The organism is Pararhodobacter sp., assembly GCF_036802785.1.
Lineage (GTDB): Bacteria > Pseudomonadota > Alphaproteobacteria > Rhodobacterales > Rhodobacteraceae > Pararhodobacter.
This window is the reverse complement of the sequence record NZ_DAIRVN010000028.1, coordinates 1-50,849: the sequence shown is the minus strand read 5'-3', so window position 1 is coordinate 50,849 and position 50,849 is coordinate 1. Positions and strand designations below refer to the sequence as shown.

Annotated in this window: 44 protein-coding genes and 1 tRNA gene; 26 read left to right on the top strand and 19 right to left on the bottom strand. The window is 65.5% G+C overall.

Annotation, left to right across the window (positions count from 1 at the left end; translation table 11 throughout):
- The 8 genes from V7Q53_RS11450 to mraY all read left to right on the top strand — a co-directional run.
- A partial coding sequence (locus V7Q53_RS11450) for an Mrp/NBP35 family ATP-binding protein (protein WP_333828680.1) occupies positions 1 to 816 on the top strand: 816 nt, incomplete at its 5' end.
- Between the two features lie 656 nt (positions 817 to 1,472).
- A complete protein-coding gene (gene mraZ, locus V7Q53_RS11445; protein ID WP_333828679.1) occupies positions 1,473 to 1,976 on the top strand; it encodes a division/cell wall cluster transcriptional repressor MraZ in 504 nt (167 codons plus the stop codon).
- A gap of 9 nt (positions 1,977 to 1,985) precedes the next feature.
- Entirely contained in the window at positions 1,986 to 2,978 is a 993-nt protein-coding gene (gene rsmH / locus V7Q53_RS11440) for a 16S rRNA (cytosine(1402)-N(4))-methyltransferase RsmH (RefSeq protein ID WP_333828678.1), read from the top strand.
- Positions 2,978 to 3,343 carry a cell division protein FtsL gene (ftsL, locus tag V7Q53_RS11435; protein WP_333828677.1) on the top strand — a complete coding sequence of 122 codons (366 nt, stop codon included), beginning with the start codon at positions 2,978 to 2,980 and terminating at the stop codon, positions 3,341 to 3,343. Before rsmH ends, ftsL begins: the two co-directional genes overlap by 1 nt.
- Entirely contained in the window at positions 3,340 to 5,127 is a 1,788-nt protein-coding gene (locus tag V7Q53_RS11430; RefSeq protein ID WP_333828676.1) for a peptidoglycan D,D-transpeptidase FtsI family protein, read from the top strand. The genes ftsL and V7Q53_RS11430 overlap by 4 nt, the downstream gene beginning before the upstream one ends.
- Before the next feature lie 151 nt (positions 5,128 to 5,278).
- Positions 5,279 to 6,763: a UDP-N-acetylmuramoyl-L-alanyl-D-glutamate--2,6-diaminopimelate ligase gene (locus V7Q53_RS11425; protein WP_333828675.1), complete on the top strand. Its 1,485-nt coding sequence runs from the start codon at positions 5,279 to 5,281 to the stop codon at positions 6,761 to 6,763.
- Positions 6,760 to 8,196, top strand: coding sequence for a UDP-N-acetylmuramoyl-tripeptide--D-alanyl-D-alanine ligase (locus tag V7Q53_RS11420; RefSeq protein WP_333828674.1), 1,437 nt, complete (start codon positions 6,760 to 6,762; stop codon positions 8,194 to 8,196). Before V7Q53_RS11425 ends, V7Q53_RS11420 begins: the two co-directional genes overlap by 4 nt.
- Positions 8,197 to 9,282 carry a phospho-N-acetylmuramoyl-pentapeptide-transferase gene (mraY, locus tag V7Q53_RS11415; protein WP_333828673.1) on the top strand — a complete coding sequence of 362 codons (1,086 nt, stop codon included), beginning with the start codon at positions 8,197 to 8,199 and terminating at the stop codon, positions 9,280 to 9,282. It begins immediately after the preceding gene.
- 206 nt (positions 9,283 to 9,488) lie between these two features.
- On the opposite strand, the gene V7Q53_RS11410 is transcribed toward mraY, so the two are convergent.
- The 4 genes from V7Q53_RS11410 to V7Q53_RS11395 all read right to left on the bottom strand — a co-directional run bounded on the left by V7Q53_RS11410 (position 9,489) and on the right by V7Q53_RS11395 (position 13,605).
- Positions 9,489 to 9,749: a DUF6455 family protein gene (locus V7Q53_RS11410; RefSeq protein ID WP_333828672.1), complete on the bottom strand. Its 261-nt coding sequence runs from the start codon at positions 9,747 to 9,749 to the stop codon at positions 9,489 to 9,491.
- A 241-nt stretch (positions 9,750 to 9,990) separates the two neighbouring features.
- Positions 9,991 to 11,469, bottom strand: a complete 1,479-nt coding sequence (gene der, locus V7Q53_RS11405) for a ribosome biogenesis GTPase Der (protein ID WP_333828671.1) — start codon at positions 11,467 to 11,469, stop codon at positions 9,991 to 9,993.
- Between the two features lie 86 nt (positions 11,470 to 11,555).
- Positions 11,556 to 12,860 (bottom strand): outer membrane protein assembly factor BamB family protein, encoded by a 1,305-nt coding sequence (locus tag V7Q53_RS11400; protein ID WP_333828670.1) that lies wholly within the window; start codon positions 12,858 to 12,860, stop codon positions 11,556 to 11,558.
- Between the two features lie 61 nt (positions 12,861 to 12,921).
- Positions 12,922 to 13,605, bottom strand: a complete 684-nt coding sequence (locus V7Q53_RS11395; RefSeq protein ID WP_333828669.1) for a tetratricopeptide repeat protein — start codon at positions 13,603 to 13,605, stop codon at positions 12,922 to 12,924.
- 425 nt (positions 13,606 to 14,030) lie between these two features.
- On the opposite strand from V7Q53_RS11395, the gene V7Q53_RS11390 reads away from it, so the two are divergent.
- From V7Q53_RS11390 to V7Q53_RS11380, 3 genes are all read left to right on the top strand, one after another.
- The gene (locus tag V7Q53_RS11390; protein ID WP_333828668.1) at positions 14,031 to 15,113 is read left to right on the top strand and encodes an efflux RND transporter periplasmic adaptor subunit; all 1,083 of its coding nucleotides are present in this window, start codon (positions 14,031 to 14,033) and stop codon (positions 15,111 to 15,113) included.
- A gap of 3 nt (positions 15,114 to 15,116) precedes the next feature.
- Positions 15,117 to 18,818 (top strand): efflux RND transporter permease subunit, encoded by a 3,702-nt coding sequence (locus V7Q53_RS11385; protein WP_333828667.1) that lies wholly within the window; start codon positions 15,117 to 15,119, stop codon positions 18,816 to 18,818.
- A 186-nt stretch (positions 18,819 to 19,004) separates the two neighbouring features.
- Positions 19,005 to 19,817 (top strand): heme-dependent oxidative N-demethylase family protein, encoded by an 813-nt coding sequence (locus tag V7Q53_RS11380; RefSeq protein WP_333828666.1) that lies wholly within the window; start codon positions 19,005 to 19,007, stop codon positions 19,815 to 19,817.
- A gap of 15 nt (positions 19,818 to 19,832) precedes the next feature.
- Here the strand turns inward: V7Q53_RS11380 and V7Q53_RS11375 are convergent, their stop codons facing one another.
- The 3 genes from V7Q53_RS11375 to V7Q53_RS11365 all read right to left on the bottom strand — a co-directional run bounded on the left by V7Q53_RS11375 (position 19,833) and on the right by V7Q53_RS11365 (position 22,746).
- Positions 19,833 to 20,801, bottom strand: coding sequence for a hypothetical protein (locus V7Q53_RS11375; protein ID WP_333828665.1), 969 nt, complete (start codon positions 20,799 to 20,801; stop codon positions 19,833 to 19,835).
- A 165-nt stretch (positions 20,802 to 20,966) separates the two neighbouring features.
- A complete protein-coding gene (gene glnA, locus V7Q53_RS11370) occupies positions 20,967 to 22,373 on the bottom strand; it encodes a type I glutamate--ammonia ligase (RefSeq protein WP_333828664.1) in 1,407 nt (468 codons plus the stop codon).
- Between the two features lie 34 nt (positions 22,374 to 22,407).
- Positions 22,408 to 22,746 (bottom strand): P-II family nitrogen regulator, encoded by a 339-nt coding sequence (locus V7Q53_RS11365; RefSeq protein WP_333828663.1) that lies wholly within the window; start codon positions 22,744 to 22,746, stop codon positions 22,408 to 22,410.
- Positions 22,747 to 22,932: 186 nt separating this feature from the next.
- On the opposite strand from V7Q53_RS11365, the gene V7Q53_RS11360 reads away from it, so the two are divergent.
- On the top strand, positions 22,933 to 24,483 hold the full coding sequence (locus V7Q53_RS11360; RefSeq protein WP_333828662.1) for an NAD(P)H-hydrate dehydratase: 1,551 nt from the start codon (positions 22,933 to 22,935) through the stop codon (positions 24,481 to 24,483).
- A gap of 30 nt (positions 24,484 to 24,513) precedes the next feature.
- Here V7Q53_RS11360 and V7Q53_RS11355 read toward each other — a convergent pair whose 3' ends face one another.
- Positions 24,514 to 25,092, bottom strand: coding sequence for a Hint domain-containing protein (locus tag V7Q53_RS11355; protein WP_333828661.1), 579 nt, complete (start codon positions 25,090 to 25,092; stop codon positions 24,514 to 24,516).
- A gap of 170 nt (positions 25,093 to 25,262) precedes the next feature.
- Here V7Q53_RS11355 and V7Q53_RS11350 point away from each other — a divergent pair.
- Both V7Q53_RS11350 and tig read left to right on the top strand, forming a co-directional pair.
- A tRNA-Leu gene (locus tag V7Q53_RS11350) sits at positions 25,263 to 25,347 on the top strand.
- 22 nt (positions 25,348 to 25,369) lie between these two features.
- A complete protein-coding gene (gene tig, locus V7Q53_RS11345) occupies positions 25,370 to 26,701 on the top strand; it encodes a trigger factor (protein WP_333828660.1) in 1,332 nt (443 codons plus the stop codon).
- 68 nt (positions 26,702 to 26,769) lie between these two features.
- Here the strand turns inward: tig and V7Q53_RS11340 are convergent, their stop codons facing one another.
- Positions 26,770 to 27,681 carry an MBL fold metallo-hydrolase gene (locus tag V7Q53_RS11340; protein ID WP_333828659.1) on the bottom strand — a complete coding sequence of 304 codons (912 nt, stop codon included), beginning with the start codon at positions 27,679 to 27,681 and terminating at the stop codon, positions 26,770 to 26,772.
- A gap of 55 nt (positions 27,682 to 27,736) precedes the next feature.
- Here V7Q53_RS11340 and V7Q53_RS11335 point away from each other — a divergent pair, with 55 nt between their 5' ends.
- Positions 27,737 to 29,074: an ATP-binding protein gene (locus tag V7Q53_RS11335; RefSeq protein ID WP_333828658.1), complete on the top strand. Its 1,338-nt coding sequence runs from the start codon at positions 27,737 to 27,739 to the stop codon at positions 29,072 to 29,074.
- A gap of 106 nt (positions 29,075 to 29,180) precedes the next feature.
- Here V7Q53_RS11335 and V7Q53_RS11330 read toward each other — a convergent pair whose 3' ends face one another.
- Positions 29,181 to 30,023, bottom strand: coding sequence for an AAA family ATPase (locus V7Q53_RS11330; protein ID WP_333828657.1), 843 nt, complete (start codon positions 30,021 to 30,023; stop codon positions 29,181 to 29,183).
- A 262-nt stretch (positions 30,024 to 30,285) separates the two neighbouring features.
- Here V7Q53_RS11330 and dksA point away from each other — a divergent pair, with 262 nt between their 5' ends.
- Entirely contained in the window at positions 30,286 to 30,708 is a 423-nt protein-coding gene (gene dksA, locus V7Q53_RS11325) for an RNA polymerase-binding protein DksA (RefSeq protein WP_333828683.1), read from the top strand.
- 130 nt (positions 30,709 to 30,838) lie between these two features.
- A complete protein-coding gene (locus V7Q53_RS11320) occupies positions 30,839 to 32,023 on the top strand; it encodes an FAD-dependent monooxygenase (RefSeq protein WP_333828656.1) in 1,185 nt (394 codons plus the stop codon).
- A 72-nt stretch (positions 32,024 to 32,095) separates the two neighbouring features.
- Here V7Q53_RS11320 and tgt read toward each other — a convergent pair whose 3' ends face one another.
- A complete protein-coding gene (gene tgt / locus V7Q53_RS11315) occupies positions 32,096 to 33,220 on the bottom strand; it encodes a tRNA guanosine(34) transglycosylase Tgt (protein WP_333828655.1) in 1,125 nt (374 codons plus the stop codon).
- A gap of 141 nt (positions 33,221 to 33,361) precedes the next feature.
- On the opposite strand from tgt, the gene V7Q53_RS11310 reads away from it, so the two are divergent.
- The 3 genes from V7Q53_RS11310 (at position 33,362) to tpiA (ending at position 35,006) form a co-directional block, all read left to right on the top strand.
- Positions 33,362 to 33,718: an SUF system Fe-S cluster assembly protein gene (locus V7Q53_RS11310; protein ID WP_333828654.1), complete on the top strand. Its 357-nt coding sequence runs from the start codon at positions 33,362 to 33,364 to the stop codon at positions 33,716 to 33,718.
- A 39-nt stretch (positions 33,719 to 33,757) separates the two neighbouring features.
- Entirely contained in the window at positions 33,758 to 34,156 is a 399-nt protein-coding gene (locus tag V7Q53_RS11305) for a HesB/IscA family protein (RefSeq protein ID WP_333828653.1), read from the top strand.
- Between the two features lie 109 nt (positions 34,157 to 34,265).
- Entirely contained in the window at positions 34,266 to 35,006 is a 741-nt protein-coding gene (gene tpiA, locus V7Q53_RS11300) for a triose-phosphate isomerase (protein ID WP_333828652.1), read from the top strand.
- A gap of 20 nt (positions 35,007 to 35,026) precedes the next feature.
- On the opposite strand, the gene V7Q53_RS11295 is transcribed toward tpiA, so the two are convergent.
- Positions 35,027 to 35,587 carry a helix-turn-helix domain-containing protein gene (locus V7Q53_RS11295; RefSeq protein WP_333828651.1) on the bottom strand — a complete coding sequence of 187 codons (561 nt, stop codon included), beginning with the start codon at positions 35,585 to 35,587 and terminating at the stop codon, positions 35,027 to 35,029.
- 98 nt (positions 35,588 to 35,685) lie between these two features.
- Here V7Q53_RS11295 and lepA point away from each other — a divergent pair, with 98 nt between their 5' ends.
- Positions 35,686 to 37,485, top strand: coding sequence for a translation elongation factor 4 (lepA, locus tag V7Q53_RS11290; protein WP_333828650.1), 1,800 nt, complete (start codon positions 35,686 to 35,688; stop codon positions 37,483 to 37,485).
- A 113-nt stretch (positions 37,486 to 37,598) separates the two neighbouring features.
- On the opposite strand, the gene tdh is transcribed toward lepA, so the two are convergent.
- From tdh to V7Q53_RS11270, 4 genes are all read right to left on the bottom strand, one after another.
- Positions 37,599 to 38,624, bottom strand: coding sequence for an L-threonine 3-dehydrogenase (tdh, locus tag V7Q53_RS11285; RefSeq protein WP_333828682.1), 1,026 nt, complete (start codon positions 38,622 to 38,624; stop codon positions 37,599 to 37,601).
- 8 nt (positions 38,625 to 38,632) lie between these two features.
- Positions 38,633 to 39,817 (bottom strand): glycine C-acetyltransferase, encoded by a 1,185-nt coding sequence (locus V7Q53_RS11280; RefSeq protein ID WP_333828649.1) that lies wholly within the window; start codon positions 39,815 to 39,817, stop codon positions 38,633 to 38,635.
- A gap of 102 nt (positions 39,818 to 39,919) precedes the next feature.
- Entirely contained in the window at positions 39,920 to 41,215 is a 1,296-nt protein-coding gene (locus V7Q53_RS11275; protein WP_333828648.1) for an HlyC/CorC family transporter, read from the bottom strand.
- Between the two features lie 169 nt (positions 41,216 to 41,384).
- Positions 41,385 to 41,954 (bottom strand): YcbK family protein, encoded by a 570-nt coding sequence (locus tag V7Q53_RS11270; protein WP_333828647.1) that lies wholly within the window; start codon positions 41,952 to 41,954, stop codon positions 41,385 to 41,387.
- Positions 41,955 to 42,489: 535 nt separating this feature from the next.
- On the opposite strand from V7Q53_RS11270, the gene V7Q53_RS11265 reads away from it, so the two are divergent.
- From V7Q53_RS11265 to V7Q53_RS11250, 4 genes are read left to right on the top strand one after another with little or no spacing between them, the layout of a single operon-like run.
- Positions 42,490 to 44,127, top strand: coding sequence for a L,D-transpeptidase family protein (locus tag V7Q53_RS11265; RefSeq protein WP_333828646.1), 1,638 nt, complete (start codon positions 42,490 to 42,492; stop codon positions 44,125 to 44,127).
- A 51-nt stretch (positions 44,128 to 44,178) separates the two neighbouring features.
- The gene (locus V7Q53_RS11260) at positions 44,179 to 45,294 is read left to right on the top strand and encodes a UDP-3-O-(3-hydroxymyristoyl)glucosamine N-acyltransferase (protein WP_333828645.1); all 1,116 of its coding nucleotides are present in this window, start codon (positions 44,179 to 44,181) and stop codon (positions 45,292 to 45,294) included.
- Positions 45,295 to 45,304: 10 nt separating this feature from the next.
- The gene (locus V7Q53_RS11255) at positions 45,305 to 45,592 is read left to right on the top strand and encodes an acyl carrier protein (protein WP_333828644.1); all 288 of its coding nucleotides are present in this window, start codon (positions 45,305 to 45,307) and stop codon (positions 45,590 to 45,592) included.
- Between the two features lie 6 nt (positions 45,593 to 45,598).
- Positions 45,599 to 46,807, top strand: coding sequence for a beta-ketoacyl-[acyl-carrier-protein] synthase family protein (locus V7Q53_RS11250; RefSeq protein WP_333828643.1), 1,209 nt, complete (start codon positions 45,599 to 45,601; stop codon positions 46,805 to 46,807).
- A gap of 22 nt (positions 46,808 to 46,829) precedes the next feature.
- Here V7Q53_RS11250 and V7Q53_RS11245 read toward each other — a convergent pair whose 3' ends face one another.
- Both V7Q53_RS11245 and V7Q53_RS11240 read right to left on the bottom strand, forming a co-directional pair.
- A complete protein-coding gene (locus V7Q53_RS11245) occupies positions 46,830 to 47,546 on the bottom strand; it encodes an FkbM family methyltransferase (protein WP_333828642.1) in 717 nt (238 codons plus the stop codon).
- 116 nt (positions 47,547 to 47,662) lie between these two features.
- Complete coding sequence (locus tag V7Q53_RS11240; protein ID WP_333828641.1) at positions 47,663 to 48,265, bottom strand: invasion associated locus B family protein; 603 nt, start codon at positions 48,263 to 48,265, stop codon at positions 47,663 to 47,665.
- Positions 48,266 to 48,714: 449 nt separating this feature from the next.
- Between V7Q53_RS11240 and V7Q53_RS11235 the strand changes: the two genes are divergently transcribed.
- Positions 48,715 to 50,274, top strand: coding sequence for a helicase HerA-like domain-containing protein (locus V7Q53_RS11235; protein WP_333828640.1), 1,560 nt, complete (start codon positions 48,715 to 48,717; stop codon positions 50,272 to 50,274).
- A 142-nt stretch (positions 50,275 to 50,416) separates the two neighbouring features.
- On the opposite strand, the gene V7Q53_RS11230 is transcribed toward V7Q53_RS11235, so the two are convergent.
- Positions 50,417 to 50,704 (bottom strand): ArsR/SmtB family transcription factor, encoded by a 288-nt coding sequence (locus tag V7Q53_RS11230; RefSeq protein ID WP_442954431.1) that lies wholly within the window; start codon positions 50,702 to 50,704, stop codon positions 50,417 to 50,419.
- Positions 50,705 to 50,849 lie beyond the last annotated feature (145 nt).

Below are 50,849 nucleotides of genomic sequence, written 5' to 3'. Positions count from 1 at the left end.
CCCGCACCCAAAGGCGAGCCCCCGGCGCTGAAGATCGGCCGCCATCCCACGGCAGGCCCGGCCACCGTGCCGGGTGTGAAGCGGATCATCGCGGTGGGTTCGGGCAAGGGCGGGGTGGGCAAATCCACCGTTTCCGCCAATCTGGCTGTGGCGATGGCGCGCGAGGGCTGGCGCGTGGGCCTGCTGGACGCCGATATCTATGGCCCCAGCCAGCCGCGCATGATGGGCGTGGACAAGCGCCCCGCTTCGCCGGACGGCAAGATCATCATTCCCCCGGTGGCGCATGGCGTGACCATGATCTCCATCGGCCTGATGCTGCGCGAGGATGAGGCGGTGATCTGGCGCGGGCCGATGCTGATGGGCGCGCTTCAGCAGCTTATGACGCAGGTGCAATGGGGTGAGCTGGATATCCTGATCGTCGACATGCCTCCGGGCACGGGCGATGTGCAGCTGACTCTGTGCCAGAAATTCGATGTTCTGGGCGCGATCGTGGTGTCAACGCCACAGGATGTGGCGCTGCTGGATGCCCGCAAGGCGCTGCGCGCTTTCCAGACGCTGAAAACGCCGATTCTCGGCCTGATCGAGAATATGTCGACCTTCATCTGCCCGAAATGCGGCCATGAGGAACATATCTTCGGCGATGGCGGCGTGCGGCGGGAGGCAGAGAAGCTGGGCCTGCCGTTTCTGGGCGAGCTGCCGATCTCGGTCGAGGTGCGGCTGGCGGGCGATGGCGGGGTGCCGGTGGCAGCGACCGACAGCCCGATTGCCGAGGCCTACCGCCGCATGGCGCGCGCCGTGATGGAGCGTTGCGCCTGACCCGCTGACCGCTTCATGTGATCCCTGACCGCTGAGCGACTGATTCCCCTGCGACCCGTGCCCCCTGGCGCGGGTCGAATCATTTCTGCCCGGGACAGTGCCGGGAATTCATGGGATGAATTGGTCAGAGTATGGATTCGGGGTGATTCCCGGCTGAGTCCTCGCGAGTTCACCCAAGGAATCGTGGCATTCACGCCACATTGCGGTTTTTGTGGCGGGAAATTATGGCCCGGAACAGCTTCACGGTCGCACCGGATATCTAGTGGGGCTTGTGGTGTGGGTTGTCTATATGTTGGGTTAAAGGGCCCTGAAATCGCGGATATTGGGCCTCAGAACCTCACCGCCGCGTGAGCAATTAGTGAATCAGGGCAAAGAAAACCATTGCTTCCCATGATTTCCCATGTCATTCCTTTTCACACGGAAGAGCGGTCAAAAACAAAAAGACGAAACGAGGCGTTTCATACAGGCAACCCGCTTTTTCAAAACAAGAGATCCGGCGCGCGAGCGAGCAGACATCCCCCCAGGTGGCATGCGCAGTCGGGCACCCAGCGATGGGACAGAGGGCGGCGGTTCGGGCAGTGGCAGCAGCCCGGCCGCCGCTTTCCATTGCGGCGGGGCCATCCCGTCGCGGGCAGTGAGTGGAAAGGCGCATAAGCGTGGCGCGCAGATTTCGCGGCGAATACCACCAGAAGGTGGACACGAAGGGCAGGGTGTCTATCCCGGCCCTGTTTCGCCGTGTCATCGAGGCCGCTGACCCCGATCATACCGACGGCCAGCGCCCCAATCTGGTGATCGTCTACGGCACCGCCACCCAAAAACAGCTTGATTGCTATACGATCGAGGCGATCGACGGGATCGACCGGCGCATCGACCGCATGAAACCCGGCTCCATCGAGCGGAAGATGCTGGAACGCATCTATCACGGGCATTCGCTGCCCGCGCAGGTGGATGAGGACGGGCGCATCGTTCTGCCCGCCAAGCTGCGCGACAAGATCGGTCTGGATGGCGAGGCATTTTTCATCGCCTCCGGCGATCATTTTGAAATCTGGAAGCCTGAAACCTACGAGGCCGAGGAAATCGCCAAGGCCGAGGCCTGGCTTGACCAGCAGGATGAGGGTTTTGACCCGCGCACCCTGCTGCCTGACCTGCCCGAGATGTGAAGAAGGAACATGCCCCAGCCCACCGATGCCGCGCCCCATATTCCCGTCCTCCTCGGCCCGCTTCTGGCTGCGGTGGCGCCGGTGGAAGGGGTGTGGCTGGATGGCACGCTGGGCGCAGGCAGCTATGCCCGTGGCCTGCTGGAGGCCGGCGCGGCGCGGGTGATCGGCGTGGACCGCGACCCGCTGGCGCTGGAACTGGCGCAGGAATGGGCCGCCGCTTATGGCCCCCGGATGCAACTGGTGCAGGGCACTTTCGGGCGGCTGGATGAATATGCCGACGGGCCGCTGGACGGTGTGGTGCTTGATCTGGGTGTCTCGTCCATGCAGCTTGACCGGGCGGAACGCGGATTCTCGTTCAACAAGGACGGCCCGCTGGACATGCGCATGAGCCAGTCAGGCGAATCGGCGGCGGATGTGGTCAATGAGGCGTCTGAGGGCCTGCTGGCGGATATCCTGTATCATTACGGCGAAGAGCGCGCCTCGCGCCGCATCGCGCGCACCATCGTCAAGGCGCGCAGCGAAGCCCGGATCGAGAGCACGCTGCACCTTGCCGCGATTGTCTCAAGCTGCCTGCCGCGCCCCAAACCCGGTCAGAGCCACCCGGCCACCCGCAGCTTTCAGGCGATCCGCATCGCCGTGAACGCCGAATTTCATGAGCTGGTTGACGGGCTTGAGGCCGCCGAGCGCGCGCTGAAGCCCGGCGGAATGCTGGCCGTGGTGACCTTTCACTCGCTCGAAGACCGGATCGTCAAGCGCTTCATGCAGTTGCGCACCGGGCGCGGGGGGCAGGGCAGCCGCCATGCCCCGCTGGTCACGCCTGAACCCGCCCGTTTCGATGCCATCACGCGGCGCCCCATCGGTGCCGATGAGGCCGAACTGGCGGCCAACCCGCGTTCGCGTTCCGCCCTTCTGCGCATCGCGCGGCGCACCGATGCGCCTGCGGGCCCGGTTGACCGCACGGGCCTTGGCCTGCCGCTTCTTGCCCTGAAAGGAGGGGCGTGATGCGTTCGCTGTTCTATCTGCTTTCCGCGCTTGCCGTCATGGCGCTGGCGGTCTGGGCCTATAACGAGAACCACAAGAACCAGCAGGCCCGCGCCGAAGTGCTTGAATTGCGCCGCGAAATCCGCAGCCTGCGCGAAGCGATCAGCGTGCAGCGCGCCGAATGGGCCTATCTCAACCGCCCTGAACGGCTGCGCGCGCTGGCCGAGATGAATTTCAACCGGCTGGCGCTGATGCCGATGACTGGCGCGCAATTCGGGCGGATTGACGAGATCGTCTATCCGCTGCCCGAGCTTGAACCCGCGCTCAGCGATGCGATCGAGGTTCTGGGCGATATCCGCCACACCGCCGAGGAGCAGCAGCCATGATCCGCATTCCCCTGCGTCCGCTCGCCCGCGTTCTTGAGGCCCGTGCCCAGGGCGAAAACCCGCTTCATATCGAGCGCGAGAACCTGCGCCTGCGCCATGAGCAGATGCGCGATCAGGCCCGGCGGCGCGCCGAGTGGCGGCTGGTCTTCATGGCGGCTTTCTTCTTCATGGGCTTTGCGCTGATCGGCGCGCGGATGGGCCTGCTGGCCGCCAGCCCCCCGCATGAGGCCGCGGCCTTTCAGGGCGAGGACATCGCTGCCTTCCGCGCCGAGATCCATGACCGCAACGGGCGGCTGCTGGCCACCAACCTTGTCACCAACTCGCTCTATGCCGAGATGCGCTATATGGTGAACGGCGCGCGGGCGGCGCATGAACTGGCGCGCATCTTCCCCGAGATGGACGCCGAGCGCCTTGCCGCCCGCCTGACCGACCCCAACCGCCGCTTCGTCTGGATCCGCGCGCGCCTGTCGCCTGAGCAGTTGCAGGCGGTGCATGATATCGGCGAGCCCGGCCTGCTGTTCGGCCCGCGCGAGATGCGGCTTTACCCCAACGGACGGCTGGCCGCGCATGTGCTGGGCGGGGCCAGTTTCGGCCAGCAGGGCGTAAGTGCCGCCGAAATTGTCGGCACGGCGGGGGTGGAGCACCGGCTGGATGACCGGCTGCGCGACCCGGCGCTGGCCGACACGCCGGTGCGGCTGTCGCTGGATCTGACGGTGCAGGCCGTCGCCGCCGAGGTGCTTGAAGGCGGGATCAACATGATGACCGCCCGCGCGGGCTCAGTGATCATCATGGATGCCCATTCGGGCGAGATCGTTTCCATGGTCTCGCTGCCGGATTTCGACCCCAACAACCGCCCCGCCCCTCCCACCGAGGGCGATCCGACCGACAGCCCGATCTTCAACCACGCCGTGCAGGGTGTGTATGAGCTGGGCTCGGTGATGAAGGCCTTCGCGGTCGCGCAGGCGCTGGAGCTGGGCGTGGTCACGCCCGAAACCATGGTCGACACGCGCGGCCCGCTGCGCATCGGCCGCCATTCGATCAACGATTTCCGCAATTACGGCGCGTCGCTCTCGGTGACCGATGTCTTCGTGCGCTCCTCGAATATCGGCACCGGGCGGCTGGCGCAGATGATCGGTGCCGAACGCCAGCGCGAGTTCCTGCGCCGCTTCGGCTTTCTGGAAACCACCGGTGTGGAGCTGGCCGAAACCGCCCGCGCCCGGCCCCAGTTCCCGGATCGCTGGTCCGAGATTTCCTCGGTTACCATCTCCTATGGCCATGGCCTGTCCACCAGCCCGATGCAGCTGGCCGCGGGCTATGCGGCGCTGGTGAACGGCGGCACGCGGGTGGAGCCCACGATCCTGCGCCGCACCGCGCATGTCCCGGGTGAGCGGCTGATCTCCGAGCGGACCTCGGCACTCATGCGCGGGCTGATGCGGATGGTGGTGACACGCGGCACGGCCTCGATGGCCGAAGTCGAGGGTTTCGCGCTGGGGGGTAAGACGGGCACCGCCGACAAGCCCGATGCAACCGGCGGCTATGCCCGCAACCGGGTCATCGCCACCTTCGCCGGAGCCTTCCCCATGGATGACCCGCGCTATGTGATCGTGGTGACGCTGGATGAGCCCAATGAGACCTCTTCGGGCGAGGCGCGGCGCACGGCGGGCTGGACCGTGGTGCCCGTCGCTGCTGAAATCGTCCGCCGCACCGCACCGCTGCTGGGCCTGCGGCCCCATAGCAACGCGGAAAGCATGGCTCTGATTGAAGCGGCCATGCAGCTGCGGTAAGGAAGAGGGGCATGGCCCGTGCGCTTTCATCTTGCCGCAAATACGCTGCGGGGGTGAATTGGCGCGCAGCGCCAAGAGGGGGCTGCAAAGCCCCCTTTCCGGGCAAAGGTCTGGCGCAACGGGTCGTCAAGGGACAGGACATGAGGGCCGGATGGGGCAGTCACGCAAACTGAGCGAACTGGGGCTTTCCGCGCGCAGCGGCAATGCGCAGGCGGCGATTACCGGCATCGCGCTCGACAGCCGCGCGGTGAAACCTGGCTTTCTCTTTGCCGCCCTTCCCGGCACCCGTGTCCACGGGGCGGAGTTCATCACTTTTGCGCTGCGCATGCAGGCCGGGGCCATCCTCACTGATCGTGCAGGCGCGGCACAGGCGGCGCAGGTGCTGGCGGGTTACCCCGATGTGGCGCTGGTGGTGGCCGAAGATGTGCGCGCGGCCTTTGCCATGACGGTGGCGCTGTGGTTCGGGGCGCAGCCGGGCTGCACGGTGGCGGTAACCGGAACCAACGGCAAGACATCGGTCGCCAGCTTCACGCGCCAGATCTGGACGGGGCTTGGCCACGGCGCCATCAATATCGGCACCACCGGCGTTGAAGGCGCGTGGTCCGCCCCGCTTGCCCATACCACTCCCGATGCGCTGACCCTCCAGCGCCTGCTGGCCGAGGCCGCGGAGGCGGGCATTACCCATGCCGCGATGGAGGCCTCCAGCCACGGGCTGGATCAGCGCCGCCTTGACGGTGTGCGCCTTGCGGCGGCGGGCTTTACCAATCTCAGCCAGGACCATCTGGATTATCACCCGGATATGGAGGCCTATTTTCAGGCCAAATGCGGCCTTTTTACCCGGCTTCTGCCTGAGGATGCGCCAGCCGTGATCAATGTCGATGACCCATGGGGCGCGCGGCTGGTGCAGATGCTGGACACGCGCCCGGTGCTGCGCGTCGGATCGGCGGGTGATTGTGAGATACAGATGCTGGCGCAGCGTTTCACCGCCCATGGGCAGGAGCTGCGCTTTTCGGTCAAGGGCAAGCCCTATCAGGTGAAACTGCCGCTGGTCGGCGGCTTTCAGGCCTCGAATGCGCTTCTGGCGCTGGGGCTGGTGCTGGCAACCGGGGCCCATGCGGTCGAGGCCATCGCCACCTTGCCGAACCTTCAGGGCGTGCGCGGGCGGATGCAGCTTGCTGCCACCCGCCGCAACGGCGCGGCGGTGTTTGTCGATTTCGCCCATACCCCCACCGCCGTGGAAACCGCGCTCAAGGCCCTGCGCCCGCATGTGATGGGGCGGCTGATCGCGGTTCTGGGCGCGGGCGGCGACCGTGACCGCACCAAACGGCCGCTGATGGGCCGCGCGGCGGCGGAACATGCCGATGTGGTCTATGTCACCGATGACAACCCCCGTTCTGAGGATCCGGCCAGCATCCGCCGAGCCATTCTCGCGGCCTGCCCTGAGGCCAACGAGGTGGGCGACCGGGCCGAGGCCATTCTGCGCGCGGTCGATGCGCTGCAACCGGGCGATGCGCTGCTGATCGCGGGCAAGGGGCATGAGCAGGGGCAGATCGTGGGCGACACGGTCTATCCGTTCGACGATCTGGAACAGGCCAGCGTCGCCGTGGCCGCGCTGGACGGGAGGAGGGCGCGATGACCCCGCTCTGGACCGCCGCGCAGGCCGAGGCCGCGACCGGGGGCAAGGCAAGCGCCGGTTTCACCCTCACCGGCATTTCCATCGACACGCGCAGCCTGCAACCGGGCGATCTGTTCGTGGCGCTCAGCGCCGCGCGCGACGGGCATGATTTCGTCGCGCAGGCCTTTGAGCGCGGCGCGGCGGCGGCGCTGGTCACGCATATCCCCGAGGGGGTGAGCGGCCCCTGCCTTGTGGTGCCCGATGTGCTGGAAGCGCTGAGCGCGCTGGGGGCGGCGGGGCGCGCACGCTCACGGGCGCGGGTGGTGGCGGTGACCGGCTCGGTGGGCAAGACCTCCACCAAGGAGATGCTGCGCGAGATGCTGGCGGAGTTCGGCACCGTCCATGCCGCCGAGGCCAGTTTCAACAACCATTGGGGTGTGCCGGTGACGCTGGCGCGGCTGCCGCCGGATGCCGATTTCGCGGTGATCGAGATCGGTATGAGCCAGCCGGGCGAGATTGCACCGCTTGCCCGCCTTACCCGGCCCCATATCGCGCTGATCACCACGATCGCGGCGGCCCATCTGGCGGCGTTTGAATCGATCGAGGGGATTGCGCAGGAAAAGGCCGATATCTTTCTGGGGCTGGAGCCGGGCGGCACTGCCATCTACAACGCCGATACCGACACCGCGCCCCTACTGGCCGCGCGCGCGGCGGCGGTGACAGCAGCGCCGGGCGCCGGACAGGTCCTCAGCTTTGGGGAAAAGGGCGTGGATGTCCGCCTGACGGGCATGCGCGCCACGCCCGCCGCACTGGTGGTCATGGCCGAAGTGGACGGCGTGCCGCTGTTGCTGCGCCTGATCGATGCGGGCAGCCATTTTGCCCGCAACGGGCTGGGCTGTCTGGCGGTGGCCAAGGCGCTGGGGCTGGATCTGGCCCTTGCCGCGCAGGCGCTGGGGCGCTGGCAGCCGCCCGCCGGGCGCGGCCAGCGCGAACAGGTGCTGCTGGACCCGGCCGATGACACCCGCTTCACGCTGATCGACGATGCGTTCAACGCCAACCCCACCTCGCTGGATGCGGCGCTTGAAGTGCTGGCGGCCAGCCAGCCCGGCCCCGGCGGGCGGCGCATCGCCATTCTGGGCGACATGCTGGAACTGGGCCCCGATGCGCTTGCGCTGCATCGTGCTGTCGCCCGGCATCCGACACTGGAACAGGTGGCGCTTGTGCATTGCGTGGGCCCGCTCATGGCCGCGCTCTGGGAGGAACTGCCCGAACACCGGCGCGGCAAGCGCATGGCGCAGGCCGACGAGCTGGGCGCGCGCGCCCATCATCTGGTGCGCGGCGGGGATGTCGTATTGGTGAAGGGCTCGAAAAGCTCGCTTGTTTCGCGCGTGGTTGACGCGCTGCGCAATCTGGGGCACCCGGCGCCCGAGGATACCCCGAAAGGAACCGCCTGAATGTTCTATTGGCTGGCCGAGCTTTCCGAGGCCTTTATGGGCTTCAACCTGTTTCGCTACATCACCACGCGCGCGGGCGCGGCCTTTGTCACGGCGCTGATCTTCGGCTTTGTCTTTGGCAAACCGCTGATTGCCTTTCTGCGCCGCCGTCAGGGCAAGGGCCAGCCGATCCGCGAGGACGGGCCTGAATCGCATCTGCTGACCAAAAAGGGCACGCCGACCATGGGCGGGCTGCTGATCCTGTCGGCGCTGGTGGTCTCCACCCTGCTCTGGGCACGGCTGGACAACCCCTATGTCTGGCTGGTGCTTCTGGTCACCGTGGCCTTCGGGCTGATCGGTTTCGCCGATGATTACGCCAAGGTGTCAAAGGGTAACCACAAGGGCGTCTCGGGCAAGGTCCGCATGGCGCTGGGGATGGTGATTGCGCTCATTGCCTCGGTTGCGGCCATGTATATCCATCCGCCTGAATTGTCGGGGCAACTGGCGGTTCCGGTGTTCAAATCGGTGCTGATCGACATGGGCTGGTTCTTTGTGCCCTTCGGCATGTTCGTCATCGTGGGCGCGGCCAATTCGGTGAACCTGACCGACGGGCTGGACGGGCTGGCGATCATGCCGGTGATGATTGCCGCGGGCACACTGGGGGTCATTGCCTATGCCGTGGGGCGGGTCGATTTCACCAGCTATCTGGATGTGCATTATGTTCCGGGCACGGGGGAGTTGCTGGTGTTTTGCGCCGCGCTGGTGGGCGGAGGGCTTGGCTTCCTCTGGTATAACGCCCCGCCTGCCGCGGTGTTCATGGGCGATACCGGATCGCTGGCGCTGGGGGGGGCATTGGGGGCGATCGCGGTGGCCACCAAGCACGAGATCGTGCTGGGCATCGTGGGCGGGCTTTTTGTCATCGAGGCACTGAGCGTGATCATTCAGGTGCTTTACTTCAAGCGCACCGGCAAGCGCGTGTTCCTGATGGCACCGATCCACCACCATTTCGAAAAGAAGGGCTGGGCCGAGCCGCAGATCGTGATCCGGTTCTGGATCATCAGTCTGGTGCTGGCGCTGATCGGACTGGCGACGCTGAAGATCCGCTGAGTTTTCGCTGAAAACCGACCGGGAACTGGCCCCGGGGTATGACAGTGAAAGGGCGCAGGCACCCTTGAGGGGGCTTCGCCCCCCTCTGTCTTTTCCAAAAGGGGCAGGGGGCGTTGCCCCCTCTTGGCCTGCGGCCAATTCACCCCCGCGTATTTCAGGCAAGATGAAAAGGGGGGCCGCGCTTCTGGCGCTGGCGTCGCTTTGGGTCAGGCGGAGAGGCGCGCGAGCCAGGCCTGGTTGCGGCAGAAATCCGGGGCGGCAGGGGTGCCTTGGCCGTGGGCATCCATCCAGGAGGGGCATTCGGAAGCGCTGGCGCAGCCCATGCAGGTGAAGATCGCGCCGCGCAGCGCCTCGCCCTGCAGCACGCCCGCTTCGAGCGAAGCGCCCAGATCGGCATGCACCGTTTCGGCCATGCGCATGAGAAGGTCGGCGTGGTGGTCGATTTTCTTGATAAGGCCCATGGTCATCCTCCATCCGGCGTCCGGCGACGGCCGGGGCAGGAGAAGGAAGCCACGGCGCGCGCGCCTGCTCCATGATCTGGATCAATTCTGCGGCTCAGCGCATGGTCGGGGAGGGTGCCCGGGGCGGTCACGCCCCGGGAACTGCCAGAGCGCGCCGCTTTCATCCGCAGTCACGCGATACACTCAGAGCTATGGCTTCCGCCGCTCCGGAAGCGCAAAACCGGCTCCCGGTTTTGCGCGGCAGGCTCTAGCCCCGGTTGGGGCTGATGTGCTTTTTCAGCTTGGAGCGCTGCGACTTGCTGCGGTCCTTGTAGGGGTTCTGGTCGGCGCGGGAGCGCAGATACAGCCGGATCGGCGTGCCGGGCATGTCGAAACGCTCGCGCAGCCCGTTGACCAGATAGCGCTCATAGCTTTTCGGCAAATCCTCAGGGTTCGAGCACATGATCACGAAGCCGGGCGGGCGCGTCTTGGCCTGGGTGATGTAGCGCATCTTGATCCGGCGTCCGCCGGGGGCCGGGGGCGGGTGCGATTCGGTCATCGCGGCCAGCCACTGGTTCAGCTTGGCGGTCGAGATCCGGCGGTTCCAGATGGCATGCGCGCGCAGGATTGCCTCATGCAGCCGGTCCAGCCCGCGCCCGGTCTTGGCCGAGACGGTGATCAGCGGCGCGCCCTTGAGCTGCGGCAGATGGCGCTCAAAGGCCTGCAACAGCGCTTTCAGCTTGTCCTGCCTGTCTTCTTCCATATCCCATTTGTTGACCGCGATGACCACTGCGCGGCCCTCGGTCTCGGCCAGATCGGCGATGCGCAGATCCTGGCTTTCAAAGGGAATCGCGGCATCGAGCAGCACCACCACGACTTCGGCGAATTTCACGGCGCGCAGGCCATCGGCGACCGAGAGCTTCTCAAGCTTTTCCTGAACCCGCGCCTTCTTGCGCATGCCCGCCGTATCAAACAGGCGCATCGGCGTGCCGCCCCAGAGGAAGGGCAGCGAGATGGCGTCGCGGGTGATCCCGGCCTCGGGCCCGGTGAGCAGCCGGTCTTCGCCGATGATGGCGTTGATCAGCGTCGATTTCCCGGCATTGGGGCGGCCCACGACGGCGACCTGAAGCGGGCGTTTCTCGCTTGGAGTCCAGTCAGGCGGGCCGTCGCCGGCGTCGGTATCGTCAACCTCGCTGCCTTCCTCGACCGTCACATCGGTTTCGGGGGCCTCGGCCTCGGCGCGTTCTTCGAACTCGGCGGCCATGGGGCGCAGGACGTGGTACAGCTCATCCATCCCCTCGCCGTGTTCGGCGGACAGGCGCAAGGGTTCGCCCAGACCCAGTGAATAGGCCTCGATCAACCCGCCCTCACCGGCGCGGCCTTCGGCCTTGTTGGCGGCCAGAATCACATGGCGCGCGCGTTTGCGCAGGATATCGGCAAAGATTTCATCGGCGGGGGTGATGCCCACGCGGGCGTCGATCATGAAGAGGCAGATATCCACCATCCCCACCGCGCGCTCGGTCAGGCGGCGCATCCGGCCCTGAAGGCTGTCATCGGTGACATTCTCAAGCCCCGCGGTGTCGATCACGGTGAAGCGCAGATCGCCCAGCCGCGCGGTGCCCTCGCGCAGGTCGCGGGTGACGCCGGGCTGATCATCGACCAGCGCCAGACGCTTGCCGACCAGCCGGTTGAACAGCGTCGATTTGCCGACATTGGGGCGGCCCACAAGGGCCAGTGTGAAGCTCATGTCACCCTCCGGGGGCGTTGCCATACGTCAAAGACGCCCGACATAGGGTATGCCGGGCGCAGTGTAAAGGACGGGGCAGGGCGTGCTTAGCGGTAGGCGTGCAATACGCCGTCACGGCTCAGCACATAAAGGGTGCGGTTCATGACGATCGGGCCGGAGGCGGCGCCGCCCGGTACAGTGATCTGGGCACCGATGGCACCGCTGACCGGGTCAAAGCCGCGCAGGGCGCCGTCACCCGATGCCACCCAGAGCCGCCCGCCCGCGAGCAGCGGCCCGTATTGCGGATAGATCTCGGCCTGACGGCGGGGGCGGGCGTCGGTGAAGAGCGGCAGTTCCTGCGCCCAGACCGGTTCACCCGTGGCGGCGTCAAGCCGCATCACGCGGTTCTCGTCCGACACCAGAAAGACCGAGCCGCCAACCGGCCAGACCGGGCTGTAGGCGGCCTCACGCACCGACCAGAGGGTCTCGCCGTTACGCGCATCCACGGCCATCAGGCGACCGGACTGGTTGGCGGCATAGATCCGGTTGCCGTCGGCGACCGGATCGCCGGTGACCGACGAGATGTTTGCATAGGCCGCACCAACGCGCCGCCCGGCCAGAACCGCTGCCCAGGCGGAAGCGCCATTGGCGCGGCGTACCGCGCGCAGCTCGCCTGACTGGGTGGGGAAGACCACCAGATCGCCCGCCGCCGCCGGGGCTGCGGTGCGCGACATGATGGAGATGGATTCGGTGCCCGCCAGTGTCCAGTCGATCCGGCCGGTGGCGGCATCAAGGCTCCAGAGGGTGCTGTCGCCCGCGCTGACAAAGACCCGGTCACCCGAGACCATCGGTGCGCCCATCAGCGGTGAGTCGAACCGTTCGCGCCAGATTTCCGCGCCGGTATTGGCGTCAAACGCGCCAAGGAAGCCATAGGCCGAGGCCACGTAGAGCCGGTTGCCGGCGACCGCCAGCCCGCCGCCCGAGGCAGAGCCCTGGCGCGCCCAGTCCGGCGTCACGTCACGCGACCACAGCACCTGCCCGTTCGCGCCGGTGGCCTGCAGCCGGGCATCGGCATCAAGGGTGAAGATGCGGCCATCGGCGGCGACCGGCTCGGTCGCAAGCCGCAGGCGGCGGGCGTCGCCCTGACCGATGTCGGTGGACCATGCCAGCTGCGGCGAGGCCGACAGCGCCGGGTGTTGCGGGCGGGTGCCGTTGTTGCCCTGCCGGTGGCTCCAGTCTGCATTGGCGACCTGCGCGGGCAGCGCGATGGGTTGCGCGCGGTTTGCCACTTCGGTTCCGCCGCCCCAGGGCGCGCGGATGTCTATACGGTCGCCTTCAAGGATAGTGTCGCGCGAACACGCACCGAGCGCGCCCACCAGCCCGAGTATCGCCGCGAATCTGATCAAGGTCACGCCGGTGCCCCTTTCAATGCTTCAACTGTCCCCGCGCAAGGCGCAGGGCTTCAATGGCCCGTCAGCCAAGATCGGTTCCGACCTCGCCGCCGAGAACGACAATCACCTGTGTGACCCTGCGGCGCAAGTCGCCGGTCAGGTCTGGCTCAGAGAGAAGCGCGCGGAACTGTGCCAGCGCGGCCTCGGTTTCACCCGCCTCGACGCGCAGCAGCGCCAGTTGCTCCAGCGCCAGCGGGCGGTAGGCCTGACCGGCTGCGGCCAGCGGGGCCAGCGCGGCCTCGCGCTCGGCCAGCGGCAGGCCGGGGCCTGCGATGATCACGCGCTTGAGCGTGGCAAGCTGGCGGTAGCTGTCGGGCAGGGCGGTATCGTCGGCCACAGCCTGCAGCGCGCTCAGCGCGCCCGGGCGATCACCTTCTTCAAGGCTTTGGGCGGCCAGCAGCAGGTTGACGATGGCCAGACGGCCCTGACCCTCACGCCCGGTGCCCGCCTGTTCCCCGGCGAGCGCCGTCAGCGCGCTGCGCTGCGCGGCCGGATCGTCGTTGTTCAGCGCCGTGATGACCCCGTCACCGAAAGCCTGCGCGGCGGCCTCATTGCGGGCCTTGGACCATTCGTTCCAGCCCGCGAAGCCGACAATGGCCAGCACCGCGACCACCGCGATCCAGCCATACCTGCGCATCAGCCCGAACAGCCGGTCGCGCTTGAGTTCCTCGTTCACCTCGTCGATGAAGCTGTCGGTATTGCTCAACTGTCCTGTTCCCGCCCTGATCTGTTGCCGATATGCCTTCTGGCCCTGCCCACTTCTAGCGCGAAGGCACAAGGCTTGCCAAGCCCGCCCCCGGCACTGCCCCGGTTTTTCGTTCATTTGCCGGTGCGTGGCGCTGAGCAGGCGAAAAACGGCGGGGATAGCCGGGAAAAGCAGGGGGTTATCGGGAAAAAAAGACGCGTCCGACGTCAGACGACTCGTTGCAAGCGCATCTGAACAGGCGTAATCCGATGCGCGATTGTGCAGTTCGATCATAATCTGGCCGTATTGACCTTGAAGAACGCGCATCGCGCTACGAAATCTGGGCGGCAAGCGGGGTCGAACGTGACGCGCTGCGCACGGGGGTGCAAGCTGCGGCTGCTTTGGCCGCAACAGCTTGCGCTTGTCGGCCTTGGGAAGGTTATGGAATGCGTCTGATCCCTTTGATCACAGCGGCCCTCGTTCTGGTCGCGCTGTACCTGATCGTGATGGAGCGCGATGCGCTTCTCGCCTTTGCCGGCGCGGTGCCCGAGCAGATCGAGGCGCCTGAGGCCGAAGAGCCGCCAACCCTGCGCGTGGTCGTCCAGCGGATTGAAGAGCGCGAGCTTGAAAGCGCGGTCGTGTTACGCGGGCGCACCGGCGCGGCGCGGCAGGTTGAGGTGCGGGCGGAAACCTCGGGGCTGGTGGCATCGCAGCCGCTGGCGCGTGGCAGCATGGTGCAGGCGGGTGAGGTTCTGTGCGAACTGGCGCCGGGCACCCGTGCCGCCAGCCTTGCCGAGGCCGAGGCGCGGCTGGCTGAGGCCGAGATCAATTTCAACGCAGCCACCCGCCTCAGCGAAACCGGCTTTGCCGCACAGACCCGCGTGGCATCGGTCGATGCCGCACGCCGCGCCGCGCTGGCCGGGGTTGAGGCCGCGCAGGCAGAGCTGGACCGCCTGATCATCCGCGCACCCTTTGACGGCCTGCTGGAGAATGACACCGCCGAGCTGGGCAGCCTGCTGTCGCCCGGCGGGCTTTGTGCAACCGTGATCCGCCTCGATCCGATCATGCTGGTCGGCTATGCCGCCGAAACCCAGATCGACCGCATTCAGGTTGGCGCGATGGCCGGTGCGCGGCTGTCGAACGGGCAGGAGGTGGTGGGCAGGGTTACGTTTCTGGGCCGCAGCGCCGATCCGGGCACCCGTACCTTCCGTGTTGAGGTCTCGGTGCCCAACCCGGACCAGACCATCCGCGAGGGCATGAGCGCCGATATCATGGTCTCGGCCAGCGCCACGCGCGGCCATCTGGTGCCGGGTTCGGCGCTGACGCTGGATGATCATGGCCGCCTTGGCATGCGCCTTGTCGATGCCGAAAGCCGCACCTTCTTTGCTCCCGTCACCGTCCTGCGTGATTCGCTGCAGGGATTCTGGGTCTCGGGCCTGCCTGACCCGGCGGATGTGATTGTGGTGGGGCAGGAATACGCCACCGACGGCATCACCGTTCAGGTTCACCACCGCAACGCCGGGGAGTAGGCGATGGAACGCATCGTCGATTGGGCAGCAGACCACGCCCGCATGGTGATCGCCTGTATTCTGCTGACCCTTGGGGCGGGGGCGATGGCCTATGTCAGCCTGCCCAAAGAGGGGGAGCCGGATATCGAGGTGCCCGCGCTTTTCGTCTCGGTTCCGTTTCCGGGCATCTCGGCCACCGACAGCGAGACACTGCTGATCCGCCCGATGGAGCGCGAGCTTTCGGACCTCAACGGGCTGACGCGGATGTCGGCCACGGCCTCGCAGAACTACGCCGGGATCGTGTTGGAGTTTGAATTCGGCTGGGACAAGAACGCCACCATCGCCGAAGTACGCGACCGTATGAGCCGCGCCGAGGCCAGCTTTCCCGCCGGTGCCGACAACTATTCGATCAACGAATTCAACTTCTCGCAGTTTCCCATCGTGATCTATGCGGTGTCGGGCGATGTGCCTGAACGCACGCTGATGCGCGCCGCGCGTAATCTGGAGCGCGCGGTGGAAAGTATCGAGGCCGTTCTGTCGGCCGATGTGGCGGGCACGCGCGACGAGATGGTCGAGGTGATCATCGACCCGCTGCGGCTGGAGGCGTACAACGTCACCGCCGGTGAGCTGATCAACGCGGTGACGATGAACAACCAGCTTGTCGCCGCCGGTGAGATTGAATCCGAGAGTGGGCGCTTTTCGCTCAGCCTGCCGGGCAATTTCGCGGATGTGACCGATATCTATGATCTGCCGGTAAAGACCAATGGCGACAGTGTGGTCACGCTCGGCGATCTGGCGACAATCCAGATGACCTTTCAGGACCGCGCGGGCACGGCCCGGTTTCAGGGCACCAACACGCTGGCCCTTCAGGTGGTCAAGCGCAAGGGCTACAACCTGATCGGCACGGTTGACGCCGTCGCGGAGGCCATCGCCGCCGAGATCGCCACCTGGCCCGAAGAGATGCGCGCCTCGGTCACCGTGACCCCGGCGCTGGACCAGTCATGGCAGGTCCAGTCGATGATCAGCCAGCTTGAGGGCTCGGTGCTGACGGCGATCGCGCTGGTGATGATTGTCATTCTGGCCTCACTGGGCACACGCTCGGCGCTGCTGGTGGGCTTTGCCATTCCGACCTCGTTCTTCCTGTGCTTCATCCTGCTGGGGCTGCTGGGGGTGACGATCTCGAACATCGTCATGTTCGGCCTTATCCTCGCGGTGGGCCTGCTGGTTGACGGCGCCGTGGTGGTGACCGAATACGCCGACAAGCGCATCTCCGAAGGCGAGGGGCCGATGCGCGCCTATGTCAGCGCGGCCAAGCGCATGTTCTGGCCGATCATCGCCTCGACGGCGACGACGCTCTGCGCCTTCGGGCCGATGCTGTTCTGGCCGGGCGTGGCCGGGGAGTTCATGGGGATGCTGCCGCTGACCCTGATCTTCGTGCTGAGCGCGTCACTGGTGGTGGCGCTGGTCTTCCTGCCGGTGGTGGGGGGCGTCGCCGGACGCATCTCACGCCGGTTCGAAGAGGGTTCGCAGGTGCTGCGCCGGTTGCCCTGGCTGCTGCGCCTGCCGTTTCTGGCTGCCGCGCTGGCGCTGCTGGCGGGCGGCGCGCTGGCGCTGCTCAACCCGGCGGTGGCCGGGCTGGACGGGGCTACGGGAGCGATGCGCTTCCTGCCCGGCGGGCTGCTGATGATGCTGGGCGCCATGGCCATGTCGGTGACGCTGGGTGCGGTGCTGCCGCAGCGCCAGCCGGTGCGGGTGAATGTCGGCCATCGGCGCACGCTTTTCGGGCGGGTGATGACGCTGCTGGTGGGCAACCCGGTGATGCCTTTCGTCGCCATCGCGGCGGTGGCTTTTGTTGTGGTTCAGGTCTTCCTCTACTTCGGCGAAAACAACTATGGCGTTGAATTCTTTGCCGATACCGAACCGGAACAGGGGATTGTCTATGTCCGCGCGCGCGGCAACCTCTCGCTGGCCGAGAAGGATGCGCTGCTGCGACAGGTCGAAGAGATCGTGCTGGCGGAACCGGGCGTGGCGGCCAGCTTTGCCTTCGCCGGGTCAGGCGGGCTGAACGCCAATACCGCCGGCGCCCAGGCCCCGCGCGATTCGGTCGGGCAGATCCAGTTTGAGCTGCTGGACTGGTCGCTGCGCGACAACAACCCCGCCATGTTGGGGCGGGCGATCCTTGACCGGATGGAAGCGCAGTTCGTGCAGATACCCGGCATTTATACCGAGTACATGATCATGTCCGGTGGCCCTGCGGGGTCCAAGCCGTTGCATCTGCGGCTGACAGGGCAGGATTTTGACGTGCTGGGGCAGGCGGTGGATACCGTGCGCGACCGTATGCGCGCCATGCCCGGGGTCATCGACATCGAAGATACGCGGCCCTTGCCGGGGATTGACTGGGAAATCCGCGTTGATGTGGCGCGCGCCGGGCGCTTTGGCGCCGATGTCGCCACCGTGGGCGGCATGGTGCAACTGGTGACGCGCGGCCTGATGCTGGACACGATGCGGGTGGACACCTCGGACGAAGAGGTGGAGATCCGCGTGCGCCTGCCCGAAGGGGACCGGCTGCTGACCACGCTCGACACCCTGCGCGTGCAGACGCAGGCGGGGATGGTGCCGCTGTCGAACTTCGTCACCATCGAGCCGATGGCCCTGCGCGGGCAGATCGACCGGTTTAACGAACAGCGGTATTTTGACGTGAAGGCCGGGGTTACGCCCGATCTGTTCACTGTGTTGGATAGCACGGGCACCGAATTGCGCGTGCTCACCCGCGCACAGGTTGACCCGCGTGAACATGCCGACGGCTCTGCCGACGCCCTTGCCGCGGCGCAATTGCGCGACGAGATCCGCGGCGCCGGGCAGCGGCTGGTGCCGGTTACGCCCAGCGAGCGCATCGCGGCGCTGAGCGCCTGGTTCGAGAACGAGAACCCGCTGCCCGAAGGCGTGGGCTGGGAATGGACCGGCGAGCAGCAGGACCAGGAAGAGGCGAGCGCGTTCCTCATGGTCGCCTTCGGCGCGGCGCTGGGGCTGATGTTCCTGATCCTGCTCACCCAGTTCAACAGTTTCTACAATTCGGTTCTGGTGCTGCTGGCGGTGATCCTGTCGACCACGGGTGTGCTGATCGGCATGCTGGTGATGGGGCAGGCCTTCTCGGTGATCATGACCGGGACGGGGATCATGGCGCTGGCCGGGATCGTGGTGAACAACAACATCGTCCTGATCGACACCTATCAGGATTATGCGCGCTACATGCCCCGGATCGAGGCGATTATCCGCACCGCCGAAGACCGTATCCGGCCGGTGCTGCTGACCACGATCACCACCATGGCGGGGCTGACGCCGATGATGATGGGCGTATCGATCGACTTTTTCGCGGGCGGCTACACCCTGGATGCGCCTGCCGCGATGTGGTGGAAACAGCTGGCGACGGCGGTGGTGTTCGGGCTGGGGGTTGCCACGGTGCTGACGCTGATCCTGACGCCCTCGCTGCTGGCGGCGCGGGTCTGGGCTACGGCAATGGTGCAGGGCGTGGGCCCGTCGCTGGCGGCGCTGCGGCGCGGCAAGGCGCGCGATGACCGGGCGCTGACGGCGCGCACGCGTAAGGTGCGCCATGCCGAAATCATCTGGGACCCGGTGCCGGTCTATGCCCCGGCGCAGCCCGCAGCACCGGGCGACGCCGAGCCCACGCCGGATGCACCACGCTCGCCTCTGCGGGCGGCGGAATAGGCCAGCGCCCCGGACCGGGGGGCGCGGCCGTCCACCCCATCGAGGGGCGGACGGCCGCCGGGGGCCAAGCCCCCGCGCGCGCCTGTGGCGGTCCGTGTTCAGGCAGGTGAGCGGAGCGGTGGCGGCGCCCTGTGACAGGCCAATCCGCCGTTGCGGCCTTGAACATGCGCGCCCGCTGATCCAGACATGCCCGGCCCCCACCGGAGAGATGCTTTGCCGATCCTGCATGACCGTCTGCCCTTTCACCTCTGGACGGACCCGCGCCTGAACCGGCTGCTGGGTATTCTGCCGCTTGATCGGGATGACTGGCTGCGCGTTGATGAGGTCTATGGCCCGCAGATGGCGGAACGCGCGCGACTGATTGCCACCATCCCGGACAAGGTCCATGCGCTTTTGCCCGAGGCGCGCGCGGCGGCGGCCGAGCTATACGCGATGATCGCGCAGCATCTGCCGGGGCTGGGGTTTCAGCGCCACGGCGGCGACTGGCTTTGCCCCGACGGGCGGCGGGTGGCCGATGACCCCGCCCATCCGCTTCTGACGCTGGGCCATCTGGTGCAGGAAGACCTGTGCCTGCTGCAGCCCGGCCCTGATGGCAGCCATCGGCTGACCGGCGCGATCCTGTGCTTTCCGGCCAGCTGGACCCTGTCACAAAAGATCGGGCGCAGCCTGCTGGATATTCACGTGCCAGTGCCGAGCTATGGCCCGAATATCGCCGCCCGGGTTCAGCGGCTGTTCGATGCAATCCGCCCGGAACAGCCGCTCTGGCGTGGCAATGTGCTGGATTACGCCGATCCTGCGCTCTACCAGCCGCGGCTTGAGGGCGAAGCGCGGCCCGCAGGTGAGGGCAAGAAGGCTTATATCCGCTCGGAGCGTCAGTGCCTGCTGCGCCTGCCGCAAAGCCGGGCGGTGGTGTTTTCGATCCACACCTATCAGGTGCACCGCGCCACGCTCAGCCCTGAGGCCGAGGCGGGTTTTCGCGCGCGCAGCCATCCCGCCTGAGGCGCAGCCGGGTTGCTACAGCATTCCGGCCAGGGGCGGCACCAGCAGCGCATACCACAGCGCCAGCGTGGCAAGATTGGCGGCCCGCGCCAGATTGAGGCGGCGACGGCGGGCCTTTTCTGCCGCCTCTTCCGCGACCGGGGGGGCGGCGCGCATGGCCCGGGCCAACCGAGCGTCCTGCCGGTGCAGGCGGGGCAGGGCAGCGGCGCGGCCGGTGGCGCGCGTCCGCCCGAACAACTGCCCGGCAGAGCGCTGCGAGGCACGCTCGGCACGGGTCTGCGGATGGCTTTCAGGAAGCGTTGCGGGTTGGTCGGCGGGAAGCGGAAAATCGGTGAGCAGGGGCCGGTGGCGCGGGCGCTCCCCCTCCGCCGCAAGCTGCAGCGGGCGGGCGGTGTCGCCGGGCAGCAGAAGCGCCTCGGCGCCGCTGGCGAGAAATTCTTCGCAGGTGAAGGCCACGGCACCGGGCTGCCAGATCACGGTGGCGGGGGCTGCTGCCTCGATCACCGGCTCCAGCAGCGCGCGGCATTCGCGCACCAGTGCCAGCAGCGCGGGATCAGCGGCTTCCGACAGACCTTCCTCAGCGCTCTCCCACCCCGCCGGTGCCGCGCCGCGCGGGCGCAACAGCACGCTCAGCGCGCAGGGGTGATGGCGCAGCGCATAAAGCACCCGCCCGCGCGCCAGATCGGCGCTGTCCGGGGCGGCGTCATCATCAGGGTGTTGCGCCAGTTGCCGCGCGTTGGGGGCGGGGCGCAGCACGCCGTGGAAGGCCTGAGCGGGCAGCGCGCCATCGGTATGCGCCAGAACCAGCTCATACCCTTCAATCCGCAGGCGCAGCGAGGGGCCTTTCAGCGCGATCCAGGAGACCTTGCGACCGTCAAAGCGCAGATCGTCAATGAGGAACTGCATGGCCAGCGTCAGATCGGGCGGCCGGGCCTGCGGCCCGTACAGCAACATCGCTCCGGCGTATCTGGTTTGTCCCCGCATTCGGCCTCATTCCCGGCGATGGTTCCATGCCCGTACCGGGCAAAGTCTAGCCCCCGAATGTGGCATCAACAAGAAAGATTCCCCGACAACTGTCTGTATCGAAAGGCAGAACGAAAAAACCCGCGCCGGTAAAGGCGCGGGGATAACAGGTTCAGTGCTGAAGGATCAGCAGCTGTAGTAAAGCTGGTATTCGACCGGATGCGGCGTGTGTTCGTAGGTGTAAACCTCTTCCCACTTCAGCGCCATGTAGCCGTCGATCTGATCCTTGGTGAAGACATCGCCTGCCAGCAGGAAGTCGTGGTCTTCGGTCAGCGAATCAAGCGCCTCGCGCAGCGAACCGCAGACGGTGGGGATTTCGGCCAGCTCTTCGGGCGGCAGATCATAGAGATCCTTGTCCGATGCGGGGCCCGGATCGATCTTGTTCTTGATCCCGTCAAGGCCTGCCATCAGCAGCGCGGCGAAGGCCAGATAGGGGTTTGCAGCCGGATCGGGGAAGCGGGCTTCGACGCGTTTGGCCTTGGGCGATTCGGTCCACGGAATACGGACGCAGCCAGAGCGGTTGCGGGCCGAATAGGCGCGCAGAACGGGGGCTTCAAAGCCCGGAACCAGACGCTTGTAGCTGTTGGTTGCAGGGTTGGTGAAGGCGTTCAGTGCCTTGGCGTGCTTCAGAATGCCGCCGATGAACCACAGCGCTTCCTGGCTGAGGTCGGCGTATTTGTCGCCTGCAAAGAGCGGCTTGCCGTCTTTCCAGATCGACATGTTCACATGCATGCCCGAACCGTTGTCGCCCTTCATGGGCTTGGGCATGAAGGTTGCCGAGCGGCCATAGGCGGCGGCAACGTTGTGAATCACGTATTTGTATTTCTGGATGTTGTCGGCCTGCTCGGTCAGCCCGCCGAAAATCAGCCCCAGCTCGTGCTGGCAGGAGGCGACTTCATGGTGGTGCTTGTCCACCTTCATGCCCATCGCCTTCATGGTCGACAGCATTTCCGAGCGGATGTCCTGACCGTCATCAATCGGGTTGACCGGGAAATAGCCGCCCTTGTGACCGGCGCGGTGGCCCATGTTGCCGCTTTCAAAATCGGCATCGGTGTTCCAGGCGGCGGCGGTCGCGTCGATCTCGAACGCCACCTTGCTGGGGGTGTTCGAATAGCGCACGTCTTCAAACAGGAAGAATTCGGCCTCAGGCCCGAAATAGGCGGTGTCGCCGATCCCGGTGGATTTCAGATAGGCTTCGGCCTTTTCGGCGGTGCCACGCGGGTCACGGCTGTAGGATTCGCCGGTGTCGGGCTCAACCACGTTGCAATGCAGACACAGGGTCTTTTCGGCATAGAACGGGTCAATATAGGCGCTGTTGGTATCGGCCATCAGTTTCATGTCGGACTGGTCGATCGACTTCCAGCCGGCAATCGACGAGCCGTCAAACATGAAGCCCTCTTCCAGAAAGTCTGCGTCAACGAGATCAGCAATCACTGTCACGTGCTGCAGCTTGCCGCGCGGGTCTGTGAAGCGGATGTCGACATATTCGACGCCCTCTTCCTTGATGGTCTCGAGAACCTTTTCGACGCTCATGGTTGTTCCCCTGATAATTGAAACTGAGGGTGGATCAGACGGCATCTTCACCGGACTCGCCGGTGCGGATGCGGATGACTTGTTCGACCGGGGTGACAAAGATCTTGCCATCGCCGATCTTGTCGGTGCGTGCGGCGGTGATAATGGCCTCGATGGCGGCCTCGACCATATCGTCGGTCAACACCACCTCGACCTTCACCTTGGGCAGGAAATCGACGACATATTCCGCGCCGCGATACAGTTCGGTATGGCCCTTCTGGCGCCCGAACCCCTTGACCTCGATCACCGACAGGCCCTGAATGCCAACTTCCTGAAGCGCTTCCTTCACCTCATCGAGTTTGAAGGGTTTTATGATGGCTTCGATCTTCTTCATGCTGCACTCTCCTGCACATCGGCGCCGGGCTTGAGCCCACAGACCACGTTCCCATGGGCGCCACAATCGAATAGCCTGAGCCCGGCGGGGGTTTTCCCGGCGGGGGCGGCATAACCGGCGATATTGATTAAAATTTAATCACCGGGCGGCAAATTCAGGGCATTTAGTGAACGGAACGCGTGTGAAATGACCGAATTGCTGACATCTGCCCAAATGCGCGCCATCGAGGCGGCGGCGATTGAGTCGGGCGCGGCCTCGGGCATGGCGCTGATGGAACGTGCCGGTCGGGGTGTGGCCGATGCGGTTTCGGCGCGCTGGGGGCAGGGCGGGACGGCGGTGGTGCTGTGCGGGCCGGGCAACAATGGCGGCGACGGCTTCGTGTTGGCGCGTCTGCTGCGCGAGCGCGGCTGGCGGGTGAGGGTTCACGCATTGGGCGACGGGGCGGGCGCCGCGCCGGAGGCCGCGCAGGCGCGCGCCCGTTGGGCCGAGGTGGGGTCAATTGCCCCGCTTGCGGCGGTCGAGGACGGTTTTCTGGGGCCGCAGGTGCTGGTTGTCGATGCGCTGTTCGGCACCGGGCTGCAACGCCCGGTCGCGGCGGCGGTCTGGCAGATGCTGGCGCGCGCGCAGGCGCGCGGCGCGGCGCTGGTGGCGGTGGATATCCTGTCAGGCATCTGCGCCGACAGCGGGCGGGTGCGCGCCGAGGGCGGGTATCTTGACCGCCCTGCCGACATGACGCTGACCTTTGAAAGCCTGAAGCTGGGCCATGTACTTGATGCGGGCGGCTGCCTGGCCGGGCCGGTGCAGGTGCTGCCCATCGGTATCCGCGAAGAACTGGCGGCGCTGTCGCAATCAAGCACGCTTGCGCGGCTGGTCGAGGGGCCTGCGCTGGATCTGGCGAAAGGGCCGGGCAACAAATTCACCCATGGGCATCTGCTGGTGCTGTCCGGCGGCGAAGGGCAGGGCGGCGCGGCCCGTCTGGCGGCGCGCGCGGGCCTGCGTATCGGCGCGGGGCTGGTGACACTGGCCTGCCCGCCCGGGGTGCTGAGCGAGAATGCTGCGCGGCTGGATGCGGTGATGTTGCGTCCGCTGAAAGATGGCGCGGTGCTGGCGGCAATGCTGGAGGATCCGCGCATAACCGCCCTGTGTCTGGGCCCGGGTATGGGGCTTGATGCGCGCGCTTCGGGGCTGGTGGCGACAGCGCTGGAATCACGCCGCGCGCTGGTGCTGGATGCCGATGCGCTGACTCTGATCGCCCGCGAACCGGCGCTGATGGCGTTGCTGCACCGGGGCTGCGTGCTGACCCCGCATGGCGGCGAATTTGCCCGGCTGTTTCCGCGGCTGGAGGGGCGGCTGCGCGATGTCACCACCCCCGGCCCGGCGTTCTCGCGCTACGATGCGGCGCGCGCGGCGGCGGCGCAGACCGGCGCCACGGTGCTGCTGAAGGGCGCCGATACAGTGATCGCGGCGCCGACGGGGCGGGCGGTGGTGCATGCCGCGCTTGGCCCGCGGGCCGCGCCATGGCTGGCGACGGCGGGGGCGGGGGATGTGCTGGCGGGGCTGATCGCGGGGCTGCTGGCGCGCGGCGCTGACCCGGTGGCTGCGGCTGAAACGGCGGTCTGGCTGCATACTGAGTGCGCCCGCGCCTTTGGCCCCGGCCTGATCGCCGAAGACCTGCCCGAGGCGCTGCCGGGTGTATTGCGCGCGCTACAGAAAACCCCCGCCGGGGCGGGGGCTTGAAGGGGTAAGGTGCAGGGCGGTAGCGTCGGTTCAGTGCATCCGGTTGCGCGGCGGGGGCGGCATATCCTCGTCCAGCACAATCTCGTCGCTGCCGCCAAAGGGCTTGGGCGCACGGGTCTTTTCACTGGCCAGATAGAAGCCGTTGCTCAGGATCATCTGCGGGCTGTCGAAATGCAGCCGGAACAGCCGCACCAGCTTGCGCGTGTCCCGCATGACGCGCATGCCGTCGATCAGCGATCCGGCGGGGGTGGCCAGCGATTCCTGCTCGAACACCACATGCGCGCGCCAGTCATCCACGGCGACCTGTTGCATCGCGGGCACCACCAGAAGCGGCTCTGCTCCCAGATCCTCGGCACCCGGTTCCGACCCGGGCGCGGCAGGCGGCATGAAGGCCACCACATCAATATCGCAGGCCACCAGCGTGCTGGTGCCGCGCAACTCGCACAGGCCATTGTCGCGGGTAACGATACGGTCCCCGGCAAGCAGATATTCCACCGGCCGGTCGCCCTCGTCAGTGCGGATCAGCGTGCCCTCCAGAAACCCGGTGGGGCGCTCGCGCTGATGCACCACGGGAATGGCACCAGAGTGGATTTGCAGTAGTTCGGGCATATGACTCGCTCTCGAAAACCTATAGTTAACTTTTTGCGCGTCATTCATGGCCTAAGTTTGGCACCTTTCCCGCAATTGTGCGGCGATTCCCTCTCGCATCGGGGCTGGCTTCTTGCTAGAACGCGCGCGATTTCGGCGCTACCCGATGGGCAGGGCCGGGGACGGTATTTGCGGGTGTGGCGAAATTGGCAGACGCACCAGATTTAGGTTCTGGCGCCGCAAGGCGTGGGGGTTCAAGTCCCTCCACCCGCACCAGATGAAACAAAGGGAAGACAATATGCAGGTCACCGAGACCCTGAATGAAGGCCTCAAGCGCGGCTATACGATCACTGTCAGCGCCGCCGAGCTTGAAGCGAAGGTGAATGAAAAGCTCACCGAGGCTCAGCCCGACGTCGAGATGAAGGGCTTTCGCAAGGGCAAGGTGCCGATGGCGATGCTGAAGAAGCAGTTCGGCGAACGGCTTCTGGGCGAAGCGATGCAGGAATCGGTTGATGCGGCGATGCAGTCGCACTTTGAAGCCAGCGGCGACCGCCCGGCCATGCAGCCCAAGGTAGAGATGCAGAGCGGCGAGGCGTGGAAAGAAGGCGATGATGTCATCGTCGACATGAGCTATGAAGCGCTGCCCGCCATCGAAGAGCCCGATTTCGCGGCGCTGGCGCTGGACCGTCTGGTCGTCAAGGCCGACGAAGCCGCGGTGACTGAGGCGCTGGAGAATCTGGCGAAATCCGCCCAGAACTTTGCCACCAAGGAAGGTGCTGCGGAAAACGGCGATCAGGTCGTGTTTGACTTCACCGGCCGCACCGACGGTGAGGTGTTCGAGGGCGGCACTGCCACCGACTTCCCGCTGGTGCTGGGTTCGGGCCAGTTCATCCCCGGCTTTGAAGAGCAGCTGGTCGGCGCCAAAGCCGGTGATGCGCGTGATGTGACGGTGACCTTCCCCGCCGAATACGGCGCGGCGCATCTGGCCGGCAAGGAAGCGGTCTTTGAATGCGCCATCAAAGAGGTGAAAGCCCCTGAAGCGGCCACCATCGACGATGAAATGGCCAAAGGCTATGGCGCCGAAAGCCTTGATGCGCTGAAAACCCAGATCGGTGAGCGCCTGGAAGCCGAATACGCCCAGGCCGCCCGCGCGATCATGAAGCGCTCGCTTCTGGACATGCTGGATGAGAAGGTCTCCTTTGACCTGCCGCCCAGCCTTGTCGATGCCGAGGCCGCGCAGATCGCGCACCAGCTCTGGCATGACGAACACCCCGAAGTGCAGGGCCATGACCACCCTGAGATCGAAACCACCGACGAGCACCGCAAACTGGCTGCCCGCCGCGTGAAACTGGGCCTGCTGCTGGCCGAAGTGGGCCGCAAGGCCGAGGTTGAGGTGACCGATGCCGAAATGACCCAGGCCGTTCTGGCGCAGGCGCGTCAGTATCCGGGGCAGGAGCGTCAGTTCTTCGAATTCGTGCAGCAGAACCCGCAGATGCAGCAGCAACTGCGCGCGCCGATCTTTGAAGACAAGGTCGTTGACCTGATCGTCGCCAAGCTGGCGCTGAACGAGCGCGAAGTGTCGAAAGACGATCTGCAAAAGGCGCTTGAAGCGCTCGAAAACGAAGCCTGATCCGGCAGGACGGCTTTACTCTTTCAGACACCCCCCGGGCGCACCGGGGGGTGTTTTTTTATGCGCGCTTACCGGGCAGCTGAAATCCGGCAGTCCAGCCCGGCGGGGCCGTCAAAGCCGATCAGGCCGCGCCCCTCCAGATCAATCAGATGCGCGAGCACATTGCGCGCGGCGACCGGAAGCACGGCGGGCGGCACATCGGTATAGACGGCGGCGGTGATGGCCTGCGCATCACCCGCGCCCGCGTTGATTGCGTCCAGAATGGCGCGCTCCCGCCCCAGCCGGTGCGCCCGCAGCGCGGCGATGCGGGCGGGGCCGTCGGCAACCGGGGCGCCGTGGCCGGGGTAAAGGCGCGTGGGCCCCAGCGCCTCCAGCCGGTCAAGGCTGGCCATGAAATCGGTCAGGTCACCATCGGGCGGCGAGACAAGGCTGGGCGCCCAGCCCATCACCTGATCGCCCGAGAACAGCGCCTGCCCCCAGAGAAAAGACAGATGGTTGCCCAGATGGCCGGGCGTGTGCAGCGCGCGCAGGGTCAGCCCGCCGACATCCATCTCCGCCCCGTCGGCAAGGTATTCGTCGGGGGCGAAGGCGCTGTCGATCCCTTCGCCGCCGCCGATCGGCTGCCCGGCCAGCGCCTGCATCCGCACCGACCGTCCGGCCGCCGAATCGCCATAGGCCAGAACCGGCGCGCCGGTGGCTTCGGCCAGCGGGCGGGCGGCGGGGGAATGGTCCAGATGCGAATGGCTGACAAGGATCTGCGCGATATGTTCCCCCGGCGCCAGCGCGTCCAGAATGGCCTGCAGATGCGCGGCGCTGGCCGGGCCGGGGTCAATCAGGGTGACCGCGCCTTCGCCCAGCAGCCAGGTATTCGTGCCGCGCTCAGTCATCGGCGAGGGGTTCGGCGCCAGCATCATGCGCAGCCCTTCTTCAACGGCATACACAATGCCGGGTTGCGGAGAAAAGCTGGGGGTCTGGTTCACGGCGGGCCTCGTCAAGGTCTGGGGTTGGGGATAAGGTAAACACATGTTGGCCCGGATGCTCAAATCGATAATGCCGCGCAGGCTGTATTGGCGCGCCGCGCTGATCCTTTTTGTGCCGGTCGTGTCGATCCTGCTGGTGGTCTCGGTCCTGTTCATCCAGCGTCATTATGAGGGCGTGACGCGCCAGATGACCGGAAATTTCGCCCGCACCGCTGAGTATATCCGCGGCCAGATCGAAAGCCAGCCGGACAGCGCCCGCGCCTCGGAAAGGGCCGCCGAGCTGGCGCAGGCCTTCGGCATCGGCCTGACCCTGTATCAGGCGCCCGCCCCGGAACTGACCCCAGACCCCATCGCCTTTTATGATCTCAACAGCCGCATCGTGCAGGCCCAGCTTCATGAAGTGCTTGACGGCGTGACCTTTGCCGGGGTGATCGGGGGCATCGTCTGGCTGCGGCTGGAAAGCGGGCAGGGGCTGCTGGAAATGACCTTTCCGCTGGGTCAGGTATCGGCGCGCAACCCGCATCAGCTTCTGGTGGTGATGCTGTTCAGCGGCTGCCTGATGTCGCTGATCGCCTTTCTGTTCCTGAAAAACCAGATGCGCCCGATCCGCCGGCTCGCTGATGCGGCCGAGGCCTTCGGGCGGGGCCAGATCAAACCTTACCACCCCTCGGGCGCAACCGAGGTGCGCGCCGCCGGCTATGCCTTTATCCAGATGCGCCGCCGGATCGAGCATTACATCGATCAGCGCACGCTGATGCTTTCCGGGGTCAGCCATGACCTGCGCACCCCGCTGACACGGATGCGGCTGGGCCTGTCGATGCTTGACCATGAGCCCGAGGCGCGCGCGCTGGTCAGCGATGTGCGGCAGATGGAGGCGCTGATCGACCGGTTCCTTGAATTCGCCCGCGCCGATGTGGCCGAGGAATCGCGCCCGGTCGATCTGCGCGCGCTGGTGAGCGAGAAGGCGGGCCGGGCCGGTCCGGAAATCCGCCTCGGGGCGGGGCTGCACGCGGCGCCGCTGATGCTGATGCTGCGCCCTGAGCTGTTCTCGCGCGCGCTGGACAATGTGCTGAGCAACGCCCTGCGCTACGCGACGCGCGCCGAGCTGCGGATCATTGAGGATGACAGCACCATAACCGTGATCATCGAGGATGACGGGCCGGGGATCGCCCAGAAACAGCGCATCGAAGCGGTCAAACCCTTCGTCCGCCTAGACGCCGCCCGTGGCGCCAGCGGCGCTGCCGCTGGGGCCGGGCTGGGGCTGGCGATCGTGGCCGATGCGCTGCGCAGCCACGGCGGGCGCCTTCGGCTGGAACAGGGGCAGACCCCGGGCCTGTCCGGGCTGGAGGCGCATCTGGTGCTGCCTGCCTCGTTGCGCGTGAAACCGGGCTGACGCGCGGGGCGGCCGGCATCGCGCCTGGCCCCTGTCTCATCTACTCATAAATATCCCGGGGGAGTCCCTTCTGCGCAGCAGAAGGGGCGGGGGCAGCGCCCCCGTTTCAGCGTCCCTGACGCCGGGCCATGAAGGCGAGGCGTTCGAACAGGTGCACATCTTGTTCGTTCTTCAGCAATGCCCCGTGCAGTTTCGGCAGCGCATTAACCCCGTCGCGCTTCAGATCTTCAGGCCCCAGATCTTCGGCCAGCAGCAGCTTCAGCCAGTCCAGCATCTCGCTGGTCGAGGGCTTTTTCTTCAGCCCCGGCGTTTCGCGCAGCTCGAAAAACTGGGTCAGGGCGGTGCTCAGCAGCCCCTCCTTGATCCTGGGGAAGTGCACCCGGACGATCTGCGACAGCGTGTCGGCATCGGGGAAGCGGATGAAGTGGAAAAAGCAGCGGCGCAGGAACGCGTCGGGCAGTTCCTTTTCATTGTTCGAGGTGATGATGACCACCGGGCGATGGCGCGCGCGCACCGTTTCGCCGGTCTCATAGACGAAGAACTCCATCCGGTCGAGTTCCTGCAACAGGTCGTTGGGGAACTCGATATCGGCCTTGTCGACTTCGTCAATCAGCAGCACCACCTTTTCATCGGCGTCAAAGGCCTGCCACAGCTTTCCCTTGCGGATATAGTTGCGCACATCCGCGACGCGCTCTTCGCCCAGCTGGCTGTCACGCAACCGGCTGACCGCATCATATTCGTAAAGCCCCTGCTGCGCGCGGGTGGTCGATTTCACGTTCCACTCGATGATCTTCATGCCCAGTGCATCGGCGACCTGACGCGCCAGCTCGGTCTTGCCGGTGCCCGGCTCACCCTTGACCAGAAGCGGGCGCTCCAGCGTCACGGCGGCATTCACCGCCATCGTCAGATCATCGGTGGCGATATAGGTCTCGGTCGAAGAGAAGCGCATGCGGTAAGTTCCTCGGACAGGGGCCAGTGCGGCAGCCGGGCGAAACCTATCGTGCAGCGCAGCGGGCTTCAAGGCCGCCTGCGGCACGGGTTTTGCGCCGCTCCCGGACAGGCAGCGCCTGATCACTGTTCGGGCGCGATTATCCTCGTGACAATCCCGGTGCCTTGAAGTAAAGCGGCCACGCGAGGGAGCCCGGATGACCGCAGCGAAGCAACCCATTGATTCAGATGCCGTCCGCCCCGGGCAAACAGGGGAAGTGCAGATGAAGCCCGAAGTTTTTCTACCAGACGATTATCGCCCAGCCGAAGACGAGCCGTTCATGAGCGAGCGTCAGCTCGAATATTTCCGCCGCAAGCTTCTGGCCTGGAAAGAAGAGATTCTCAGTGGCAGCAAAGAGACCCTCGCGGGGCTCGCCAGCGGTTCGCGCAACCTGCCCGATATTGCCGACCGCGCGTCAGAAGAGACGGATCGCGCGCTTGAGCTGCGCACCCGTGACCGCCAGCGCAAACTGGTCGCCAAGATCGACTCTGCGCTACGGCGGATCGAGAACGGCGAGTTTGGCTATTGCGATGTGACGGGTGAGCCGATCTCGCTCAGGCGCCTTGATGCCCGCCCCATCGCAACCATGACGCTTGAAGCGCAGGAACGCCACGAGCGCAGCGAGCGCGTTCACCGCGACGACTGACGCCCTTCGCCACGGGTAAGGACAAGGGGCACGGAAAACGCCCCCTTGCACAAAACGCCCTCCTTGCCCGGCGCAGGCCCCGCACCGGGCCCGCCCTGATCGCGGGTGGCCCTTTTCAGCGACCCCGCCCATGCCCCGCGTCTCCCTGACCCCGCTGCCGCTTGCTGACCGCCCCGCCCTGATCCTCGGGGGCGGTGTGGCGGGGCTGGCGGCGGGCCTCGCCTTGCGCCGCCTTGGGGCGGATGCTGAGGTGCTTGAACAATCCCCGGAAATCCGTGAGGTCGGCGCGGGGCTTCAGATCAGCCCAAACGGCACCCGGGTGTTGCGCGCGCTGGGGCTGGAGCCTGCCGACTTTGCCACCCGCACCCTGGCGATTGAGTTGCGCGATGCGCGCGGCAGGTTGGTCACACGGATGGCGCCCCCCGCCGAGCCCGGCTTTTTCCTGATCCACCGCGCCGATCTGATTGAGGCGCTTGCCGAAGGGTTCCGGCAGGCGGGCGGCAAGGTCCGGCTTGCGACGCAGGTGGCCGCCGTCTCGCTGCATACGGGCGGCGCGCGGGTGGAGACCACCGGCGGCACCGTGCTGGAAACACCGCTTCTGATCGGCGCCGACGGGCTGCATTCTCAGACCCGCGCTGCCCTGAACCTTCCCGCGCCGCCGTTCTTCACCGGGCAGGTTGCCTGGCGCGCGACCATTCCCGGCGACGGTGGGCCGCCGGTGGCGCAGGTCTTCATGGGGCCGGGGCGGCATCTTGTCAGCTATCCGCTGCGTGGCGGGGCTTTGCGCAACATCGTCGCCGTCGAGGAACGCCGGGAATGGGCCGCCGAAGGGTGGCATCATCGCGATGCGCCCGGAAACCTGCGCACGGCCTTCGCGGGTTTTGGCGGGCCGGTGCCGGAATGGCTGGAGGCGGTGAGCGCGCCGTTCCTCTGGGGTCTTTTCCGCCACCCGGTTGCCGCGCAGTGGCAGGACGGGCAGGGCAGGGCGGCGCTGCTGGGTGATGCGGCGCATCCGACCTTGCCCTTCATGGCACAGGGCGCCGTTCTGGCGCTGGAAGATGCATGGGTTCTGGCGCAGAGCCTTGCTGCCAGCCCCACGGACCCCGCCGCCGCGCTGAACCGCTACCAGCAGATCCGCGCGCCCCGCGCCCGCGCCGTGGTCGCAGCGGCGAACGGCAATGCGCGCGCCTACCATCTGCGCGCGCCGCTCGCACCTCTCGCCCATGCCCTGCTGCGACTGGGTGACCGTGTGGCACCCGGCCTGCCTTTCCGGCGCTATGCATGGGTGCATGACCACGATGTGACCGCCCCCTGAAGATCCCGTTCCGGCGGCGGAACGCCTTCAGCGGCGCTTGCCCGGGTCCGGGGCTTGCCGCCGCGTGTCGCTCTAGAGTGGTTCGATATCGCCCCCGGCCCTGAGCGCGTGGAAATCCGCCACGAAACCCGCCAGCCGCCCTTCGGCGATCGCCGCCCGCAGGCCTGCCATCAGTTCCTGATAATAATGCAGGTTGTGCCAGGTCAGCAGCATCGAGCTAATGATCTCGTCGGCCTTGATCACATGGTGCAGATAGGCGCGCGAGTAATTGCGGCAGGCGGGGCAGGTGCAGGCCTCATCCAGCGGGCGCGGGTCATCGCGGTGGCGGGCGTTGCGCAGGTTGACCGCGCCGCGCCGGGTCCAGGCCTGCCCGGTGCGCCCGGAGCGTGAGGGCAGCACGCAATCCATCATGTCGATCCCGCGCTCGACCGCGCCCACAATGTCATCGGGCTTGCCCACGCCCATCAGGTAGCGCGGCTTGTCGGCAGGCAGGAAGCCGGGCGCATAATCAAGCACACCGAACATCGCCTCCTGCCCCTCACCCACAGCCAGCCCGCCCACGGCATAGCCATCGAAGCCGATATCAACCAGCGCCTTCGCGCTTTCTTCGCGCAGGGCAGGTGTCACGCCGCCCTGCATGATGCCGAACAGCGCATGCCCCGGCCGGTCGCCGAACGCTTCTTTCGAGCGCAAAGCCCATCGCATCGACAGCTGCATCGACCGCGCCACCGTCGCGTCATCGGCGGGCAGGGCGGGGCATTCGTCAAAGCACATCACGATATCGGAACCCAGCAGCCGCTGTATCTCCATCGACCGCTCAGGGGTCAGCATATGCTTTGATCCGTCGATATGGCTGGAAAAACGCACACCCTCTTCGCTGAGCTTGCGCAGGCTGGCCAGTGACATCACCTGAAAGCCGCCCGAATCCGTCAGGATCGGGCGCTCCCAGTTCATGAAACGGTGCAGGCCCCCCAGCGCCGCAATCCGCTCGGCGGTGGGGCGCAGCATCAGGTGATAGGTGTTGCCCAGCAGGATATCGGCCCCGGTGGCGCGCACGCTTTCGGGCATCATCGCCTTGACGGTGCCTGCCGTGCCGACCGGCATGAACGCGGGCGTGCGGATATCGCCGCGCGGGGTGCGGATCACCCCGCTGCGTGCCGCGCCATCGGTTGCCTGAAGGTCGAATTCGATACGCATCTCGCCTGTCCCTGTTCAAGCCGGTCTACATGCCGGGCCTTCCATGCGGTATTCCGCACAAAAAGCCAAGCCGCCCCCCACTGGACGCAGTGCCATAAATTCTTATATAAAAACTCGACAAACGCTTCAGGCGAGCCAGACATGAACAGCGAACTGCCAGAGGGTGCGCCCCTCATCCGTCCATCGACCACCGATCACCCGCTCTATGAGAATGTGGTCGAAGCCTGCAAGACCGTGTATGACCCGGAAATTCCGGTGAATATCTACGATCTGGGGCTGATCTATACCATCGGCATCTCTCCTGAGAATGCCGTGGACATTACCATGACCCTCACCGCCCCCGGCTGCCCGGTGGCGGGCGAGATGCCCGGCTGGGTTGCCGATGCTGTCAATGCGGTGGCGGGTGTCAAGCAGGTCGATGTTGAAATGACATTTGAACCCCAGTGGGGCATGGACATGATGTCTGACGAGGCGCGGCTTGAACTGGGCTTCATGTAAGGCCTGCGCCCGAAACGCCCCCCGAACCAAGGAAAACCCATGTTCGCCATTCCCGGCAAATCACCCGTTACCCTGACCCCTGCCGCCGAGCGCCATATCGCCCGGCTGATGGATAAACAGGGCAAAAAGGGGCTGCGCATCGGCGTCAAGAAGGGCGGCTGCGCGGGCATGGAATACACGATGGATTTCGCCGATACGGTGGAGCCACATGAAGAGGTGATTGAGCAGGGCACGGCGCGGGTGATCATCGCACCCATGGCGCAGATGTTCCTTTTCGGCACCGAGATTGATTATGAGACCGGCCTTCTGGAAAGCGGCTTCAAGTTCCGCAACCCTAACGTGTCGGAGGCCTGCGGCTGCGGCGAATCGATCAAGTTCGATGATGTTGAAACCCTGAGCGCGCGTTTCAGCGCGGCGGCTTCGCGCGCGGCGGAATGACCGCCGGGCGCTGAGCGTGGCGATTGTTGGCCCCGGCGCGGCTCAAGGTTTGCCCCCGGCGCGCGGCTTCGCTATCACGGGAGGGCGCGCCACAAGGAGGCCCTCATTCATGCCGCAACCTCGCAAGATCGCTGCCGGAAACTGGAAGATGCACGGGTTGGGCGAAAGCCTGTCCGAGGCCCGCGCGCTGGCTGCTGCCCATACGGCGCCGGGCGTTGACATCCTTCTCTGCCCGCCCGCCACACTTCTTTCCCGGCTGAGCGAGGCTCTGGCAGGCAGCGCCGTGGCTACGGGCGGTCAGGATTGCCATACGGCAGCGAAGGGCGCGCATACCGGCGATATCGCAGCAGCGATGCTGGCGGATGCAGGCGCGCGCTATGTCATTCTGGGCCACTCTGAGCGTCGCGCCGATCATGGCGAAACAAGCGCGCAGGTTGCAGCCAAGGCGCAGGCCGCCCATGCGGCAGGGCTGATCGCCATCATCTGCCTCGGCGAAACGCTCAGCGAGCGCGATGCGGGGCAGACGCTGGAAGTGGTGGGTGCGCAACTGAGCCAATCGCTGCCCGGGGGGGCGGACGCCGCCAATACGGTCATCGCCTATGAACCCGTCTGGGCAATCGGCACGGGGCACACCCCCGGCCTCGAGCAGATCGCCGAAGTGCACGGCTTCCTGCGCGCCGGGCTCCCGGATCCGGCCATCCCGCTGCTGTACGGCGGCTCGGTCAATGCGGGCAATGCGGCGGCGATCTTTGCGATCAGCGATGTCGATGGCGCGCTGGTGGGCGGGGCATCGCTGAAGGCGGCGGATTTCAGCCCTGTGGTGACGGCGCTGGAGAAATCGCTGCGCTGAGGCCCGGTGGGCCGGGGGGGTCAGCTGCCCTGAACGATCAGCAGCGCCCGCGCCGCACCCTCCACCGCCGCAATCCGGTGCGCACGGTCCGCACCGTAGCGCGCCGTGTCGCCCGGCCCCAGAACCGCGGTATCATCCCCCGAATCAAGGGCCAGCTGGCCGGCGATCACCGTCAGATGCTCCCGGCAGCCGGGGCTGTGTGCGGCGCTGTCCAGCACCCCTCCGGGCACGAAGACCAGCTCATACACCTCATGGCTGCCCACGCTTTCCGGCGGCGACAGAATGCGGATCGTCACGCCCACCCCCCGCACGGCAATCACCGGCGCGGCCTCGGCGCGGATCACATCAATGCCGCCCGCACCGCGCCCGGCCAGAAGCCCGGCGAAATCCACCTGCAGCGCCTGCGTCAGGTTCCACAGCGTGGCGACCGTGGGGCTTGATTCGCCGCGCTCGATCTGGCTGACCATCGAGCGGCTGACGCCTGACAGCCGCGCCACCGCCTCAAGGCTCAGCCCGCGCGCCTTGCGCGCCGCGCGCAGGGCTTCGGCCAGTTGTTCGACAATATCGGGGCGGGTATTCATGCCGCCATGTCACCCGCACGGGCCCCTTGCGTCAAGCACTGTGCGACAGACGACGCATCCCCATTGACCGCCCCGCGATTCCTGCTCATATGCCCCCCATGACCGAGCTCGACAAAATCCGCAATTTCTCCATCGTGGCGCATATTGACCACGGTAAATCCACGCTGGCCGACCGGCTGATCCAGCTGACCGGCACTGTCGCCGCGCGCGACATGAAGGCCCAGATGCTGGACAGTATGGATATCGAGCGCGAGCGCGGTATCACCATCAAGGCCAACACCGTGCGGATCGAGTATCCGGCGAAGGATGGCCACACCTATATCCTCAACCTGATCGACACGCCGGGCCATGTGGACTTCGCCTATGAGGTCTCGCGCTCGATGCGTGCGGTCGAGGGCTCGCTTCTGGTGGTCGATGCCTCACAAGGGGTTGAGGCGCAGACGCTGGCCAATGTCTATCAGGCGCTCGACGCCGGGCATGAGATTGTGCCGGTTCTCAACAAGATCGACCTGCCCGCCGCCGAACCCGATCAGGTGCGCGCCCAGATCGAGGATGTGATCGGCCTTGATGCCTCGGACGCCGTGCTGATCTCGGCCAAGTCCGGCCTTGGCATCCCCGAGGTGCTGGAGGCCATCGTAACCCGCCTTCCCGCGCCCAAGGGCGAGCGCAACGCGCCGCTGAAGGCGATGCTGGTCGACAGCTGGTATGACGCCTATCTGGGCGTTGTGGTGATGATCCGCGTGATGGACGGGGTCATCAAGAAGGGCGAGCGCATCAAGATGATGCAGACCGGTGCGGTCTACGGGATCGACACGCTGGCGGTTCTCAAGCCCCAGATGGTCGCGATCCCCGAACTGGGGCCGGGCGAGATCGGGGTTTTCACCGCCTCGATCAAGCAGGTGCGTGATACCCGCGTGGGCGACACGATCACCCATGAAAAGAAGGGCTGCGAAAAGGCGCTTCCCGGATTCAAACCCGCGCAGCCGGTGGTGTTCTGCGGCCTCTTTCCGGTCGATGCCAATGATTTTGAGGCCCTGCGCGAGGCGATTGAAAAGCTGGCGCTCAATGATGCCTCCTTCAGCTATGAGATGGAAACCTCGGCCGCCCTGGGCTTCGGCTTCCGCTGCGGGTTTCTGGGGCTTCTGCATCTGGAAGTCATCCGCGACCGGCTTGAGCGTGAATATGACCTTGACCTGATCACCACCGCCCCCTCGGTGGTGTACCGCATCCACATGCGCGACGGCTCCATCGAAGAGCTGCACAACCCCGCCGACATGCCCGACCTGACGTATGTCGACCATATCGAAGAGCCCCGCATCAAGGCCACGATCATGGTGCCCGATGAATATCTGGGCGATGTGCTGAAACTGTGCCAGGACCGTCGCGGCATCCAGCTTGAACTGACCTATGCGGGCAGCCGCGCGATGGTGGTGTATGATCTTCCCCTCAACGAAGTGGTGTTCGATTTCTATGATCGCCTGAAATCGGTAACCAAGGGTTACGCCAGTTTCGATTACCAGATCACCGACTACCGCGAGGATACGCTGGTCAAGATGTCGCTGCTGGTCAATGACGAGCCGGTCGATGCGCTGGCGATGATGGTGCACCGCGACCGGGCCGAGATGCGCGGGCGGGCGATGTGCGAAAAGCTCAAGGACCTGATCCCGCGCCACATGTTCAAGATCCCGATTCAGGCCGCCATCGGTGGCCGGGTGATCGCGCGCGAAACCATCGCCGCCTTGCGCAAGGATGTGACGGCAAAATGCTATGGCGGCGATGTGACGCGCAAAAAGAAGCTTCTGGAAAAGCAGAAGGCTGGCAAGAAGAAGATGCGCCAGTTCGGCAAGGTCGAAATCCCGCAGCAGGCCTTCATCTCGGCCCTGAAGATGGACAACTGACCGCCCTCCGCCGCGCGCGCCCCGGTTGCCGGGCCGCGCGGCCCCTGCTTCATCTGTTCAAAAATATCCCGGGGGAGTCACCCGAAGGGTGGCGGGGGCAGAGCCCCCTTTCTTCAGCACCAGTCCAGCACGATCTTGCCGCTGGCCCCGGCGCGCATGATCTCAAACCCCTTCGCATAGTCAGCCACCGGCAGGCGGTGGGTGATCACCCGGCGCACATCCAGCCCGTTTTCCAGCATGGCGATCATCTTGTACCATGTCTCGAAAATCTCGCGGCCATAGACCCCTTTGATCGTGATTGCCTTGAAGACGATGCGCGACCAGTCCACCGGCGATTTGCCCGGCGGAATGCCCAGAAGCGCGATGCGCCCGCCCATCACCATCGCCTCGACCATCTGGTCCAGCGCGGCCTGGTTTCCGGACATCTCCAGCCCCACATCGAAACCCTGCACCATCTTAAGCCGGGGCATCACGGCGCGCAGATCTTCCTCGGCAACATTCACCGGCACCACATCCGCCACCTGCGCGGCCAGTTCCAGCCGCGCCGGGTTGATATCCGTGATTACCACATGGCGCGCACCGGCGTGGCGGGCGACGGCGGCGGCCATGATGCCGATCGGTCCGGCGCCGGTGATCAGGACATCCTCGCCCAGCAGGTCAAACGACAGCGCGGTATGCACGGCATTGCCCAGCGGGTCCAGAATGGCGCCGATCTCATCATCGATGCTGTCGGGCAGGAGGACCACGTTGAAAGCGGGCAGGCGGAGGTACTCGGCAAAGGCGCCGGGCTCGTTTACGCCGATGCCGCGCGTCGTCGGGTCCAGATGAAAGCGGCCGGAGCGTGACTGGCGTGAGGTCTTGCCGATCAGATGCCCCTCGCCCGAGCAGCGCTGCCCCAGTGCCAAACCCTCAACCTGCGCGCCCATCGCCACGATCTCGCCCGCGAATTCGTGGCCGGTGATCAGCCCCACTGGGACGGTGCGCTGCGCCCAGTCGTCCCAGTTCCAGATATGGATATCGGTGCCGCAGATGCCGGTTTTTCGGATCTTGATCAGCACATCCTCGGGGCCGATCTCCGGCACCGGGCGTTCCTCCTGCCAAAGCCCCGGCGTGGCCTGCGCCTTGACCAGCGCTTTCATGGTCTTCATCACAGCACCCCGCAGTCGCGCCCGGCGCGTGAAAAGGCATCCAGCGCGCTGTCCAGATCATCCCGGGTCAGGGCGGCATTCATCTGGGTGCGGATCCGGGCCTGACCGCGTGGCACCACCGGGAAGAAAAAGCCCGATACATACACCCCCAGCTCGAACAGCCGGGCCGCCATCGCCTGCGCCTTATGCGCATCGCCCAGCATCACCGGGATGATCGGATGTTCACCGGGCAGCAGGGTGAAGCCGGCGCTTTCCAGCCCGGCGCGCCAATAGGCGGTATTGTCGAACAGCTGCGCGCGCAGGTCATCGCCTGCCTCGACCAGATCAAGCGCGGCCAGCGCGGCGCCCAGCACGGCGGGCGGCAGTGCGTTCGAGAACAGATAGGGCCGGGCGCGCTGGCGAAGCAGGTCCACCACCGGCTGCGGCCCGGCGATATAACCCCCCAGCGCACCCCCCAGCGCCTTGCCCAGGGTACCGGTCAGGATATCGGCGCGCAGGCCGAAATGAGCGGGCGTGCCGCGCCCCTGTGGCCCCATGAAGCCGGTTGCATGGCAATCATCGACCATCACGAGCGCGCCATACTGATCTGCCAGCGCCCGGATTTCCGGCAGTTTCGCCAGCGTGCCATCCATGGAAAACACGCCATCCGTGGCGATCATGATGAAGCGCGCGCCCTCGGCACGGGCCTTTTGCAGTTGGGCTTCCAGATCACCCATGTCGGACGTGGCGTAGCGGTAGCGTCGGGCCTTGCACAGGCGGATGCCGTCGATGATGCTGGCATGGTTCAGCGCGTCCGAGATGACGGCATCTTCGGGGCCCAGAAGGGGTTCGAACAGCCCGCCATTGGCATCGAAACAGGCGGCAAAGAGGATCGCGTCCTCCATCCTCAGAAACCGCGCCAGCCGCGATTCCAGTGCCAGATGCAGATCCTGCGTGCCGCAGATGAAGCGTACCGAGGCCATGCCAAAGCCATGCTCCTCCATCGCGGCACCGGCGGCGGCGATCAGCGCGGGATGGTTGGCAAGGCCCAGATAGTTGTTGGCACAGAGGTTTATCACCTGCTGGCCGTTCACCTGCACATGCGCGCCCTGCGGCGAACGGATCGCGCGCTCGGACTTCAGGAGGCCCTCGGTGCGGAGGGTTTCCAGTTCATTTTTCAGATGGTCCAGAAACTCAATGGTCATGCCGCCCCTCCTGTTTTGGGTAGCATGCACCAAGGTGGCGCGTTCTGTCAATATGACGGAATAAATTCCGTTATATTGGCGGATTCGTGCGCGAAGACGGCATTACATCTCGCGGATGCGCAGGCGGGTCAGGCGGTTTTCGCTGCGTTCGACAACGACGAAGCGGAAGCCGTGGAAATGGAAAATCTGCCCGGCCTCGGGGATCATCTGCGCCTCGTGCATTACCAGTCCGGCCACGGTATTGGCCTCTTCATCCGGCAGCGACCAGTCCATGGCGCGGTTGACATCGCGGATGGTCATCCCGCCGTCAATCTCGATCGAGCCATCGTCCAGACGGATGATCGGGTCCGGGATGTCTTCGTCATGCTCATCGACGATCTCGCCGACGATCTCTTCCAGAATATCCTCCAGCGTGATCAGCCCAAGCAGCGCACCATACTCGTCGATCACCAGCCCGAAATGCCGCCGCTGCCGCAGAAACTGGCGCATCTGCTCATCCAGAGGGGTGGTTTCCGGCACGAAATAGGGCTCACGCGCGACCGAGGTCAGGTCAAGCGCGGCAACGGCTGAATATTCGCCGCCGTTCTCGGTAATCAGGCGATGCACCTCGCGCATCAGATCGCGCGAATGGATCACGCCGATGATGTTCTCAGGGTCATCCTTCCACGCGGGCAGGCGACTGTGCGTGGAATTCACGCATTGGGCGATGATCTCTTCCAGCGGGGCGTCGATATTGATGGTTTCAATCTGGCTTCGGTGCAGCATGATCTCTTCGACGGTGCGGTGCCCCAGATCCAGCGCGCCCAGCAGGCGGTCGCGGTCTTCCTTCTGCACGGTGCCTTCGGAATGGCCAAGGGCCAGCGCGCCCGCGATCTCTTCATGATAGGAGAGGACCGCGCCGTCAGGGTCGGTCTTGACGCCGAAAAGGGCCAGCAGGCCGCGCACCAGCATCCGCACCGCCGCCACGACCGGCGAGAAAAGAACAATCACCACCCGGATCGGCGGAGCCACCTTGGAGGCGGCGAATTCAGGGTTGGTGATCGCATAGGTCTTTGGCAGAACTTCGGCAAAGATCAGCACCATGAAGGTCATTACCAGGGTCGCCAGCGCCACGCCGGAATCGCCGAAAATCCGGGTGAACAGCGCTGTCGCCAGCGAGGCGGCCAGAATATTGACCAGATTGTTGCCCAGAAGCACCGCGCCGATCAGCCTTTCGCTGTCTTCGGTAATCTCCAGCGCCGTTTCCGCCCCCTTGGAGCCCTTGTCCGCCTGCGCCCGCAGCTTGCCGCGCGACGAGGCGGTCAGTGCCGTTTCACTGCCGGAAAAGAAGCCGGACATCAGAAGCAGCGCGAGGATCGCGCCGACGGTGAGCCAAAGAGAAGTGTCTAGATTTTCCATGAATCCTTACCGGATGAGGACGGAACCATCAGTATGAAGAGTGCGTTTATATCTGCAAGGCCGTGATACAGCCAACGGCGCAGTCTTGCGAGGGTGCGTATGTGAAAAAGCCCCGGGCCAGAAGGCGCCGGGGCAGGGTGGGATCGATGAGTGTCTTGAAAAGGTGCCTTCAGGCACCCCAGGAACGTACGGGCCCGCAATCCATATGCGTGAAGTCCGAGCGCGAATAACGGCCCACACCACCAGCCGAACAGGCGATGGCTGCCTGCGCGACCTGACGCACGGTGCGCGAGCGCAGACGAAGGTCGGCGGCCTGCCCGACGAGATGGCGCGAATTCTGCGCGACCCCACCGGAATTGCGGCGCAGCATGGCGTTGGTTTCCGGTGAGCGATACCCCGACAGCAGCATATACGGCTCATCAACGCGCAGCAGGCTGTGCGCGGCGGCCATGATATCAACGGCGCGGGTGTCGATTCGATGGGCGCGGTTGTTGCGCCAGTCGCGGAAGAAATGATTGATCTCGGTCAGCGCCTCGGGGATGTAATCACCATCAACCCAATAGATCGTGTCAAGCCTTTCGCCGGTGCGGCCCGAATACATCTTGATGCGGCGGATGTCGCCTGCGCCCCGGTTAAAGGCGAAAGCATTGGCGAAAGTCGGTGCTGCTGTCACCGCGGAAGCCGCGAAAATGCCCAGTAGCGCACGCCGGGAAAACCCGGGGAGGTCATTTTTTGTCATAGGTCTTTCTGTCCCATCCCAGTATTGCTCGTATCTGCCTTCAATGGCGGCCGCTTTTAAGTAACGACCTGCCGCTTTGTTCTTGCCTGAAACACGTCACACTTTGTGCCGGTGCCGTGTGTCAGACTTGAAATGTGAGGAATTTTTTCCTTCTGCGGATTTTATGCCACAAAGTTGCCAGATGCCCAAGCGTTGAATCCTCCGGTCGCTGCACGAGGCGCCATTATCGGCGAGTTTTTGCTGAAATTGTCTTAACGCTGAATCTTCAGTTTAAAAATCAATGGCTTGCCGACCGTAGTTCTGGGTTTATCGCCGCGAATCAGCACTTTGTTCCTCAGTCTCCTCCTCCAAGATGACGATTTTGTCGCAGGTGATGCTTTCGTCCCACAACGCTCTGATATCCTGTCATCTGTCGTGATTGTGAATCGACGTGAGTTTCGCAATCCTATGTCATAAGCAGGAATCCGCGCATCACTGGTGCGGAGCCGGGCGCTGCACCGTCAGCGGCGCCCGCGCAAGAATCAAGGGGACAGACATGTTTGCATTTCAGCGTGGTTTCGGTCGGAAGCTTCGCCTGCTCACATTGGCCGGCGCGACGGCGCTTGGCGTGGTGAGCGTTCTTCCTGTGGCCGGGATCATGCTGTCTGCGCAACCTGCTCAGGCCCAGCAGTTTCCCGCCTTTCGTCAGGCGCTGGCCGAAGGTGTGTCGGACAACAGGGGCCTGTCGGCATTCTACCGGGAAACCGGCTATGAGCCGGTCTGGACCGGGGCTGAGCATTCCGCGCGTCGCACGGCGCTTGTGTCCGCCCTCTCGCGCGCGACCGAGCATGGCCTGCCGGCGCAGCGTTATGATCTGCCGGGCCTGCTGAACGCCTTCCAGAACGTCGAAAGCGAGCGCGACCGCGGCTTTGCCGAGGCGCTGGCCAGCATCACCTTCGTGCAGTTCGCGCGCGACATTTCCAGCGGCGTGCTGGAGCCCTCGACGATCATCGAACAGATCGTGCGTGTGCTGCCCCGCCCTGATCCGACCCGGCTGATGCATGATTTCGCCAGCGCCGAACCCGTCAGCTTCATCCGCAATCTCGCCCCCCATGCGCCCGAATACGCGCGCCTGTTCCATGCCAAACGCGCACTGGAAGCCCAGATCGCGCGGGGTGGGTGGGGCGCGCAGGTGCCCAATGCCGGGCTTCAGCCGGGCCAGACCGGCAATGCGGTTATTGCGCTCAGAAATCGTCTGATTGAAATGGGTTACATGCCGCGCCTTGCCACGGCAAGCTATGACGGAGAGATGCAGCGCGCGGTTCAGCAGTTCCAGATTGCCCACGGGATCGAGGCCGACGGAATTGCGGGAAACACCACAATCACCGCCATCAATGTCGAACCGGAGGTGCGCCTGCGCTCGATCCTTGTGGCGCTGGAGCGTGAGCGCTGGCTGAATATCGAGCGCGGCGACCGGCATATCTGGGTCAATCTCGCCGATTTTCACACCCAGATCGTCGATTTCGATCAGGTGACCTTTGAAACCGTCTCGGTGGTGGGCGCCCAGAGCTCTGACATGCAGACGCCGGAATTTTCCGACCATATGCAGTATCTTGAAATCAACCCGGACTGGACCCTGCCGCGTTCGATCGTGGCGCGCAGCTACTGGAACGGGCTGGCGGCGGGCGGGCATTCCTACCTGCAGCTGATCGATTCGCGTGGTCGTGTGGTCCCGCGTGAGGCGGTTGATTTCTCGCGCTATACGCCGCGCAACTTTCCCTTCGAGGTGCGCCAGCCGCCCGGCCCGTCAAACCCCCTGGGCCGGGTCAAGTTCATGTTCCCCAACCAATACGCGATCTATCTGCATGACAGCCCGGCGCGCTCGCTGTTCCGCACCACGGTGCGCACCCATTCGTCGGGCTGCGTTCGCCTGAACGACCCGGAAGAATTCGCCTATGAGCTGCTTTCGCGGCAGACCGACGACCCGGTGACGCTGTATCAGCGCATCCTGCGCTCGGGCCAGCAGACACGGCTGAACCTTGATGTGCCGGTGCCGGTGCATCTGGTCTATCGCACGGCCTTCACTTCGGTCACCGGCGAGATCAACTATCGCAACGATGTCTATGGCCGCGACGGCCGCCTTTATGACGCGCTGCGCCGCGCCGGGGTGGAAATGAGCGCGCATCAAAGCTAAACGGGTGTGGCGCGGCGCAACCTGCCGCGCCCAGACCCGGAGTTGCCTACGATGCCCCATAGCCTGACCGATATCGCCGCCGCACTGGGCGCCAGGCTTGAGGGAAGGGGCGATCTGATTGTCATCTCTGCCGCCGAACCCGCCATGGCCGGGCCAGATTCGCTGGCCCTTGCGATGGACCCCAAATATGCCGAAGGGCTGGTGCAGGGCGGTGCCCGCGCCGCCGTTCTGTGGGAGGGGGCGGACTGGCGCGTGCTGGGGCTTGAGGCCGCGCTTTTCGTGCCGCGCCCGCGCTTTGCCATGGCAGGGCTGACCCGCATTCTGGACCCCGGCCCGGGCATTGCCCCCGGCATTCACCCCAGCGCCGTGATCGACCCGTCCGCGCAGATCGGCGAAGGCGTGGCGATCGGTCCTTTCGTGGTGATCGAGGCGGGCGCACAGATCGGGGCGGGCAGCCGCATCGGCGCGCAATGCTTCATCGGGGCCGGCGCGGTGCTTGGCGAGGATTGCCTGCTGCTGCCGGGGGTGCGCATCGGGGCGCGGGTCCGTATCGGGGCGCGGTTCCTCGGGCATTTCAACGCGGTTGTCGGCGGCGACGGGTTTTCCTTCGTCACGCCTGACAAATCGACCGTCGAGGCGGCGCGGGAGACGCTGGGCACCGCCGGTGAGGCGGCCATCGCCGCGCAAAGCTGGACACGCATTCACTCGCTCGGCGCGGTCGAGATCGGCGCGGATGTCGAACTGGGCACTAACAGCGCCATCGACCGGGGCACCATCCGCGACACGCGGATCGGGCGTGGTACCAAGATAGACAATCTTGTCCAGATCGGACACAATGTGGTGGTGGGTGAGGATTGTCTGATCTGTGGTCAGGTTGGTATCGCCGGGTCAGCCCGTATCGGGAACCGTGTGGTGCTGGGCGGCAAGGTCGGGGTAAGCGACAATATCTTCGTGGGCGATGATGTTGTTGCGGGCGGTTCCACCAAAATCTATTCAAACGCGCCTGCCGGGCGGATGCTGCTGGGCTCTCCGGCGATGCGGATGGATAACCAGATCGAACTTTACAAGGCGCAGCGCCGTCTTCCCCGGCTTCTGGCGCAGGTGAGCGAGCTTCAGAAAACCGTCAAACAACTTGTGGATACTCTGGCGGAGAGCAAAAACCGATAGAGGCGAGAGCATGGGCCATATGCGCCACGACATCACCACCGATCTGCACACCCGCGTTCTGGATATTCTGGCCGGTCAGGCCCTGTGTGCGCCACGCGATATTGCCCCCGGGGCAACGCTGGAAGGCCTTGGCATCGACTCGCTGGGTCAGGCGGAGATCATCTTTGCCATCGAGGAAGCCTTTGACGTGACGGTGCCATTCAACGCGAACACGCCGCAGGCTTCGGGCTTTGATCTGAGCACGGTGCAGGGCATTCTTGCCGGGGTTGAGGCGCTGGTGCGCGCGCGCCGGGGCTGAGGGCGCATGCACCGGGTTGTGATTACCGGGGCGGGGACCGTCAACGCCCTTGCGGCGGATGTTTCAGGCACGCTGGAGGGGTTCCGCGCGGGCCGCGTGGCGATCGGTGCACTGGATTTCCCTGAGGTGGAGCGCCTGTCGGTGCGGATCGGTGCGCAGATCCATGACTGGGACGGGGGCGCGCGGCACAGCCGCTCAGAGCTGGCGCTGTATGACCGGGTGACCCAGTTCGCCCTGGAAAGCGCGCGTCAGGCGATGGAACAGTCGGGGCTGGAGGTCAGCGAGGCGCTGGCGCTGGCATCGGGCGTGGTGCTGGGCACCGGGGCCGGGGGCTATAACACCATCGACGAAAGCTACCGGGCGGTGCATGCGCAGGGCAAGAACCGGGTGCATCCCTTCACCATTCCACGCCTGATGCACAATGCCGCCGCCGCGCATATCGCCATTCGCTATGGCCTCAAGGGGCCTGCCTTCACGGTTTCCACCGCCTGCGCCTCAAGCAACCATGCGATGGGGCTGGCGTTTCAGATGGTGCGTTCGGGCGCGGCGCGGGCCATGCTGACCGGCGGGGCCGAGGCGACGCTGTGTTTTGGCGGGATCAAGGCATGGGAAGGGCTGCGCGTGATGTCGCCCGATGGCTGCCGCCCGTTCTGTGCCACCCGCAACGGCATGGTGCAGGGCGAGGGGGCGGCGGTTTTCCTGTTCGAGGAATACGAGCATGCGCGCGCGCGCGGGGCCGAGGTGCTGGCCGAAGTGGCGGGGTTTTCCATGACCTCGGACGCGGGCGATATTGTCATGCCCGACCGCGACGGGGCTGCGCGCGCCATGCGCGGGGCGCTGGCCGATGCGGGGCTGGCGCCGGAGGCCATCGGCTATGTCAACGCCCACGGCACCGCCACCGCCGGCAATGACCGGGTGGAGGCCGCAGCACTGGCTGAGGTTTTCGGCCCCTCGTTTGCGCGGCTGCCGGTCTCTTCCACCAAATCGATGCACGGCCATCTGATCGGTGCCACCAGCGCGGTAGAACTGCTGGCCGCGATCATGGCGCTGCGTGACGGGGTAATCGCGCCCACCATGGGCTTTGAGCGCGCCGATCCCGACTGCCCCCTGGACGTGGTGCCGAACGAGGCGCGGCAGGCGCGGGTATCGGCGGTTCTGTCGAATGCCTTTGCCTTCGGCGGGATGAACGCCTGTATGGTTCTGCGCGCGATCTGAGTCTGGGTTCAGGCGTTACGCGCTATTCCTGTGCGGCGAAGAACAGGTTCTGGTTATGGCTCGCAATCTCGCGGTAGCCATAATCGGCGGCAAGGCGTTGCATCACCGGCTCTTGCATGAAATCGGCGGGGCCGTGGGCCTCCAGCACCAGCAGGGGGCGGCAGCGGGCGATGGTCGCCGCCGCGCCTTCCAGCGCGGCCATTTCATGGCCTTCGATATCCAGCTGGATCATCCCCACCGTCGCGCTGCCGGTGTGGCTGTCGATCGTGTGAATGTCGATCTCGTCAAAGCGTGCCTGCGCTGAGCCCGCCCGCTGCTCCATCACGCGAGAGCCGCCGCCAAGGGGCTGGCCGTTGTCATTATGGGTTTTGACGGACAGGCGTGCGCTGCTGGCACCCAAGCCCCCCCTGATCAACCGGCAGTTGGACAGAGTGTTGATGGCGCAGGTGACCGTGGCGCAGGCGAAATTCACCGGGTTGGGCTCAAAACTCAGGACACCGGCCTCGCGCGCGGCGGCAAGGCGCGACAGGAAGGGCAGGAAATCTCCGAAATAAGCCCCGGCGGTGACGATATCGCCGCCGGTATAGAGTTTTTCAATCGCTGCCAGTGTGGCCGGTTCCCAGACCATGCCGCGCATGACCGTCATGGCGCAGGGGCGGTGCATGGATTCCTGCGGCACGCAATACTGGCCCAGCCGGTTGCGCGCGATGAAGAACTGCAGTTGCTGACCGGTTGCCATGATGCCCGCCTGTTCCTGCCCTGCCCATTCTGTTCCGGCTGACCGGGCCAGCGGCCCGGCCTGCCAGGAGGGGGCACCCGGCCCAGAAGGCCGGGTCGCCGCTTTCACCTGATGGATTATTCCGAGGCGGGCGCAGCCGTCAGGCGCGCCTGCAGATCGTCCAGCGCTGCCGTGAAGCCCAGAAGCGACACGCGGATATCAACCGGCTGATCGATGGCCACGAAGGGCGCGATGGTGATATTGCCATGCGAGCCGGTCTTCATCGCCTCGACTTCGGCGGCGCTGAAGCCGATCCGCGCGATGCAGCCGATCACGGCGCACATGCGGAACCCTTCGATGCGCATTTCCTCGGCATCACCGATGCTCCAGCCGATACCGGCGGGCAGGAAGGTTTCCAGCGGCGTGGTGATGGTCGCACCGGCAACAACGTCCTGCCCGGCGGGAAGCGCCGCGATGCTGATCTCGGCGATGGGCGATTCGCTCTCATCCGTAAGAAGCTGATACATTTCGCAGACTTCTGCGCCGCCCGCTTCGAAACGGGTGCAGAGGATCTCCCAGTCGCGGTGGGTTGCCACCAGATAGGGCTCACCCGGCTCCGGGGTGGCCTCGGGTGCGGTTTCCGTCGCCGCGTCGGTATCAGCGGCCTGTGCCAGTGCCATTTGCGGCAGGCTCAGCAAGGCGGTCAGGAAAGTGGTGCAAAGAACAGTGCGCAATGTCATGTGTCCGGCCTCAAGGAAGGAATGTTCCCTGTCCCTAGCACGAAGCGTTTGCGGTGTCAGCGCAAACCGGGGCCCCAAAAGTTGAAAAGGGCCCAGAATCTGGACCCTTTCCCTTTTTTTCTCCCTGTCGGACTGGCCGACTTATTGACCCAGACGCTATGTAGAAATCGCACACCCGTCAACAGAAAATAGCCTGTTTACCAAGGCGATGGCGCCCTTGGACAGGCAGTGTTCACAGGGTGCACGGCGGCTGTGCACAGGCGCATGAATGGCGGGCTTTGTGCAATTGCAGCATCCCGGAAATGCCTGAATTAACGGCGGGTTGGTGAACGGATAGGCGGGCTATGCCGCATCTGCAAACTGGCCCGCCCGCGCGTGACGCTGGCGAAGGGCGCGGGAATGGGCTTAGATGGGCTCAGGAAGCCGGACACGGGCACCAGGAGGGACGGATGGAGCAAGGCGAAGCGCTTTTCATTGGCGGCGGTGGCGAAGGCTATGGCGAGGCGCAATCGCTGCTCCTGCGATTCGCGAACCGGCACGGGCTGATCGCGGGCGCGACGGGTACCGGCAAGACCATCACCATGCAGATCATGGCCGAGGGGTTCAGCCGCGCCGGGGTGCCTGTGTTCCTGACCGATATCAAGGGCGATGTCGGCGGCATGGCCATTCCGGGCACACCGCGCGATGCGTTCACGCGCCGCGCCGAGACGATCGGGCTGGAGGATATCGGCTATGGGGCGATGCCGGTCACCTTCTGGGATATGTTCGGCGAACACGGCCACCCGGTGCGCGCCACCATCGCCGAGATGGGGCCGCTGCTGCTGTCGCGCATCCTTGAGCTGACCGACGCGCAGGAAGGGGTGATCAACGCCGCTTTCCGGCTGTCGGATGAAAACGGCTGGCCGATACTGGATCTTAAGGATCTGCAGGCGATGCTGGTGTTTCTGGGTGAGAATCAGCGCGAGCTGTCGCAGCGCTACGGGAATATCACCACGGCCTCGGTCGGGGCGATCCAGCGGCGGCTGATGGTGCTGGAAAATCAGGGCGCGGCGCAGTTTTTTGGCGAGCCGGCGCTGGATATCAACGATCTGATGCTGCGCACGCCTGAAGGGCAGGGGCGGGTGAACATCCTGCATGCCGAACGGCTGATGCGCACGCCACGGCTGTATGCGACCTTCCTGTTGTGGCTGCTGTCGCAACTGTTCGAGGAACTGCCCGAGGTTGGCGATGCGCCGCTGCCCAGGCTGGTGTTCTTTTTCGACGAGGCGCATCTGCTGTTCAACGGCGCACCCCGCGCGCTGGTGGAAAAAGTGGAGCGGGTGGCGCGGCTGATCCGGTCCAAGGGGGTGGGGGTCTATTTCATCACCCAGAACCCCGATGACGTGCCCGAGACGGTTCTGGCGCAGCTTGGAAACCGGGTGCAGCATGCGCTGCGGGCCTTCACGGCGCGCGATCAGCAGGCATTGCGCCGCGCCGCGCAGACCTACCGTCCCAATCCGCGCTTTTCGACCGAAGAGGCGATCCGCGATGTCGGCACCGGCGAGGCCGTCACGTCGTTTCTGGAGCCGCGCGGCGCGCCGGGTGTGGTGGAACGCACGCTGATCCGCCCGCCCTCATCCGCCATGGGGCCGATCGACGCGCCGATGCGCGCGCAGGTCATCGCCGCATCGCCGCTGGCCGGGAAATATGAGCAGGTGATCGACCGCGATTCGGCGCATGAAATGCTGGCGCGGCGCGCCGAGTCTGCGGCACAGGAAGCGGCGCACAACGAACCGGCGCAGGCGGGGCAGACCGATGAACCCGCGCGCGAATTCAATCAGGCGCGGCGCTATCAGCCACCGACGCCCCGTAGCGGCACCGTTGCAACCCGCCCGGCTTCTGCCAGCCGGGCTTCTTCCCGTGACACGCCGGTGGATGCTTTCGCCAAATCCTTCGCGCGGCAGCTGGGCACCCGTTCGGGGCAGGCGCTGGCACGGGGGGTGCTGGGAACGCTGTTTCGCGGGCGCTGAGGCGTTATTTGCCGCGTCGGCTTCATAGTGGCGCGGTGCCGGGAGGAAGGGCGCGCACGCGCCCCTCGGTCGCGCCCCCGGGCGTGGCGGTCACTTCATGGAAGGCAGGATGGGAAAACGTATCGGCGTATTTGAGCGAGCCTCAGGCATCGCCCTTGCAGAACATGTCATAGACCAGCGCAATCATCCGCGCCGCCTTGGGGTCACCGAGCGAGTAATAGATCGCCTTGCCCTCACGGCGGCAGTTCACCAGCCCCTCCAGCCGCAGCCGCGCCAGTTGCTGGCTGACCGCCGCCTGACGCGAGCCCAGCAGCATCTCCAACTCGGTCACCGATTTCTCGCCTGACGAGAGGTAGCACAGAATCAGAAGCCGCCCCTCATGCGCCAGCGCCTTCAGGAAATTCGACGCGGCCTGCGCCTGCGCGACCATGTCCTCAGCCGGGCGCAGGGCGCAGCTTTCACCGGCTTCGGTGGTGGCGGGGTCGGCAATGTCGATATCGTCGGTACCAGCAGGCATGAGGTCCTGAATCCCATTGATGCACGAATGCGAATGCTTGAGCCTTGCAAGATAGGGG

What these genes read in the sequence shown, in the direction of transcription:
- V7Q53_RS11410 (WP_333828672.1), bottom strand. Translation starts at nt 9,749, where the DNA reads ATGACCATGGGCCTTATCAAGAAAATCGACCACCACGCCGACCTTCTC.
- V7Q53_RS11310 (WP_333828654.1), top strand. Translation starts at nt 33,362, where the DNA reads ATGAACAGCGAACTGCCAGAGGGTGCGCCCCTCATCCGTCCATCGACC.
- V7Q53_RS11245 (WP_333828642.1), bottom strand. Translation starts at nt 47,546, where the DNA reads ATGGCAACCGGTCAGCAACTGCAGTTCTTCATCGCGCGCAACCGGCTG.
- V7Q53_RS11365 (WP_333828663.1), bottom strand. Translation starts at nt 22,746, where the DNA reads ATGAAGAAGATCGAAGCCATCATAAAACCCTTCAAACTCGATGAGGTG.
- V7Q53_RS11255 (WP_333828644.1), top strand. Translation starts at nt 45,305, where the DNA reads ATGGGCCATATGCGCCACGACATCACCACCGATCTGCACACCCGCGTT.
- V7Q53_RS11265 (WP_333828646.1), top strand. Translation starts at nt 42,490, where the DNA reads ATGTTTGCATTTCAGCGTGGTTTCGGTCGGAAGCTTCGCCTGCTCACA.
- tgt (WP_333828655.1), bottom strand. Translation starts at nt 33,220, where the DNA reads ATGCGTATCGAATTCGACCTTCAGGCAACCGATGGCGCGGCACGCAGC.
- V7Q53_RS11390 (WP_333828668.1), top strand. Translation starts at nt 14,031, where the DNA reads ATGCGTCTGATCCCTTTGATCACAGCGGCCCTCGTTCTGGTCGCGCTG.
- V7Q53_RS11295 (WP_333828651.1), bottom strand. Translation starts at nt 35,587, where the DNA reads ATGAATACCCGCCCCGATATTGTCGAACAACTGGCCGAAGCCCTGCGC.
- V7Q53_RS11335 (WP_333828658.1), top strand. Translation starts at nt 27,737, where the DNA reads ATGCTCAAATCGATAATGCCGCGCAGGCTGTATTGGCGCGCCGCGCTG.
- glnA (WP_333828664.1), bottom strand. Translation starts at nt 22,373, where the DNA reads ATGAGCGTCGAAAAGGTTCTCGAGACCATCAAGGAAGAGGGCGTCGAA.
- V7Q53_RS11360 (WP_333828662.1), top strand. Translation starts at nt 22,933, where the DNA reads ATGACCGAATTGCTGACATCTGCCCAAATGCGCGCCATCGAGGCGGCG.
- dksA (WP_333828683.1), top strand. Translation starts at nt 30,286, where the DNA reads ATGAAGCCCGAAGTTTTTCTACCAGACGATTATCGCCCAGCCGAAGAC.
- V7Q53_RS11275 (WP_333828648.1), bottom strand. Translation starts at nt 41,215, where the DNA reads ATGGAAAATCTAGACACTTCTCTTTGGCTCACCGTCGGCGCGATCCTC.
- lepA (WP_333828650.1), top strand. Translation starts at nt 35,686, where the DNA reads ATGACCGAGCTCGACAAAATCCGCAATTTCTCCATCGTGGCGCATATT.
- V7Q53_RS11235 (WP_333828640.1), top strand. Translation starts at nt 48,715, where the DNA reads ATGGAGCAAGGCGAAGCGCTTTTCATTGGCGGCGGTGGCGAAGGCTAT.
- V7Q53_RS11420 (WP_333828674.1), top strand. Translation starts at nt 6,760, where the DNA reads ATGACCCCGCTCTGGACCGCCGCGCAGGCCGAGGCCGCGACCGGGGGC.
- mraY (WP_333828673.1), top strand. Translation starts at nt 8,197, where the DNA reads ATGTTCTATTGGCTGGCCGAGCTTTCCGAGGCCTTTATGGGCTTCAAC.
- V7Q53_RS11320 (WP_333828656.1), top strand. Translation starts at nt 30,839, where the DNA reads ATGCCCCGCGTCTCCCTGACCCCGCTGCCGCTTGCTGACCGCCCCGCC.
- V7Q53_RS11355 (WP_333828661.1), bottom strand. Translation starts at nt 25,092, where the DNA reads ATGCCCGAACTACTGCAAATCCACTCTGGTGCCATTCCCGTGGTGCAT.
- V7Q53_RS11280 (WP_333828649.1), bottom strand. Translation starts at nt 39,817, where the DNA reads ATGACCATTGAGTTTCTGGACCATCTGAAAAATGAACTGGAAACCCTC.
- ftsL (WP_333828677.1), top strand. Translation starts at nt 2,978, where the DNA reads ATGCGTTCGCTGTTCTATCTGCTTTCCGCGCTTGCCGTCATGGCGCTG.
- V7Q53_RS11425 (WP_333828675.1), top strand. Translation starts at nt 5,279, where the DNA reads ATGGGGCAGTCACGCAAACTGAGCGAACTGGGGCTTTCCGCGCGCAGC.
- V7Q53_RS11305 (WP_333828653.1), top strand. Translation starts at nt 33,758, where the DNA reads ATGTTCGCCATTCCCGGCAAATCACCCGTTACCCTGACCCCTGCCGCC.
- V7Q53_RS11380 (WP_333828666.1), top strand. Translation starts at nt 19,005, where the DNA reads ATGCCCGGCCCCCACCGGAGAGATGCTTTGCCGATCCTGCATGACCGT.
- tig (WP_333828660.1), top strand. Translation starts at nt 25,370, where the DNA reads ATGCAGGTCACCGAGACCCTGAATGAAGGCCTCAAGCGCGGCTATACG.
- V7Q53_RS11385 (WP_333828667.1), top strand. Translation starts at nt 15,117, where the DNA reads ATGGAACGCATCGTCGATTGGGCAGCAGACCACGCCCGCATGGTGATC.
- tpiA (WP_333828652.1), top strand. Translation starts at nt 34,266, where the DNA reads ATGCCGCAACCTCGCAAGATCGCTGCCGGAAACTGGAAGATGCACGGG.
- V7Q53_RS11230 (WP_442954431.1), bottom strand. Translation starts at nt 50,704, where the DNA reads ATGGTCGCGCAGGCGCAGGCCGCGTCGAATTTCCTGAAGGCGCTGGCG.
- V7Q53_RS11270 (WP_333828647.1), bottom strand. Translation starts at nt 41,954, where the DNA reads ATGACAAAAAATGACCTCCCCGGGTTTTCCCGGCGTGCGCTACTGGGC.
- V7Q53_RS11250 (WP_333828643.1), top strand. Translation starts at nt 45,599, where the DNA reads ATGCACCGGGTTGTGATTACCGGGGCGGGGACCGTCAACGCCCTTGCG.
- tdh (WP_333828682.1), bottom strand. Translation starts at nt 38,624, where the DNA reads ATGAAAGCGCTGGTCAAGGCGCAGGCCACGCCGGGGCTTTGGCAGGAG.
- der (WP_333828671.1), bottom strand. Translation starts at nt 11,469, where the DNA reads ATGAGCTTCACACTGGCCCTTGTGGGCCGCCCCAATGTCGGCAAATCG.
- V7Q53_RS11375 (WP_333828665.1), bottom strand. Translation starts at nt 20,801, where the DNA reads ATGCGGGGACAAACCAGATACGCCGGAGCGATGTTGCTGTACGGGCCG.
- rsmH (WP_333828678.1), top strand. Translation starts at nt 1,986, where the DNA reads ATGCCCCAGCCCACCGATGCCGCGCCCCATATTCCCGTCCTCCTCGGC.
- V7Q53_RS11430 (WP_333828676.1), top strand. Translation starts at nt 3,340, where the DNA reads ATGATCCGCATTCCCCTGCGTCCGCTCGCCCGCGTTCTTGAGGCCCGT.
- V7Q53_RS11330 (WP_333828657.1), bottom strand. Translation starts at nt 30,023, where the DNA reads ATGCGCTTCTCTTCGACCGAGACCTATATCGCCACCGATGATCTGACG.
- V7Q53_RS11260 (WP_333828645.1), top strand. Translation starts at nt 44,179, where the DNA reads ATGCCCCATAGCCTGACCGATATCGCCGCCGCACTGGGCGCCAGGCTT.
- V7Q53_RS11240 (WP_333828641.1), bottom strand. Translation starts at nt 48,265, where the DNA reads ATGACATTGCGCACTGTTCTTTGCACCACTTTCCTGACCGCCTTGCTG.